Below are 57,671 nucleotides of genomic sequence, written 5' to 3' on the forward strand. Positions count from 1 at the left end.
TATATGTAGATATATTTTTTATTAATTTTCGATATTCACCCATCTTATATCCCAAGTTTATTTTTTAATCAAGCTGAATAAAAAATACGCTTATCATCACTCAATTTAGTTAAAATTTTTATCCCGTTAAAATTCAATAATAAAAGTACGTTATAATAAATATTTGTTATACAACTTAGGATCAAACCTTGAACAAATTTGCAGCCATAATTTTTGTTTTATTATTATCGTGTGGTGCTGCGCTATGGTTTTTAGCCAGTGACTCTTTAAATTTTCATATTAAAAATCAACTTCAAAATATTGGTTCGCAACTAAGCCAACAAAAAGTAACGGTTGAAAACGTAACAATCCATGGGTATCAGGGAACAGGAACCATTAGCAATTTTGTGTTGGCCCCGTCACAGTTATCAAATATTTCGACCGATGAAAAATCAACACTAAGTATTGCCGCCATTCATTTAGTGGTTGATCGTGATAGCTTAAAAGAAGATATTATTCTTATCGAGAGTATTACCATCGATGGTTTAAGTGCTTCAATTTATTACAGCGAAGATGGTGACAGCTTTAAACAACTACTATTAACCGTGCAAAAAAATATAGATCAATTCACCCTCAAAGACAGTAGTGTCAAAAATCAGCAACAAGTTACAACGACGCCACGTTTATTAAAGGTGGCTAAAATAACAGTAAATTCGCCAGTACTTAATTTAATAGGCCATAAAAACGCACCAATAATCACTAAAAAATTACCTCGTTTTGAATTAGAAATTGTTGATAAAGAAACCGGTAGCACTGGTGAAACCATAGGTATTGAGTTATTTGAAAAATTACTGAGCGCATTAAATAACCAAGCAACTATGCTTACAAAAACATTGTAAAGCTTGAAATAGTCTAATAACCCAGCTAATAATAGCTTTACTCTTTTATGTTTTTATCCGTATTGAAAAGGTCATAAAATGCGAACGTCATTAAAGTCAGCAAATCTCATTTGCATCCTACTTATTAATTCAGTTTTATTGTTATTACCTTTTACAAGTCATGCTCGAGATATAGAAATAACTCCCTTTATCGGGCAAATGTTCAGTTCTGATCTAATTAATAGCCAAAACGGCACAGACCTGGTTGTCACTGATGATAAAAATTATGGATTAGCAATCGCTTGGCAAGATTCACCTAATGGCCAAGGACAAATATTACTTAACACTGTTAGCCATGATTTTATCAGTAGTTCAGATCAACAAGAGCACTCCTTCGATATTACCTACTTGCATTTCAGTGGAGTTACTCAGCTTAAACAGCAAAATTATGTGACGACCATCTCGCTAGGTATCGGTGCCACTTATTTTGAAACTGACAGTAAAAACGAAATCTACCCCTCCCTCACTATGGCTTTTGGCACGCGCTACGAACTATCAAAAAATGTCGCTCTTGTTACAGAGCTTCGAGGTTATGCAAGTTATATAGAAGAGGATAATCAGTTATTTTGTCAAGAAAGCATCTGCCACGCTTTGCTAGAAGATGGTCTGTGGCTTGATGGGGGTATTTCGGTTGGTTTAGCTATTAAATTTTAGTCATCATTGATAAACCATTTTATTATCAAGGTCATTACTTACTTATTACCGATAGTAAAGATAGAGTAAACCTGCTGTTTTAATCAAAACAGCTATCATTGTTAGACCTAGCTGATGTTGCAAACAAAATTTCCATAAATAGCTTCATCTAATGAAAAGCAGGGCTTTAAATGTGATAACAGCCGTCGGGCTTGAACAAAAATTTCTTTGGCAGCGATTTTGAAAAGAAGTGGTATTAAAAATCACTCGTTGTAAATTAAGTCCGGTAAAGCACTTTAATTACATGCCAACCAAATTTAGTTTTAACAAGATGGGGCTCTAATATTGCACCGCTAAAAGCCACTTTATCAAACTGAGGTACCATTTGACCTCGTTTAAACTCGCCTAAATCGCCCCCTTTTTTACCCGATGGACATGACGAATGTTTTTTAGCTAATGTTTGAAACTTAGCTCCTTTAGCTAGCTGCTTAATAATATCTTCTGCAATTTCTTTATGTTTAACCAAGATGTGAAGTGCATGCGCTGTTGCTGCCATATTGAAACCTTTTTAATACTGTCTAATAAACACGCATATTATAGCGGATCATGACTAATCTATTTGAATATTATCTTTCGGAAAACAAAAAGCCCCGACTCTTTCGAATCAGGGCTTTCATATAATGGTACCGCAGGACGGACTTGAACCGTCACTTCTTTCGAAACCGGATTTTGAATCCGGCGTGTCTACCAATTCCACCACTGCGGCTTAAATATTTTTCGTAGTAACTACCAAAAATTTAAACTGTTTATCAATAACGCCACTGCGTTAATGAATCTGTTCGGCATTATACGAAAATAACTTTATTAAGCAATAGTTTTTATCAATCGTTGGTGTGTATGTTTATTATTTGGTCGATTTGGAGGGATTTGAAAGTTTAGAGCATTAAACACCGACTTAATTAATGCTTAGGTGACGGTTCCCCTCCAACAATGCGATTATGTATAGCTCGCAACACTCAAGAAAAACCTTGCCTTCATCGGCTATTGTATCGAAATTTAAATAATTTTAATCAAAATACACGGGGCAATATATAAACAAGTCATTTGATGCCAATCTAAAATCATTCTTGTGTGATATAACATAACTATGGAAAAAGCTTAGTAACAATTTACTTACTGTAAATTGACAATTCCATATGGAGAAATATTATGAAAACCTTAATAAACAATTCTAAAAAAGTACTTATCCCCTTAATTATGGGAAGTATTTTTGCTGGAAATGTTATGGCCGCAGGCCCCTATGCGGTTGAACTTGGCGAAGCAGGTACTTTCACCATATTGAGTAAATCTGGAATTACTGATGTTTATCCGTCTGCTGTTACCGGTAATGTCGGCACTAGCCCAATTACAGGCGCTGCGCTTTTACTCAACTGTGATGAAGTAACCGGCGCTATGTATACGGTTGACTCTGCTGGTCCACTGCCCTGCTCAATAAATTCACCTTACCTTTTAGGATTAGCAGTCAGTGATATGGGCATTGCCTACAATGATGCTGCAGGCAGAGTTCCTGCTGATCATACCGAACTTGGTGCGGGTGAAATTGGTGGCCTAACACTAGCACCTGGCGTTTATAAATGGTCTTCAGACGTCAATATCAGTACAGATGTTACTTTTAATGGCACTATGGATGATGTTTGGATCATGCAAATATCAGGTAATTTAAATCAGGCAAATGCCAAGCGCGTTACTTTAACGGGTGGCGCTTTAGCCAAAAATATTTTCTGGCAAGTCGCAGGTTATACCGCACTAGGCACTTATGCATCCTTTGAAGGCATCGTGCTCAGTAAAACCTTGATTTCTGTTAATACTGGAACCACTGTTAACGGGAGACTATTGGCACAAACTGCTGTTACATTGCAAAAAAACACGATTAACGCGCCAACTGAGCAATATGAAGAAGCTCCTCAATAACAACGTAGTGACTACAGTCAAATAGCGTTAACGACATATAAAAGGTAGCAAACTTCAATGCTACTATCATTTTTGTATGTCGTTTTTTAATACTATTTTAGCGATAAAAAACACAAATAATCATCTCTCTTATACTTTAGCTATTGTGTTTGATAAACTGTTAAAAATTTATTATTCACGTGACTTATGACTTTCATTTCATCTCAACATTTCCCCCGTGCCGGTTTTCGCCGCCGCTTAGCTTCTTGGGTATATGATCTTTTAATTGCCATTGCGGTATATATGACTGCTGGCGCAATGTCATTTCTATTGATGTACTTAGGTTTTCACTTTGGCTTATTCGGCTTACAGGGGTACGAACACTTTTCTGATGCTATTGCCAATACGGCTTGGTTAAAGTGGCCAAATGAGTTTTGGAAGCTTGCTTGGGTGTCGTTTTTCTTTATTTGGTTTTGGTCTAAAACCGGTCAAACCTTAGGGATGAAAGCGTGGCGTTTACGTGTGCAAAACCAAGATGGTACTTTGATCAATAAGGTTACTGGCCTAAAAAGATTACTGCCTACGCTATTAGGTTTAGGTAACTTTACGGTGATTTTTGATCGTAAAAACAAATTAAGCTTACAAGACAGGTTAACGGATACAGAAGTGGTGGTTTTAACGTTAGACGCTAACCGCGGTCGTTTGTAGAGTACTCCTGCTAATACGGGGCAATAAAAGTGAGGCATGATAAATGTGATTATCATGCCGACTAATCACATTTATCGACTAAAAGGCGCGCAAGTAAAAGTTAACTGGGCCGTTTATTCATTAGATATAACGCTAATGATACAAAGATAAAGCTGGGCATTAACGCGCCAAAAGCCGCAGGCAACTGATACACTAAGCTTAACGACCCTAACACTTCGTTTGTAATAAAGAACAAGATTCCTGTTGCTACTCCCATCATAATTCTTGCCCCCATCGATACTGAACGCAAAGGTCCAAAAACAAAAGACAAGGCAAGTAACAGCATAACCGCAACGGTTAGTGGTTGAACGATTTTACGCCAAAAAGCTAAAACGTAACGACTTGAGTCTTGGTTGTTTTCTTCCAAATAACTTAAGTATTCAGATAAGCCCCGTAATGATAAAGCTTCGGGAGTAACCATAACGACGCCAAGTTTTTCAGGCGTCAAACTCGATGTCCACATTTTTACCTGCGATGACTCGGTAACCATTTTGTTTTCACTTAAATGGGTATCGACAACATCACGTAACTGCCAAGCATCTTTTTGATAAATAGCACTATCTGCAGATAACCAACTTGATAGTTTTAATGATTTATCAAAGCGGTATATTTGTACATCGTTTAATTTCCCTTTATCTTCTACTTCACCAATATGAACAAAATAATCGCCGTCTTTCGCCCAAGTTCCATCAGCGGATGAAATTAAGCTTCCGCCTGATATCGCCTGTGCTTTAAGCTGTCTTGCGGCTAATTCACCAACCGGCGCTAACCATTCTCCGACCGCCATACTGATAAAAACGAGAATAGTCGCTGACTTCATCACTGATTTTATAATGTCTACCCGCGACAAACCTGCCGCTTGCATAACCACAAGCTCACTGTTTGTTGCCAGCATGCCCATACCGATTAAACCACCAATTAGTGCTGACATCGGGAAAAACATTTCAATATCGGGTGGGATTTTATAAAGCACAAATAAAGCAGCATGCGCAATATCATAGTTACCCTTGCCCACGGTTTTCATTTCTTCAACAAACTTAATGATACCACTTAGGCTGACAAAAACTGATAACGTTAATAGCGTTGTAGATGCAATAATTCGACCAATGTACATGTCTAATATACGCATTATGATGATGTTCCTTTGTGGGTGAAATTGCGAAATAATAGCGGAAGCTTAGCTTTGATTTTCATCCCAAAACTGCGATCTTTTATAAGCAGACTTACGCCTAACACAAGCACAAATAAGTGTACTGGCCATAAACCTAAATTTTTAGGTATTGTGCCCGACTCAACGCCAGAGCGCACCGCTGTCAGCATCAAGAAATAACCTAAAAACAGCAATAACGCCGGTAACATTTTAGCAAATTTACCTTGCCTAGGATTAACAACACTTAAAGGTACGGCAATTAATGTCATGATCAAACACGCAATAGGAAAAGCAATGCGCCAATGACTTTCCGCACTAAAAGCAGCGGTATCTTCCTCAAACAAATCTTGGGTGGGAATAGCCCTTAATTTTCTATTTTTGTGCGCCACTTTTTGATCTTGTATTTGGATATAATACTTATCAAAAAAGACTTCTTTGAATTCTTTACTCTTAGTATCGTTTTGATAACGTGTACCGTCACTCAAGACTAAACGCTGTGAGCCACTTTCTTCCTCAATCACTTGTCCGGTTTGTGCATAAACTAAACTGGCATTAATAATACTTTTATCCGTGGCTTTTTTATCAGGAAGTTGCGCAACAAACACTTTTTCAAAGGTGTTGTCATTACGGTTTTTATCGTGAATAAAAATGACGGCTTTTTCATTACCTGTCGTTTGAAAACGACCAGCAATAAGCGAACTTAACCCCGAGTCTGCGGCTAATTGTTCTTTAACTTGATACTCATATTCCGAGGCCATAGGTGATAGGTACAGCGTAAAAATTCCGGTAAATATCGCTGTCACAAAACTTAAAATCAGTGTAACCCGCACTACGTACCATTCACTGACACCACAAGCATGCAATACTGTCATTTCGCTATCGGCATAAATACGCCCGTAAGCCAATAAAACCCCGAGAAATAAACTTAAGGGTAAAATCATTCCCGCTAAGTCAGGTATCTTTAAACCAATAAAGACCATAACCAAGTGTCCGGGGATCCCTCCTTCGGCAGCATCGTCAAGAATACGAACAAATTTATTACTAATAAAAATGGTCATCAGCACTAAGAAAACCGCTAATTGAGTTTTAGCGACTTCTTTAAGTAAATAACGAAAGATAATCATAAGAATTCCCTATAAAAACATCGTTTTTTTCTGACATCTGCTCTATTTTTAAGTAAACTTGTCGTTTTCATAAGTAATATTAATTTTTGCTCTGAGGGGAATTCGCTTGCACCAAGCTATAATTATAGCCTGTAGCTGAATACTTTTAAAAGTAAGCATAACGATTATTTATAGATTTAAACAAGTTTACTCGTAAATTTCATTTAAAAACAGCTTGTTTTTGTACGAATTAGGAGAGCTCATGGAGTTCAACGTAAAAAGTGGTAGTCCCGAAAAGCAACGTAGCGCCTGTATTGTCGTTGGCGTTTTTGAACCTCGCCGTCTTTCAGCGATTGCTGAACAACTTGACGAAATTAGTGAAGGCTATATCAGTAACTTATTGCGTCGCGGTGATTTAGAAGGTAAATCAGGGCAAATGTTACTGCTTCATCACGTGCCTAATATCTTAAGCGAACGTGTTTTGTTGGTCGGTTGTGGTAAAGAACGTGAACTTGATGAACGTCAATACCGACAAATTATCAGTAAAACTATTAGTACGTTAAATGAAACGGGCTCGATGGAAGCTGTGTGCTTTTTATCAGAACTTCATGTTAAAGGTCGCGATACCTATTGGAAGGTACGCCAAGCCGTTGAAGCGACTCAAGACTGTTTATACAGCTTTGACGGATTAAAAACGCGTAAAGTTGAAGCACGCCGACCTCTACGTAAAATGGTTTTTAATGTACCAACACGTCGAGAGTTACCGATGGGCGAACGCGCTATTTCTCATGCGCTTGCTGTCTCTGAAGGTATAACAACCTGTAAAAATGTGGCTAATATGCCGCCAAATATCTGTAACCCGGCATATTTAGCTGAACAAGCTAAAATTTTAGAGCACGATTACGACAATATCAGCACCGAAATAGTTGGCGAGAAAGAAATGGAAGAATTGGGTATGAATTCATACCTTGCCGTTGGCCGAGCTTCACGTAATGAATCAATTATGAGTATTATTAAATATAATGGTGCTGGTGATGATGTTAATCCGATAGTTTTAGTTGGTAAAGGTGTGACTTTTGATGCCGGTGGTATTTCTTTAAAGCCTGGCGAAGCCATGGATGAAATGAAATATGACATGGGTGGCGCAGCGGGTGTTTTAGGTGCTATGCACGCCCTAGCAGAATTACAGTTGCCGATTAACGTTATTGGTGTTTTAGCCGGTTGTGAAAATATGCCCGGTGGCGATGCTTATCGCCCTGGTGATATTTTAACGACGATGTCAGGACAAACAGTTGAAGTATTAAATACCGATGCAGAAGGTCGCTTGGTTTTATGTGACGCGCTGACGTATGTTGAACGCTTTGATCCTGAACTTGTTATCGATGTAGCAACCCTTACCGGTGCCTGTGTGGTTGCCTTAGGTAAACATGCATCAGGCCTGTTGAGTACGCACAACCCATTAGCACATGAGTTGTTGAATGCCTCTGAACAAAGTGGTGACCGCGCATGGCGTTTACCGTTATGGGAAGAATATCAAGAACAATTAGAAAGCCCATTTGCTGACTTTACCAATTTAGGTGGCAAAGGCGCAGGTACTATTACGGCTGCCTGCTTCTTAGCGCGTTTCACTAAAAAGTACCACTGGGCACATCTTGATATTGCTGGTACGGCCTGGCGCAGCGGTGGCAAAGATAAAGGCTCTACTGGTCGTCCGGTAAGCTTATTGACTCAATTTTTATTGAATCGTGCTGGCGCAGAGCAAAGCGAATAACTCTAGACTAAAAAGAAATAAAAGGAACAACGCAAACATGCAAACACAAGTAATGTTTTATTTGCTTGAAGAAGATGCAAAGCATGAAGCGGTGGCTGAACAGTCACATGCTCATGCTTGTTTGCAGGCTGCTAATTTTTATCGCCAAAATCAGCGGGTGTTTATTTACTGCGCTGATCAGCAAACAGCTCACCAGTTAGATGAACTGCTTTGGGCCTTTGAACCTGACAGTTTTGTTCCTCACAATTTACCGGGCGAAGGCCCTAAAAATGGCGCTGCCGTTGAAATTAGTTGGCAACCACCCACTAACCGACGCGCTATTTTAATAAATTTAACCAGCACAGTGCCTCACTTTGCTAATCAGTTTTCACACATTATTGACTTTGTACCCAGTGATGAAACCCTCAAACAACAAGCTCGAGAGCGCTATAAAGGCTATCGTCAATGGGGATTTCAAGTGGATAATCAAACCGCGCCACAACCGTCACAGTCAATTAATGCACTTTAATCAAGTTAAGTAGTCATCCCCATGGAAAAAACATTCAATCCTTCAGAAATCGAACAGTCTCTTTATCAAAGTTGGGAAGAGCAAGGTTATTTTAGCCCAACAGGTGAAGGAGATGGCTATAGCATCGCTATACCACCACCAAACGTTACCGGTAGTTTGCATATGGGACACGCGTTCCAACAAACTATTATGGATACCTTAATTCGTTATCAACGTATGCAAGGTAAAAATACTTTATGGCAAACCGGAATGGACCATGCGGGTATTGCCACACAAATGGTGGTAGAACGTAAAATTTCTGCCGAAGAAGATAAAACTCGTCACGATTACGGTCGTGAAGCTTTTATTGATAAAGTATGGGAATGGAAAGACGAGTCTGGAGGCACGATTGGCAAGCAAATGCGCCGTTTGGGTAACTCTATTGATTGGTCTCGCGAACGTTTTACTATGGATGATGGCATGTCTGAAGCGGTGCAAGAAGTTTTTGTTCGCTTATTTGAAGACGACTTAATTTATCGTGGTAAACGCTTAGTTAACTGGGATCCAAAATTCCATACCGCTATTTCTGATTTAGAAGTTGAGAACAAAGATAAAAAAGGTCACATGTGGTACTTACGCTATCCTTTGGCTGATGGCGTTAAAACCGCTGAAGGTAAAGACTACTTAGTGGTAGCGACAACTCGACCAGAAACTGTTTTAGGTGATACCGGTGTCGCGGTAAACCCTAAAGATGACCGTTATAAAGATCTGATCGGCAAACATATTTTATTACCTTTAGTTAATCGTTTAATCCCTATTGTTGGTGATGACCATGCTGATATGACCAAAGGTTCAGGTTGTGTGAAAATCACACCTGCACATGACTTTAACGATAATGAAGTCGGTAAACGTCATAATTTGCCATTAATCAATATTTTAGATAAAAATGCTGCTATTTTAGCAAGCGCTGAAGTTTATAAAAATAACGGCGAGCATTCTGATGCCTACAGCACTGAATTACCAAGTGAATTTGCAGGAATGGACCGTTTTGTTGCTCGCAAAGCCATTGTCGCTAAATTTGATGAGTTAGGTTTACTTGTTGAAGTAAAAGATCATGATTTGGTCGCGCCCTATGGTGATCGCTCAGGCGTGATTATTGAACCCTTATTAACCGACCAATGGTATGTTCGCACCGCACCTTTAGTGGGCCCTGCCGTTGACGCGGTAGCAACGGGTCAAATTGAATTTGTGCCTAAACAGTATGAAAATATGTACAACGCTTGGATGCGTGACATTCAAGACTGGTGTATTTCTCGTCAGCTTTGGTGGGGACATAGAATTCCAGCCTGGTACGATGAAGATGGTGGTGTTTATGTCGGTAGAACCGAAGCTGAAGTGCGTGCTAAATACACGTTAGCGGCAGATTTTGTTTTAAAGCAAGACGATGATGTACTCGACACTTGGTTTTCATCAGCATTATGGACGTTTTCTACCTTAGGCTGGCCAAGCAATATGGAAGATCTTAAAAAATTCCATTCAACTGATGTGCTTGTCACCGGCTTTGACATTATTTTCTTCTGGGTTGCCCGCATGATCATGATGACCATGCATTTCATTAAAGATGAAAATGGCCAACCACAAGTACCGTTCAAAAAAGTCTATGTTACCGGTCTTATTCGCGATGAAAATGGCGATAAGATGAGTAAATCAAAAGGCAACGTTGTCGATCCTCTTGATATGATTGATGGCATTGCCCTTGATGAGTTATTAGAAAAACGCACCGGCAACATGATGCAGCCAAAATTGGCGGCAAAAATAGCTAAGCTAACCAAGAAAGAATACCCAGCAGGTATTGAAGCTCATGGTACTGACGCATTACGCTTTACCTTAACCTCAGTTGCATCAACAGGCCGTGACATTACCTGGGACATGAAACGCTTAGACGGTTACCGTAATTTCTGTAATAAATTATGGAATGCGAGTCGTTACGTGTTAATGAATACCGAAGAGCAAGACTGCGGTAAAGTCGTTAATGGTCAACAAGGTGAAATGGAGTTTTCATTAGCTGACCGTTGGATATTAGGTCAATTCCAGCAAACCGTAAAAACTGTCCATGAATCTTTTGAAGCCTTTCGTTTCGATTTAGCTTCACAAGCACTATACGAGTTCACCTGGAACCAATTTTGTGATTGGTACTTAGAGTTAACAAAACCAGTATTGTTTAAAGGTAGCGAAGCACAGCAACGTGGTACTCGTCATACCTTAGTGACTGTGCTCGAAAGCTTATTACGCTTGATGCATCCTATTATGCCATTTATCACTGAAACAATTTGGCAACGTGTTGTGCCATTAAGTAACTTTGTTGCTGATAACAAAGGTAATGAAAACGCCAGTATTATGGTCCAGCGCTTTCCACAGTTTGATGCAAGCCAATGTGACCAGACGGCTATTGGTGATTTAGAGTGGGTTAAACAGTTTATTGTTGCTATACGTAATATTCGCGGCGAAATGGATATTTCACCCAGTAAAGAATTACCGGTACTACTTAAAAATGTTAATGCTAACGACCAACGTCGCTTAGATGAAAATCAACAGTTTTTAAGTGCCTTAGCTAAACTTGAAAGTATTACGGTATTAACAGACAAGGACAATGCACCCCTGTCTGCTACTGCTGTTGTTGGTGATTTATCAGTATTAATCCCAATGGCGGGATTAATTGATAAAGAAGCTGAGCTAGCCCGTTTAACAAAAGCGGTCGATAAACTAGAGAAAGACGCTGAGAGAACCCGTGGGAAATTAAGCAATGAAAAGTTTGTTGGTAAAGCTCCTGAAGAAGTTATCAACAAAGAAAAGACCAAGTTAGCTGATACCGAATCGGCCTTAGCCAAGCTTGCTGAACAAATAGTACAAATTTCGGCGTTGTAAGCGTTGTTTATCTTATGATTGATAATAATAATGATTCTCAATCATAAATATCTAATAAAGCCAGCATCTTAGCTGGCTTTTTTATGTCATAAAAAAGTCATCAAATCTTAAGATTTTTATAGGATTTCAAGAAAATATTGTGCTAACATACTTTCGCGTTGAGTTTTTGCGTTTCGGGAGAAGGATATTTCAACTATTTACCTTAATTTAACAAGGTCGATTATTGATTAACCTCAGACGCTACTAGTTTGTGTTATTGGAAACCTTTCTCTGTCTGTACTTTTATAGGTAGAGAGCATTTACTCCGTATATTTCATAGTGGATAATCCACTTATTACTATTTTTTAATTAATGACCTACGGGAAATGTTGACATGTCTGATTCAGTAACTGGTAAAGTAAAATTTTTTAACGAATCTAAAGGATTCGGTTTCATCGAGCAAGATAACGGACCTGACGTTTTTGTTCACTTCAGCGCTATCTCTGGTGACGGTTTCCGTACACTAACTGACGGCCAAGCTGTTACTTTTACTATCAAGCAAGGACAAAAAGGTCCTGAAGCTGAAAACGTAATTGCTTCTTAATAACGACTTATTGTAGTTATTAAAGGATCTTAGGATCCGAATAAAAAAAGCGGAACAATGAAAATTGTTGCGCTTTTTTTTATACTAAAATTCAACCCACCACGTTTTTTAAAGAACGCACATACCTTCAAACACCCCGTTGCTATCAAAGCCATTAACAAAGTCATTACTAAAGATCATCAAAAAACGCATCAGTGATTGAACAAGAGTATGTGTTCTTATTGCTATGAGTTTATTTGTACGGCTGGGCCGATGAATCGCGTTTTAAAAGAACTTATTGGCGCAGCCATAGTGTTTGTTAATTAATAAAAAGAAGTGAGCTAATGAAGGGAGGTTTACAATAGTGACACCGTTATTAAATAGCGCAGCGGAAACACCCGTGAAAGGTATCAGCAAGGCTATAAAATACGGTGCCTTATTTTAGTTAGTGAGTTATCTCTGCAGAAATGATATCTACAATCGCATCAATATGCATTTCATCGGTATTTAAAGCTGGAATATAATGATACGTTTCACCACCAGCACCAATAAACATATCTCGGTTTTCGTGCACTAACTCTTCTAAAGTTTCTAAACAATCAGCACTAAATGCTGGGCTAATAATAGCGACATGCTTATTATCAGCAGCAAGATCAACAAGCGTTACATCGGTATAAGGTTGTAACCACTCTGCTTTACCAAAGCGTGACTGAAAGGTCATCACAAAATCATCCTCGGTAAAGGCTAACGCTTCCATTAATAAACGCGTTGTCTTTGCACAACAACAATAATAAGGGTCACCCTGCTCTAAGAAATACTTAGGCATACCATGAAAAGATAATACTAACTTATCCGGCTTACCATGTTCGGCAATATGCTTATTTACACTTTGCGCAAGGGCCGCTATGTATTTAGGGTTGTCATGATAACCACTAATAAAACTTAGGCTTGGGATCCAACGCCACGATTTAATTTTATTAACGACCGCATCGAAAGTAGAACCAACCGTTGGACCTGCATACTGAGGATACAGAGGTAAAGTAATTATCTTACTGACTCCTGCAAGTTGTAATCTGTCTAAAGCATCATCGATTGTAGGCTTACCATAACGCATTGCCAGCTCAACTCTGACATCATCACCATATTTCTCAGTGAGCACTTTAGCGACTTCGTCTTTTTGCTGTTGGCTAATAACTAATAAAGGTGAGCCTGATGGTGTCCAAATACTTTCATAGAGCTTTGCTGATTTTTTAGGTCGAACCCTTAAAATAATGCCATGCAAGATCATTAACCAAATAAGTCGAGGTATTTCAACGACCCGAGGATCAGATAAAAACTCGCCTAAGTAGCGTCTCAAAGCTGATGCAGTAGGCGCTTCAGGTGTGCCAAGATTGGTGAGTAAAACACCAACTTTAGCCGTTTTATTATGTATTTCTTTGGTACGGCCGTGAAAACGTCCACTAAATTTAGGCATGAATTCGATACTCTATTTTTTAAATGACGACAAAAAGACAACGGGTAAGCTTACCCTAACACACCAAACAAGAATCAGTTCATCTGATGTGTTAAAAGGCTCAAACCCATACTATATTTAAATTATGGAACGATATTACTAATGACTAAATTTAATTGCTCTGTAGTCGTTACTGGCACATTATTAAGTTCAGCTTTGAAATCACCTGATTTAATACCAGCGCCGCCTGAAGCAGAAACGACTGCATAAATGTGTACCACATCGACATCACTCAACTTAGCTTGTGGCGTCATTGCACTTGCATCATTAAGTACTATGGTTATGGGCAAATCACTCGCGACTAATTTAACGGCGGCAAGAGGCATACGCCCCCGAGAAGTATCTGCAGATATAGCATAAATGAAAACCGTTTTATCATCACCCACTGACAGCAAGGTTAGTATTTCATCGCTTAATGTAACGTTAACCGTTAGCTTGGGACCAGCAATACTTGGTTCGATTTGACTGTTGGCATCGTCGGTCATATTGGGTTGGGCAATACGCTTTTTCGCTTCATCAATAACTTCAAGCAATGCTTGCTTATTGACATTCTTTTTATCTGAATCAACAACACGTTGCCAATGAGAAATAGCCACTTGATACTTACCAGCAACAAAACTATGCATACCGAGTAATATATTTGTGGAAGGATCACTCGGGTCTATCGCTAAAGCCTGATCAATAAATCCTTGCACCCTTGCATCAATTTTTTGCTCGTTCTTATAGTAAATCGCTTGGGCTTTAGCACCAAACACATCGGCTTGCGGGCCTTCAATACGTAAGACTTGGTCATAAGCTTTTACTGCACTGTCAAATTCACCGACGGTGACTAAAGATTGACCTAAAGCGTACCAAGCATCTGAGTTGTCTGGTTCGGTTTTAGTGACATCCATTAAGCGTTTTAATTCATTAATAGTTTGTTGTTCCGCATTAGCCGATTGCTGCATTGGCTCTTGAGGCGTCATTGTTGTCAATTTTTCATAAGTGCCTATTTCAGCATATAGATAAAAACTAAAAGCTAAAATAAAAACAGACAAGCCAACAGGCCAAGCCATAGCTAATACTTTCGTTTCTTGTGGCGTTTTATCTGCAAGATCTTGATTTTCCATGTCTTGCAATAAAGTATTATCGAGCTCTGTTAGTAAATATTGGTAATTCTCATCATCAATATTATTTTGCTGAAAATCTTTTTCTATCTCAGCTTTATGTTCGTGGTATAAGCGCACATTAGTTTCGTCACGCTGAGTATCATCAATCGAGATGTTGTTTTGGTGTTGTTTAATAAATGGTGCCCACACTACTGCTAAAATCAGCAATAAAAAGACAATAATGATAAAGATTAATTCCATGAGACAGCCTTATTTATGCTTTAGAATTTGATCAAGCTTATTTTTTTGATCATTGCTTAATGGTTGTTGGGCATTTTTAACTGGCTTTCGACGAAGAATAATAACGACGACTATCACACCAATAAATAATAGCCCTGCAGGGCCGTACCATAAAAGATAAGTTAAGCTAGAGACCCTAGGGCGATATAAAACAAACTCACCGTAGCGTGACACCATAAAATCAACAATTTCCATATCAGCCTTACCTTGTTGAAGCATGTCATAAACTTCACGGCGAAGATCTGCGGCAATAGGTGAATTAGAATCAGCCAAATTTTGATTCTGACATTTAGGGCAACGTAATTCTTTATTAAGGGCATTAAAACGAATTTCGGTGACCTTATCTTTAAAGACATAAGTATCAACCGGGCTGGCTAGAACAAATGAACTCAGCAAGGTAACAGTCGTTAAAAATACAGCAACTAACAATTTATTGAACATCATTACTGGCTTCCTTTGCTCGTTGACGAAGCTATAAATTCTGCTTCTATTTGAGTGATAAGTGGCTCAAATTCGTTTTGCCAAACTTGTGGAGTTAATGGACCCGCATAACGTTTGCGAATAATATTACTGTGGTCCACCACAAAAGTTTCTGGTGCTGCGTATACACCTAAATTAACACTTAATTTTCCCTCTTCGTCAAAGGCCGAGAATTGATAAGGATTACCTAGCTGGGTTAACCACTTTGCCGCATCAACACGTTGATCATCATAATTTAAACCATAAATAGTAAAACGATTTGTTTTAGACAATTCGTTCAAGTATTCGTGCTCATAACGACACGATGGACACCAAGTTCCCCAAACATTCACCAGTTTTATACCCGGTTTAAAGTCAGCTGTCGTAACAGTTCGATCAGCGTTTAATACCGAGTGTAAACTGAACTCAGGGAATTTTTTGCCAATCAACGCCGAAGGTAGTTCAGTCGGATTAAGCGATAAACCGCGAAATAAAATAGCCCCTAAAGCAATAAACAATATCAGTGGAATTAAACGAATTAACTTACCCATTACGCATTTCCCTGATTATTTGTTGCTAGTTCATCAGCGCTAGCTGTGTTTATTGACTTTTTATTGGTGGTCTTACTGACTTTTTTACGACGGTAGCGCTTGTCTAATATCGCTAAAAACCCACCAAACGACATAAATATTGCACCCAACCATATCCAACGAACAAAGGGTTTGTAATGAACACGAACTGCCCAAGCATTTCCTTCTAAGGGATCACCTAATGCCACATAAATATCACGGAATAAACCTGGGTCAATACCCGCTTCAGTCATTCCCATGGTCTGTACTAAGTATGTGCGACGTTCAGGTTTCAAAAGCGTAACAAAATCACCATTATTGTACACTTCTATCTGACCTTGTTCGGCACTGTAGTTAGCACCTTTCACTTGCTTAATACCTTTAAAAGCGATTTCATAATCGGTATCAGAAATTTGAACTTTTTCATTAATGTGCATTTTTACGTTAGTTTCACTTTCATAAACAGAGACTATCGTTACACCAACGATAGTGATCGCTATCCCCATGTGAGCACAGGTCATGCCCCACTGGCTTAATGTCAGCTTAGAAAATTTCCCTTTGTCATTACCCGAGTTTATTTGATTCGTTAATTCTTTAAGAACGACCAGAAAAACCCAACAGGCTAAGCCTATACCCATACTAACCAAGGGCACAAATTCACCACCGTATAAAAATGGGAAAGCAAGACCAACAATAACGCTGATCACTAGTGGACTCATCATTTGTTTGCGCAATTCACCTTGCTTAGCTTTTTTCCAGCGAATTAACGGACCAATTCCCATGACAACAAAAAGCAAACTCATGATCGGCACAAACACCGCATTGAAATACGGAGGCCCAACAGAAATTTTTCCTAAGCCCATAGAATCAACCAACAACGGATATAAGGTGCCCAATAAAACAGTAACCGTTGCCACAACTAAGATAATGTTACAAATTAGCAGTGCCGTTTCACGAGAATACAAGGCAAAACGACTAAACGTTTGTACTGTACTTGCTCTAAAGGCATAAAGTGTTAATGAACCACCGACCGCAATCGCCAGTAATAATAAAATAAATAAACCACGACCAGGATCTGCGGCAAATGAATGTACAGAAGTGATAACACCTGAACGTACTAAGAAAGTCCCCAATAGGCTTAAACTAAAGGCAAATATTGCTAATAACACGGTCCAATTCCTGAACGTACCACGTTTTTCAGTCACGGCTAATGAATGAATAAGTGCCGTACCAACCAACCATGGCATAAAGGAAGCATTTTCTACGGGATCCCAAAACCACCATCCGCCCCAGCCAAGTTCGTAGTAGGCCCACCAACTGCCTAAAGCGATACCTAAAGTTAAAAATATCCATGCGGCAACAGTCCAAGGTCTTGCCCATCGAGCCCAAGCAGCATCTAATTTGCCGCACATTAACGCAGCAACAGCAAAAGCAAAAGCAACAGAGAAACCGACGTAACCTAAATAAAGCATCGGCGGGTGAATAATTAAGCCAATGTCTTGCAGTAATGGGTTTAAATCGCGACCTTCTGTGGGGACCATTGGCCATAAGCGTTCAAAGGGGTTAGAAGTTAATAGCGTAAACAGCATAAAGCCAACGGCTACCATACCCAAGACAGCTAATACCCTAGCAATAAAGGCTTCGTCGATGCCTTTACTGAATTTAGCAACAGCGGCAGTCCAAGCGGTTAGTGAGAAAACCCACAACAACAGCGAACCTTCATGCCCCCCCCATACTGCACTTATTTTAAAATAATAAGGTAAATGAGAATTTGAATGACCTGCAATATATTTGACCGAAAAATCGTCAACGACAAAGCTCCAACCGAGAATAATAAGACTAATGGCTGTAAAGGCAAACATGCCAAAGGTTAAGGGTTTAGCATAGCCGACTAATCGCTCTTGATGACTTGCCAATCCTACTAATGGAATAATGCTTAAACATATTGCAAAAGCTAAACCAATTATAAGGGCGAAATGTCCTAACTCAGGGAGCATTACTTCAGGGATCATTACTTTCTCCGATTCAGCGTATTTACTGAATACAAAAATTATCAATTAAAGACACCATTAATATGGCGTTTTAGTGAGTTTGTTGTTCAATTAACGGTAAATAGCAAGTTAAAGAAAAACAATTCAAACTAAAAATTTTGGTAATTCTAGCACTATATGGTGAGTAATTTCATTAATGTAATACGAAAATAAATGATTAATTTTCTCATTGCTAGGGCTAGCCTTTACCGACCGATATAGTATGATAATACTCAACTTGGTATTACGATCTAAATCAACTCTTTATGTAGCAAAATACGTTAATATTTGTTCCATAAATTTGGTATTTAAATTATTCAAAAAGTGATTCTTTTGGCAAACTCTCAAAATATTCAACCACCGAACGAACGAACGAATAAGCAAGTATTGCTCTGTGCTAACGAATTAACGTGTATTCGTGAAGATAGAATATTATTTGAAGCACTTAATTTTTCAGTATCTAGCGGTGATATTATACAGGTGGAAGGCCCAAATGGATCAGGTAAAACTAGCTTATTACGTATTTTAGCGGGTTTATCTCAACCCTATGACGGTAGCGTGTTATTCCAACAAGAAAATATTGTTGACCATGGCGATGCCTTTCATCAAAACTTACTCTATTTAGGACATTTACCGGGTGTAAAAGGTGAAATGACCGCTCAAGAGAACCTAGTATTTAATCTTGCCTTGCATGGCAATGACATTTCAACAGCAGAAGAAACGTTAGAAAAAGTAAACTTGTTAGGTTTTGAAGATGCCCTTGCTTCACATTTAAGTGCCGGGCAGCATCGCCGTATTGCACTTGCACGTTTATGGCAAAGTACCGCGCCTATTTGGATATTAGACGAACCTTTCACCGCCATCGATAAGCGTGGTGTCAATACATTAGAGCAATTGTTTCTCGCACATGCTCAGCGTGGTGGCTGTGTTATATTGACCACACACCAAGACTTATCATATCCTGAAGATAAAGTGAAAAAAATCACTTTAGATTACCGATTTTATTAGAGATAATAACATGACAACCGTTCATAATTTATCATATACGTCCGCTTTTAGCTTAATCATCAAAAGAGATCTTACAATTGCTTTTCGTCATCGCGACGATATTATTAATCCACTGTTATTTTTTATCATTGTCGTGACTTTATTCCCGCTTGGTATTGGTCCTGAGTCGACAACTTTAGCGCGTATTGCACCTGGTATTATTTGGGTTGCGGCTTTACTTGCGACATTATTATCACTCGACCGCTTATTTAAATCTGATCACGAAGATGGTTCTTTAGAACAAATGATGCTGAGTCCTCATCCCATATTTATATTAGTACTGGCTAAAATTATTGCGCATTGGTTGGTTACTGGCTTACCCCTTATTTTTATTGCACCGTTACTTGCCGTATTATTACATTTAAATGAAAATAGCTATGGGGCATTAATGCTAACGTTATTACTCGGCACCCCCGTGCTCAGTTTATTAGGTGCTATTGGTGTTGCATTAACTGTCGGTATTAAAAAAGGTGGGGTCTTACTGAGTTTATTAGTCTTACCGCTTTATATTCCAATATTGATTTTTGCGACTAGTGCCATAGATACTGCGGCAATGAACTTACCTTACAGCGGACAACTTGCTATAATTGCCGCATTGTTTTTTGGCTCCTTAACCTTAGCCCCCTTTGCTGTTAGTGCAGCATTAAAAGTGAGTACTAACTAATGTGGAAATGGCTACATCCTTATGCAAATCCTGAAGTGTCGTATCGCTTTGTCGGTAAACTATTACCTTGGATTGCAAAGATTACGATCACTTTACTCACTATTGGCGTTATCTGGGCGTTAGTTTTTGCGCCAGCTGATTATCAACAAGGTGACAGTTTTAGAATTTTTTATATCCATGTGCCAACAGCTATATTATCAATGAGTATATATTTAGCTATGGCATCAGCGGCTTTTTGTAGTTTAGTCTGGCAGTTCAGGCTGGCTGATGCATCGGCGGCAGCCATGGCACCCGTGGGAGCTGTTATTACCGCTATAGCATTATTTACCGGCGCCGCTTGGGGTAAACCTATGTGGGGAACTTGGTGGATATGGGATGCGCGCTTAACGTCTGAATTAGTGCTACTTTTTCTCTATTTAGGTGTTATTGCTTTACACAATGCCTTTGAGGATAAAAACCTTGCAGGTAAAGCCGCAGGCATTCTATCACTCGTTGGCGTTGTCAATATTCCTATTATTAAGTATTCTGTCGAATGGTGGAATACCCTTCATCAAGGAGCAACCGTAAGTAAAATGAGTGCTCCCTCAATGAGTATGGATATGTTCTGGCCATTTGTTATCTGCTTTTTAGGTATCGCCATGTTGGTAACATTTGTTATTTCTATCCGTTTTCGTACCGAAATATTAGCACGTAATAGTATGCGTCCTTGGGTACGTGAATTGATCACCGCAGAGGGTATTAAATAATGCAGTTTGATAGTATTTCAGCCTTTTTTGATATGGGCGGTTATGCTTTTTTTGTTTGGTTATCTTATGGCGTTAGTGCTTTTTTATTAGCCGCGTTAATTTATAGCAGTCTTAGCAACCATAAAAAGGTTAAACAAAAAATAGCACTTCGTTTACAGCGCGAAAAGAAGTTACGCAAAGCGGCTCAACAAAATTCAGCGCAAGCAGAGCAAACTGATAGCAAGACCGCAGTTTTAAAAAATTTACCCAAAAACTCTAATAAGGTTGTTTCATGAATCCACGTCGTAAGAAACGTTTAACCATCGTTATATCTATTTTAGTCGGCCTAAGTGTCGTTGCTGGATTTGTGCTTTATGCATTAAGTCAAAATATAGATCTTTTCTATAAACCCTCTGAAATATATCAGGGTAAAGATGATACCGGCATAAAACCTATTGACGGCCAACGTCTTCGCATTGGTGGTTTAGTGGTACCTGGAAGTGTTAAGCGTGACCCATCAAGTTTAGACGTGACTTTTGAACTTGTAGATATGAGAATGCCAATAGTTTTTAATGATTCTGACCCTGTCATTAAAGTACATTATGACGGCATACTGCCTGATTTATTTCGTGAAGGCCAAGGTATAGTCGCAAATGGTATGTTAGTTAATGGCAATTTTATTGAAGCCTCTGAAGTATTAGCTAAACATGACGAGAACTACATACCGAAAGAATTAGCTGATGACATGGGTGAAAAGCATCAAAAACCCAGTTACAGTAAAGAACAGTTAGAAAAGAAAACCTACTAATAAAAAAAAACGCTACACCAAGATAAATATTATATTTATCTTGGTGTAGCGTTTTTTATTTTAAAATTTAAACGATTAATCGTTTAATCGTTTAATCGTTTAATCGTTTAATTAAGCAACATCATAAGCCGAAATAATACGATCACCGATTTTATTAAGAATGTTAATCTCACCTTCACAAACAGCAATAATCGACTTACCTTTCTTAAAGCTTTCAGGAATAACCACACGCCCTTCTGCAGATTGTAAAAATGATTCAATCTTATGTAAAAGTTCTAGAGAGTCATCACTGTAATAAATCAAGGTTACTATCTTTTCTTGGTAGATTTGCATTATTCACTCTTATTATTGTTGAGTTATAAATTTATCAAGTTAAAGTCACTTATAAACTTTATTGTTCAGCAATGGCTAAAAATAAAAAATCAGTAAACCTTGTATCCAAACAAAGTAACACAGCAAAAAACACAAAGCTAATTATACAATTAAATCAATAAGTTAAGTTAACACTAAGTTAACTCGGAGTTATCTTTAAGCAATTGTTGTATCTTGCTGTAAATTTTAAGTAAAAAAAAACCCTGAGTATAAAACCCAGGGTCGATCAAATTAGATCGTTTAACGCATCCTCAACTAGTGAGATCGGATATCCATGTGGATAAATTTTTTAAAATATTTAGAAACTGTCCAGAGAATCTATATTATTTCCAACTTTTCATTTTATGGCCCTTAAGCGCATAAAATAGAATAAATAAATAACAAGGTAACATCACAATATAACCCCCTTGTTGACCGAGTGATGAACCGCTTGCCAAGCCCCAAAATAGTGGACCAAATGCCCCTCCTGAAATACCCATAACTAATAATGCCGAGCCCACGCTGGTTAATTTCCCCATACCAGAGAGTGCTAATGGGAAAACAGCAGGCCAAACAATCGCATTAGCTAAACCAAGCAATGCAATAAGCATCAAGGTATCAGGTAGTTCTGCTCCTCCAAAAGGAACAAGAATTATATTAGCGATAGCGTATGAATTATTGTCACCAAAGACCACACCTAAACTTAGCAGCAACCCCAGCAGGGCTGAAACAGTTAAGGCTTTTTGTTGAGAAATAAAACGAGGAATTAAAAAGATACCTAATATATAACCTACCACCATACATATCATAGTGTATGAGGTCATTATGCTGTAATTTTCAACGCCTAGAGACAAGGCAAACGTACCTATTGTGTCGCCGGCTATTACTTCAACCGCAACGTAGAAAAAGATAGTTAATACACCTAATGCTAGATTGGGGTGAGATAATGCTTCTTTAATATGTCCTTTGCTATTTGCTCCTTCTTCCTCATCTTCACTGGGTAATTCTGGAAGTGATGACTTTTTCACAGCAAAACCGAGTAAACCAATGAAAATCGCCATACCTAAATAAGGAAGTACCAACGAGTTAGCCATCTCATCAATACTGGCTTGGGTTAGTACTTCGGTTGAATGACCTTCAAAGCCACTCAAAATTAAGGCGGTAAAGACTAAAGGCGCAATAACACCGGCACCTTTGTTTAAAATTCCCATAACACTAATACGTGCTGCAGCAGATTCTTCAGGTCCTAAACGGACAACATAAGGATTAACAGCTGTTTGTAATAAAGTAATACCCGAGCCCATCACTAACTGAGCAAACAAAAACAAAGCAAAAATTTGGGTTTGAGCAGCAGGAATAAATAATAAGCCAGCTACCATCATGGTGGCCATTCCCAAAGCCATACCATTTTTATAGCCTACTTTACGAATAATCGTCGCCGACGGCAGCGCAGTAAAAGTAACGGCAATGTAAAAAGAGAATAATATTAGTGATGCTTGAAATGGTGTCAGCTGGAGTATTTGTTTAAGGTAGGGCATTAATGACCCATTAAGCCATGTCGCAAAGCCTAGTATAAAAAAGAGTACCGCGACAATTGCCATAGGCAGTGCATTACTTTTTGGTTTATCACTTGTTATTATCTGTTCCATATATTCCTCAATATTTATCTTGTTATTATTGTTTTATGATAGGTTAAGTTAGTTAGTTTCTATAAATAGCTTGCCCAGAGATCCATGTCGATTTCACGGTAAAATTATCGTTAAGCTCAACAAAGTCAGCTTGACTACCTATTGTTAAACTGCCACGAATATCACTTTGCTTAATATAATTGGCTGGGTATTTTGAGGCCATTCTAAGCGCTTCATCTAAAGGTAACCTCAGGCCTAAATGAGTATTAGCTACTGCTTGCGCCATATTCAACACCGACCCTGCCAACTCCCCTGTTGTTGACGTTAACTTGCCATTTTTAAGCCGCACTTTTTTACCAACTAAAGTAAACTCAACATCGCTTGTACCTACCGGTGGCATTGCATCAGTTACTAAGAAAACCCTTCCTACTGGTTTAGTTTTCAGCGCTAATTTACAGCTCTCGTAATTAACATGATGACCATCAACAATTAAGCCACAACTTGCTTGATCATTGAGCAAAGCACAACCCGTTACACCCGGCTCTCTGCCCTGTATTGCCGACATAGCATTATACAAATGAGTAAATCCGTCAGCACCCGCTTCTAACGCTTTTTGTGCGGTGTTAAAATCAGCATTGGTGTGGCCTAAGCACACCTTAATACCCAACGAAACCATGCGAGCAATGTCATCAACATTTACCGTTTCAGGGGCAAGTGTCACCAGTATTTGCCCGATATCTTTACGTTCAAGCACTTGCCATTCTTGTGGTGAAATGGCGCGAATGTGCTCTTCGATATGTGCCCCTTTTTTAGCAACAGATAAATGTGGGCCTTCAAAGTGAATACCAATAATACCTGGTGTTTTTTCTGCCATTGCTTCTGCCATTGCTTCTGCGGCCTGTTGCATCACTGATATTTTATCGGTTATAAGGGTAGGTAACATCGCTGTAGTACCAAACTTGGCATGAGCGGCCATGATAGTTTTAATGTTTTTTAATGATGGTGAGTTGTTAAATAGTGCACCTCCACCTCCGTTGACCTGTAGATCAATAAAGCCTGGGACCACTAAACCATCAAGCACATCATCAACGTCAGAGATATTATTATCAAATGCTGTGATCTTTCCATCGGTGATCGTTAACACTTGATGGTCAATAAAATTTTGCCCATCAAATAATTTTTTAACGTAAAGACGAAATATAGTCATAGCAATGCTTGTTCCTTAAATTCTATCAATTAATTGGCTAGGCTTTACTGTAAAGCAAGTTGTTGTTTAGCGTAAATTACTGAACCAACTTCTGGTGGATGCTTTGGCTCGATCAGTTGTCGTTTAATATCTTTATCTAACCAAGGCTTTATTCTTGGTGTTAAGCCACCAATTAATGCAATGGCAGGTGGATTTTGCTTTAATAACTGCCTGGCCACATGGCTAATATATTCAGCGCCTTGTGCAACAATATCTAACGCAATTTTGTCACCTTCTTCTGCAGAGTCAAAAACCAAATTAGCCATACGGGCATAAAAAGCGGCTGGCTTACCAGCAATCACTTCGACTAATTCAACATCATCTTTGACATTTAATAACGCTAATACTTTGTCATTAATGGATGAATGAGGAATGAGACCATCAAGTGATAACAAAGATTGTTTTGCTGCCTGTAACCCAAACCATGCACCGCTACCTTTATCCCCATGAGGAAAACCATGAGCGCCAACAATATAAGGATGGCCATCAACATATGAAAAGCCACATGAACCAGTCCCCGTTATCATCACTGCACCGTCTTTACCATCGTGAGCTCCAAGACAAGCAATAAGTAAATCAGTGGCAAGATACATCTTTTTAAACGGATGCTGCCAGTTTGACATTTGCTCAAATAAAACCGGTAAATTCACCCCAGCAAGACCAACACCGGCAATTATATTACCGAGCTCACTTTCATCAATTCCGGCATTTTTAAGTGCTAATTTAGCCGACTCAGCAATTGAATTTATAGCTTGTTCATAACCGTGCAACGGGTTAGCAGGCCCCGCAATGCCAGTACCTAATATTTTATTATCATTCGACATTAGGATAGCTTTGCATTTGCTGCCACCGCCATCTATGCCTAAGAATATTTCGTTGTTGCCGCTGCTGCTCAGCATGTTGACCTCATGTCTCTATATTTATTATTTTAATCACAATGCTTAATAAACAGCCAGTGTCTAAAATGTAATCTGATTTTATCTTAACGACAAATGACAGCGTTGTCATTTGTTTTTTTAATAAAAATGCTTTTTTTATTTTTCTATTACAAAATAAATAATGAATAGTCTGATTAAGCGGGCTTTATTAACTAGCCCGCCAAGAGCGTAAACCCCAAATTAGTGGTTATTAATCGTTACTGCCCGACCTTTACGTTGTCCATCAAAGCTAATGCTGCGAACGTTTACTGTGCCCTCGATAGCTACTGGCCCTTGGTAACGAGTCCAATTGCCCGCCGATACTTGATACTCAATAGCGATACCAGGAAAAGCAATATTGGCATAAAGCTTCCCTTCTTTTACGATGGCACCTACGGTAGGTAATCGATAAAAAATGTTATCATTTTCTAATTTAATTAAGGCTTTTTGACCGATAGTATTCGCAAACAATTGCCACTGTTGATCGCGCAGGGCTTTTTTCTCTGCAGTAAAAAATTTAGTTGCCTGACTGTATTTAGCCCCCTGATAATTATAAGGAACTGCCCAATCAGCTAAGTGCCATGCACGCTCGGCTAAAGCAAAGAGTCGTGGAAATAATTTATATTGCGCCGTATGGTCAGTACGAGTATTTTCACTCCATAACTGCCCTTGGATACCGAGGAAACGATTACCTAACTTCATCGGGGTTTGGCTATCATCGGCTTGATAAGGATTGTCTTGACGGTCCAACCAAAACTCCGCATGAATAGGTAAATTGTCGGGTATGAATTGAAAGACTTTTTCGGTGTTAGTCTGGCGAGAGGCCCAATAATAACCATGTTCTTTGGGATCAGCTTCATAAGGGAAATCAAAATAAAGTACATCAGGTGATGACAGCACAACTTGCCAATCTCTATTGACTAATTGATGGGTTTTGTTATGACCTCCCCACGCTAACGTATCCCAAGCGTTCGACTGAACAATAGCCGGCATATTCTCTTTGCGGGTATGCTCCATACCATCGCTCCAACCTGCGGTTTCTATGTCTAATGCTGATAAAATACCAGCAACACGCTCAATAAAATAAGCACCAAGTTCACTCATTTTTTTAACACCTTTATCGTTATTGGCAATAAAGTCTTTACAGGCTTGAGACTCTATCCAAGCGCCCGCAGTTTCATCTGCGCCAATGTGATAACGCGTTAACGGTTGACCACCATCAGCATGAATTTTCTTAACTTGAGTCATCACTTCAGTAACAAAATCGTAAGAAGACTCTAAACAAACGTTGATGGTATTATCATTGTAAAATTGCACGGATGAATAGACCGTTGGGTCATTAGCATCATGGAGGATAAACTGTTTTGCTTTGTCATCTTGCTCAGCTATGGCGTATTTCTTGGTACGCGCTGCCATCGCTTTAATTGCAGCACGTGAATGCCCGGGCATATCTAAAGAGGGGATCACTTGAATATGGCGAGCCGTTGCTGCTTGTAATATCTCTTGATAGTCAGCCACAGAATAATAGCCATTGACTTCACTTTTAGGGTCAATACCCGCGCCCAGTTGTGGTAATAAACAATTTTTATCGTTTAAATCAAAACAGCGCCTGCTACTCACTTCGGTTAACTCGGGGAGCGAGGGGATTTCTAATCGCCAGCCTTCATCATCACCTAAGTGTAAATGTAGCTTATTAAGTTTATAAGCTGCCATTTGATCAAGCAGGGTTAAAATAAACGTCTTATCGTGAAAGTTACGCGCAACATCAATTAACAAACCGCGAAACTCATAATGAGGTTCATCATTAACCGTTAACACAGGTACTTGCGTTGAACCTAAGGTGATTAAGCTTGATAGTGATTGCAAGCCATTAAAAACACCAGCGCCGTCAACACCTGTGATCTTAATATCTGTTGTGGTGATGTCTAATTGGTAACTGCCAATCATTTTGCTGTTGTCTTCAAGCAGTCTTAACGTGACAGGCTTGCCTTGAGTATTATTAGCAATACCTAAGGTGTCTAAGCGAGTAATGGCTACGATAACATCATCTTTGTCGACATTGCCATAATCAAGATGAATACCAGAAGTAAGACTAAGCTGAGCATTATTCTTACTATAAATAACCGACTTCGGCGTAGGTATAATCACCTTGCTCACATCGAGCTTTTGCTCACCTAATTGAGTATTTCTTTGATATAAACTTGCCGCATCAAGCCACTGAGTAGAATCTTGGGCGGTGCGTTTAAACTGCTTTTCAACATCAGTGAACGGCACCACATAAGGCAGTACTTCTAATCCTGTTTCACTGTTTTTATATGGCTTGGTACTGGCTATAACGCGTGGCTGTAAATTATTTGCACTGACAATATAGTTAGGTAAAGCATCTGTTTCAGACAACGACCAAAACATAGCTCTAAACAATAAGGTTTTGGTTTCACCTGCAGTAAAGCCTTTAAACTTATCATTCAACGATATTTTATGTAAATCGCCATTAATATGAACAACAGAAAATTCTTCACTTTCAAAGGATTGAATAGGCGCAATTTGACTAAAGTGAATATGCCAATCATTACTAGTTATAGATTGAGTCGCGGTGAAACTTAGCTCAACTTCAAAGCAATTACCGTCGGCGATATTTATATCACACTTATCACTGGGTATATTGGTCAATACTTTATACTTAACATTGAGCGTTTCAGCAATCTTGTCAATATCAGTTTGAGTCGCTTTAACTAAGCGTTTAAGTAATACATCTTGCTGGGTCTTGTCATTGGTCGTAGCGGAATGAGTTGGTGATTTTTCACAGCCGAATAAATTTATGCTCGTTACCAAAAATAAGACAATGAGTTGTCTGTTCATGTTTTTCTTACTCACAAGTTTAGGTTAATCAATAGAATGCCAAAACTTCTTCGGGGTTCAGGCTCCATTGTAATTAGTCGATATTGATGTTTAGTTTTCGCTAAGGCTAATTAACTTCGCGATCCGCTGGGTAGAAAACAAACAACTATATATCGCAGCAAGAAACCCTTTGTCTTTTAATTCTTGGTAGTCTGCATCATTTAAATCTTTAAAGGCTTCTTCATCGATGGAATATAACCCCGTTACCGTGAACTCTTTAGCGTTAATAGGTTTAATCGTTAATGATTGAGAAGAGAGTAAACTTTTATCTACCATTGTATTGATAAAAAGTTGCGTTGCATTAAGCTGTGAATTAGCTCGAGCAAGATTTTCTGTGACTTGTACTAAATACTTTGTTTGCTCACCCGTATCAGTAAACAATGCTTCGCCATCGCTCTCTGATACCGTTTGACTGTCTAAATCAATACCCACAACAAAATTATTAGGTTGTTCAACAGACGACGATAATACAAAAGGGAAGTTAGTCAAATGCTGAGGAACATATAAAGCATTCCAGCCCTCTTTTTTATGAAACAAATTTTCCTGCGGCTTTAAGCCAAGTAACGCAACTAAGTGGAAACGTCCTGTTTCTGCATCCTTAATAAAAACAATAGGATATTCCGCCTGAACTTGCGGCAATTCAAAAACGGAAATAGGGGTAACATGGCTATTAGCACTATGTGCATAACTAGGGTCTACTTTTACTTTCAGTGCTTGATGCTGACTTTTATTGAGTGGCGATAAGTTAGCCATGTATTTCTCCAGTAATATTTATTTTATATTTTTATATTTTTATATTTTTTGAAAACCAAAAGCCCTTACCTTATTCAGTAAGTCTCTATTGGTTGGCAGATTATTTTGTAGCTGTTGTTTTAATTTAGCATTTTTCTTTAAAATGCTTTCAAGCATACGATGTTCATTAAACGTTGAAGCGTTATATTCTAATGCTTGTACGTAGCCCATGCCGTGCAAAACATATTGGTAGCTGTCTTGAATAAAAGGTTCAAAGGTATTTTGAAAATCATATTTACTCACCGGACGATGTTTCCAATTATCGAGTTGTTCTAATAAACTTTCTGGTACGGAATTTAGAGACTTATTTTCTAACCAAAAACTTTCTTGTCGTTGAGATAAAAAATAATGTAACTTAATAAAGTCTATCGTCCTTTTCCAACGGTAGTGAAATGAGTCATTAAATGTTTTTTCAACTGCAGGTAATTGTCGCTTATTACGAGGAAATAATTCACACAGCATATTGGCTGAAGCCTCAATAAGAAAAATAGCTGAAGCCTCTAAGGGCTCAACAAAAGCGGCAGACATGCCTACTGCCACACAGTTTTTTTCCCAAAATTTGTTTCTATACCCTGATGAGATTTTTAACCTTCGCGCTGACAGTTGTTCTGCTTGTGGACCAATATAATCACGTAATGTTTGCTCTGCTTGATCATGACTGACAAAATCAGAACAATAAACATAGCCAGTACCACGCCTATTTGACAACCCTATGTCCCATGTCCAACCCGCAGAATGTGCTGTTGAAATAGTAGAACTACTTATAGCATCCTCTTCATTTTGATAAGGTACTTGTATCGCTATCGCATTATCGGTAAATAAAACGTCATTAATTGGCGTAAACCCGACCCCTAAAGCTTCACCTAACAATAAGCAGCGCCCCCCCGTACAATCTACGAAAAAATCACCTTCAATACGCCCTAACTCTTTTGTCTCAATAGAGGATATTTCACCTAAAGCATTCAAATTTGCGGATAATACATTTGCCGCTAAATGCTTAACACCGAAACGTTCGCAGCTTATCTTTTTTAAAAAATCAGCAAATTTGCCTGCATCTAAATGATAAGCATAATTTAATAAACCATCGTAACCTCTATTAGCTATTGTTTTTGGTGCTAAACCACCTTCACAAATAAGCGCCTGAGGGCTAACAAAATTAGCGTAATCTATTTGCTGATCTGACAAAGACCAATAAGGACTGAGATTAAATTCATCTGCATGGGCAACAGAACTAAACAAGTGATAATAAACAGAGTCTTGACCATTTTTAGCAGGCGTTCGCCAATTAACAAATTTTGTTGCCTGCTTAAAAGAGGCATTACAATAATTAATAAAGTCATGTTCTTCGATATCTAAATCAGCCAATGTTTTTCGCATGGTTGGCCACGTACCTTCACCGACGCCCACGGTTGGAATATCAGGTGATTCAATAAGAGTAACCTGCACTGCATCTGACTTATTCGAGCCAAGATGCTTTGCAAGTTTAGCCGCTGTTAGCCAGCCAGCAGTGCCTCCCCCAACAATAACAACTTGATTAATCATTCCATCATCCATTCAATAACACCTTTATACTTTGTTAAATCCAAATTCTTTTACTTTTTCAATGAGATCGCGTTGTTTGGGTAATTGATTTTTCAATAATTCACTTTGTCGATCAACATTAGAAAATAATTTTTCAGCTTTTTTAACATCTGGATAAGCCGAAAGATTGCCTGATAAATCTGTTTGATAATGCATGCCATACAATACATACAAATAACTGTCTAAGTTAAAGGGTTCCCATGCATGGTCAAAGTCGAACTTTGTCGGTGGTTGATTTTTCCAGAATTCGAGTCTTTGTTTTAACTTATTTGGTATTGTGGTTGGCTCACAATTATCAATCCAATATTGCGAATCTCTGCGCGCTGAAATGCAATAATGTAACTTAATAAATTCAACCGTTCGTTCCATACGAATTTTAAAGTTTTGATTAAACTGTTGCTCCGCATAAAGCATTTGCTTTTTGTCACGAGGAAATTGCGCTGCAATCATGGTAGCTGCCGCATCAAACAAATAAATAGCGGAGGCTTCTAGTGGTTCAACAAAACCTGCAGACATGCCAATGGCAACACTATTTTTATGCCAAAATTTCTGGTGGTAGCCGAGCTTTATTGGAATTTTTCGAATAACCAGATCGTCGGTATAATCTTCGCCAATATAGTCGATGAGCTGTTGTTTAGCTTTTTCATCACTAATATATTTGCTACTAAAAACATGACCTACGCCGCGCCTTTCTTGTAGGCCAATATCCCAAATCCATCCAGCTTCTTGTGCTGTCGATAAGGTGTGTGTTTTGATTGGTTGCTTTTTATCTGCATAAGGAACTTGAACAGCAAAAGCCGTATCATTAAAAAGAACATCGCTAATATCATGCCATTCAATATTATAAGTTTGCTTAATAATAAGCCCTTTAGAGCCACTACAATCGATAAAAAAATCTGCGGATATTTGCTTTTCTTCACAATGATCTGTTTCAACATGTGTGATAAAGTCATTTTCATCCAAGACGATGTTCGTCACATTAGCACTAACAAATTTCACCCCTAAATTATCAATACAATGTTTTTTTAAAAAGTTAGAAAATTTATTGGCATTTAAATGGTATGCGTATTCTTGAGCAGCACTGTATTCGGGCATAACGATTTGCTTAGGCGCTAAACCTTGGTCACAAATTCTTGCCTGAGAAGCTACTGCTTGGTCATAAGGTAATCTAGTCGTTTTATTTTTTAACAACCAATAGGGAGCTAAATTAAAGTCATAAGAAGAGTGACTTACCGTGCCAAGTGGATGGTAATAACTTGATTTTTCATTCTGTTTAGGTGTTGTAGCCCAATTTATAAATTCAGCTCCTTGCTTGAAGGTTGCATCACACTCACGAATAAAGTCAGTTTCACTCACGCCTATTTTATGTAATGTAGCTCTTAAATTAGGCCATGTCCCCTCTCCAACACCAATAATAGGAATATCTGGTGATTCAACGACAGTGACCTTTATGCCATTTTCTGCTTTGCAATTTAAGCTTTTAGCCAAAATAGCAGCACTTAACCAACCAGCGGTTCCGCCGCCAATAATTAAAATATCATTATTAACTGTAGTCATTGTGAAAGCTCATCATGTAATGAAGGGTTGAAAGGAGTTCATGTATAAAATTGAGGCTCAATAGATATTTAGGAAAAATATATACTAAGCCTAGAATAACGATGAAAGGAAGTAAAACCTATCCTCTCATCGAAACAAATTACCCGTTATAAGCGGTAAGATACTTTTAAGAATACGTTGCGACCATTATCTGCCGCTAAACGCATAGCGGTGAAACCCTCACCAAATCGTTGAGTAGTCGTTTCTTCGAATAAGTTAGAACCTTCAACACTTACATCTAAGTTTTCAGTGGCATGCCAAGTAACATTCGCGTCAAAAAAACCATGGGCATCCCACGCAGTGTTACCACCGATACCGGTAGACGGAGCGATAAATTCGTCACGGTAGGTGTAAGCAACTCGAGCTGAAATAAGGTCAGTTTCATAGTAGGCACTTAAGTTATAACTAAGTTTAGACATCCCTGGTAATGGTCTTTCAACAATACCCCCGCCATCAGCGCCTAAATTCTGTAAACCAAAGCCTTCAGTATAAGTAATGTTAGCTGACCAGCCAAACTCACCCATTTGCTGTTGGTATTGACCTTCTATACCTTGAAGTTCACCACCTAAACCTTGACCGGGTTCACGTAGAATATAATCTACCCCATTGACATCAACAGTAGACTCGTTAGCACCGTTAATAATAAAAGAACGAATATCTTTAGAGAACAAGGTTGCTGATAATAAAGATTCTTCGTTAAAGTACCATTCTAAACCAATGTCATATTGGTTGGCACGATATGGGTCAAGCGCAATACTACCACGAGCAATGCTTCGAGTAGTCTCGTTAACGCTAGCCGCTGGATTTAAGAACGAATAATTAGGACGACTCATTACTTTAGCAGCAGACAAACGTAATATGACATCTTCATGAAGATTTAGTGCTAAGTTAAAACTAGGTAACCAATCTGAGTAATCACTGTCTTCTGTAACGATTGTAGCGGTATCTACATAACCGTAATAATCAGCAGAGGTATCAGTAGCCACATAGCGTAAACCGAAATTACCGCGATAATTATCGCCACTAAAATCAGCTTGTCCGTATAAAGCAAAAATATCTTCTTTAATAACACCGTAACTGTTTGTGTTTAATGATGAACCCGTTTTGTGAGCATCATAATGCGCTCTTAATTGTGCACCATCTGCACGCGCAATGTTTGTTGGAGTACCCGAAAGTAACCCTGCACCAGAGTGATTAAAATGACCATCCGCAAATGTGGCTTTAGTGATACCTGTAGTCAAGCTATCATCAAACGTCCATGCATCTGAGTAACTTGTAAATTGATGATCTCGTAACTTAACACCGGTTTTAAAGTTAGAAATTGGGCCCCACTCAACGTTAAAATCAACATCAAACTGTGCGAAAGTCTCTTCGTCTTTACGATAGCCAGCAGTAACAGCACCACTACTTAAAATGTATTCAGAATGGTTACTTGGATCTGTACCATTAGGAGAAAGCAACATCGCATTATCGCCGCTCATATCGAAATCAATAGAGGTATTACTGTTACTTGAAACCCAACCAGCATTGTAGTTACCACCGTCACCACCTGTTGCTTCAGTAGAACCAACTTTGGCATTGATTGAATAGGTATCAGCCGTATAATCAACTTCAAATGCGATGACTTCGGTATCCATTTCAGCATTACGGGTATTCTGATCATCAAGTGGTGCACCAGAATAGTTACCATTTAGCGCAAAACCATTAGTCGGAGAGAATTTAGTCGCTCCAGTAACTTGGTCATTAAAGCCGGTTGGATCTGTACCCGCAATAATTAAATAGTTTTGGTTACTGTTAGCAGAATCAAGATCAACTTGAAAGTAATGCACATTCATTGATAAATCTTCAGAGGGTGAATACTGAACAGTTAGATCAACCGCATCACGTTCACGAGTTTGCGCGAATTCTGAAATACCTGCACCCGCCCAACCATCATCCATATAGTTTTCTGCTTTGTGCGCACGCCCAACAGTTTCTAGCGTAGATAAACTCGCTAAAACACCGAAGTTTTCTTGATCGTTTTTCCAGCTATACATGCCCGTTAAGCCTTGACCATTTTCGTCAGAAAGGCTGTTATCTTGGTATTCAGCAGATAAAAACAAGGTGTTAGAGTCTAGTTCTAAAGGCTTACGAGTGCGCACAACGACAGTACCACCAACACCACCTTCATCAAGGCTTGCTGTTGGCGATTTATAAACATCAACACCAGCGACAAGTTCTGGTGGTAATAAATCCATATCAAAAGAACGCTTTGCTGCTGCTTGTGAAAACCATCCTGTTGAAGCAACATAGTTACCATTCATACTGATTTGGGTTAATTCTGAGTTAGTACCGCGGATAGAAACATCACCACCTTCACCAGCAAAACTTCTGGCAATCGTTACGCCAGGTATTCTTTGTAGTGACTCTGCAATGTTTCTATCGGGAAATTTACCAATATCTTCTGCAGAAATTGAATCAACAACCGCGTTAGAAAATCTCTTTTGATTTAATGCTTGTTTCAAAGAACCACGAATACCGCGAACTTCAATTACTTCAGTTTCTTGCTCGGCAGCTTTAACTTCTTCAGCAGCCATTGCGAATGGTGTAGCACCGCCCGCTAGCACTAGAGCGATTGAACTCGCTAACATGCCTTTTTTAAATTTTTGAATTGACATCGACTTTCCCTTACACACGTTTTTTTTAAATATAATAGTTATGTTTTTATAACCCTATCAAAGACAGCGCTGTCTTTTTAATTCATGACAGCGTTGTCATAGGTCGGGTAAAACATTACACAATAAATGACCATCTGGCTACACTTGATTACGATTTAATCAGCACCTTTAATGCAATGAACTGTAAACAATAGAGTTTTATTTTAGTTTTTTTGTAAACACCCTGTATTATTTTCGTACACACAAGCAATTATTATACGTTTTTAGCACTACTTTATTCATTTAAAGTAACGTTTAATGAATAAAGAATTACTTTAGTGAATACTATAATTTAATGTCATTAATGAAGTCTAAAAAGGTAATTTTATTAATTTTCATTGTTTCAAAAATAGAAACGCTGACAATTTATCAGCGTTTTAAAGTAAAATTAAAGCTTATTTAGCTTTATTATAATAGTTCATCAAGTTAAGCGTAGAGCAATCATGACTCGGCGAAACATTACCGCTTTGCAGCTCTTTATGAATACTTTCTGCTAAGCCCTTACCTAATTCAACGCCCCATTGGTCAAAAGAGCATATTTTCAGCACAATACCCTGCACAAATATTTTATGTTCATAGAGTGCAATTAAGTTGCCTAACGTCTTAGGGTCTATACGTTTTAAAAGAATAGTGTTGGTTGGACGATTCCCTTTGTGCACTTTATGAGGAGCCACCTTATCGATGTAATCAGCTGTCCGTCCTTTTGCTTTTAAATCAGCACGAACTTGCTTTTCATTGACGCCGGTCATTAATGCTTGTGTCTGTGCAAAAAAGTTCGACATTAACGTTTCGTGATGACCAGACACCGGCGTAACACTGGCAACCGAACCAATAAAATCAGCTGGTACAACATTATTACTTTGATGCAGGTACTGATAAAAGGCATGTTGACCATTAATACCCAGTTCACCCCATATAGAAGGTACGGTGGCATAGTCAACTTCATCGCCATTCCACGAAACAGATTTTCCATTACTCTCCATTTCAGCTTGTTGTAAATAAGCAGAGAGCATATGTAAGGTTTGATCGTAAGGAAGGATCGCTTGAGATCTAGCTCCTAGAAAAGTGGTATTCCAAACGCTGAGTAAAGCCATTATTGCTGGCATATTTTTTTCTAGTGGTGCACTTTGAAAGTGTTCGTCCATTTCATTAGCGCCATCAAGCAATTCTATAAATTTATCAAAGCCCAGATCTAACGCTATTGCTAAACCGATTGCTGACCATAATGAGAAGCGCCCTCCGACCCAATCCCACATCCCGAAGATGTTTTCTTCTTTAATGCCAAACCCCATGGCATTTTCTTTATTCGCTGTTACTGCAACAAAGTGTTTACCGACCGCATTATCATCAAACGACGATGCGGTAAGCCACCTTATTGCTGTTTTAGCATTTGTCATAGTTTCGGTCGTGGTAAAGGTTTTACTGGAAACAATAAATAGCACTCTTTCTGGGTCAAGCGGACGAAGTATTTCTACGATTTGCGCGCCATCTACATTAGAAACATAATGAACATTAATGCTTTTATCACTGTAGTGTTTTAACGCCTCGGTGACCATCTGTGGACCAAGGTTGGAACCACCAACACCAATATTAACCACATCAGTAATACGCTTTCCTGAATAACCTAACCACTTACCTTCACGAACATGATTAACAAAAGCTTCCATTTTCTGTAACTGCACTTGAACGCTGGTGGTGACATTCTCACCATCAACAATGAGAGGCTCTTTGCTTTTACGGCGTAAAGCTGTGTGAAGAACAGCACGGTCTTCTGTTTTATTGATTTTTGCACCAATAAACATTTTTTCGCGCCATTCAACGACTTTACATTCACTAGCCAGATTGAACAGTGTATCCATTGTTTCAGTATCAATGAGGTTCTTTGAATAATCTAACAGTAATTTAGGTAACTCTATAGAAAACTTGTCAAAGCGTTCACTGTCTTGAGCAAACAGATCATTCATGTGCTGAGATTGTTTCTGTTGAGCAAGCTGAGTCAGCTTTTTCCAACTACTGAGTGTTTGACGACTTGACATAAATATTCCTATAGTGCATTAATTTAACCCTTCAATGTTGTACCATATTTGATAATGACAGCGCTGTCAATTTGAATTTTTATCCTTTATTTCTATAGATTAGTATAAAGGTTTGAGTTATTTTAAAATAAGTAGTTGCCGCCGTGCCAAAGAAACAATATTCTGTTGCGCTGCAGTAGGGTTACATAACAAGAATAATACACAAGGCTGTTTTAACCGATGAAAGCTACAATAAACGATGTTGCCAAACAAGCGGGCGTTTCGATAAAAACCGTTTCAAGAGTAATGAACAATGAATCATCTGTACGACAATTGACTCGAGATAAAGTCATGGAAGCCGTAAATGATTTACATTATCAGCCCAACTTAGCGGCACGAAACTTAGCGGGTACTAAGGCATACAGCATTGCTTTTATCTATGATAACCCTAACGCATATTATGTCATTGATATGCAAAATGGTATTTTAGCGGCTTGTAAACAACAAGGTTTTGAATTACTTATTCATCCTTGCCAAGCAAAATCAGTACATGTACTTGATGAAATTGCCGACATGGTTAGAAAGACACGAGTCGCTGGTTTAGTGCTCACTCCACCTTTTTCTGAAATGCCTGAATTTGTCCAAAAAATTATCGACCTAAATGTTGATGTTGTTCGGATAATGTCTGGCGATGTAGCACCCGATGAATTAGCCCCCTGCATTATGGTAAATGACCATGCGGCTTCGGTAAGTATTACTCAACACCTCATTGATTTAGGCCACAAACACATTGGTTTTATTGCCGGTGAAGCAGCACATATGTCAACGGTTGAACGTTTAAGAGGTTATAAACAAGCCTTGTCTGACAATGGCATTGCACTTGATGAGCGGTTAATTATTAATGGCGAGTATTCTTTTGAATCTGGCGTACTTGGCGCAAAGCAATTAATGTCTGAAGATATTCGCCCAACCGCTATTTTCTCATGTAACGATGAAATTGCGGCGGGTGCTTTGTTTGCCGCTCGGTTAATGGGGATATCAATACCTGAGCAACTTTCTATTGCTGGTTTTGAAAACTCGCCCTTCTCTCGCCAAACATGGCCACGTTTAACGACAGCAAATCAGCCGAACCAAAAAATCGCTGAAGATGCAGCCAGCTTATTGATTGCAAAATCGCGTAAACAAACCCCTCAAAATAGTGTTCATCATTACACACCAAGGTTGATTGTCCGTGATTCAACCGGTAAACATAGCTAGTTGCTCATTGATAATTACTCATTGCTCATTGCTCATTGAGTTAAATCTTAGCGCAATATATAACCCGCAACAAACCGGCCTTTCAATGGATAGTGTTCATCATTACACACCAAGATTGATTGTCCGTGATTCAACCGCTAAACATAGCTCATTGATAATTGATCATTGAGTTAAATCTTAGCGCAATATATAACCCGCAACAAACCGGCCTTTCAATGGATAGGTTCATCATTACACACCAAGATTGATTGTCCGTGATTCAACCGCTAAACAGAGTTAATTGTCAGAAAACACTAAACTTTATCGACTAGCGTAACGCTTTAACGATAAAGTTTAGTTTGATTATCACTTGCAGCCTATGTTGATAAGCAAGTATGAAATATTACTTTTGTCTAAATGAATAAACGCCAACTTTACCCTCCGCGCCTGCCGCCAAAAACATCATCTTATCGCTCGCAAGGGTATAGAAGCCTTTATCGTCTTTTTTACCTTGCGGGTTTGCTAGTACTTGCCACGTTTTTCCTGCGTTAAGCGAAATATCACTACTGGTTTTTCCTGTAGCAAGACAAATATCTCCCTGACAACTCATTGCTGAGCGCAAGCCATATTGCCCAGCATTGACTGACTGCCATTGGTTATCGGTAAAAGTTGCCATATTAGGGTAACTTGCAGGACGCTGTTCATAGTCTCCGCCAACAACAAAAAGTTGTTGCTTGGCATTTAATGCTAAACCATAACCGCCGGCGGTTTGTGTTTTAGAGTACAGTGGCACACGATCACGTTGCCATGTTTCACCAAAATCGACGCTGCTATAAACTGATGCTGAAAATCCACCCGTAGTAAGCCAAGCTTTACCTTTGTCACCAACAATTAAGGTATTACCACTGGCCGCAAAAGCGGCTTCTTTTTCAACAAATTTTGGGATATTACTCTGCTCGATACGGCGCCACGTTTTGCCACCATCACTGGTTTTTTTTATAACATAAAAGCCATCGACAGGATCTCCCATCAACAAACCATTATCACCATCCCAAAAAGCGATGGAGTCAAAAAAGCCATCTTTATCTTCATTTTGATAAAGTAACTGCCAGCTATCGCCACCATCAATGGTTTTGTAAAGTACAGATTGTTCTCCACTGCCAACCCCCATAACAATAGCGGTATGCTTATCGAATAAGGCAATATCACGAAAACCTGTTTTTATAGGGCTATCTACTGATTTATCCAACCAAGTTTTACCTCCATCTTGACTAACAAAAACAGTCTTATTACTACCACTAACCCACAATGAATTATCGATAACAGCACTTCCGCGCAAAGAAGGTGAACCTGGCAGCACCGTATGTTGCCAAGACGGCAAATCAACGATAGTAGTGCTACTGGCAATTACCGAGTAAAAGACAGTCGTGATACTAAGAGATTTTAAGATACGAATTAAGCGAGTGCTTACTTTAACTTCTGGTAATATTGAAAGAATTGATAGCATGATAATTATTATTTTAAGTGAACATAGCGCTACTATTCAATATTTTCAAATATTTAACAAGTGATAAACATCAAACACTGACAAAGAGGCAAAGCAACAAAATTGTCAGTCATTAAGTTGTAAATACCGCCAACTTCAGCGATAGTAGAATAATAAAAATAGCCGTCATAATACTTAATTGATTAATAAAACAGTAAATTCTTATGCTAGAAGTTGATGATAAAGTACTCGCTGATATACGCCGTGGATTTTCTATTCCGGCTCAGCCAAGTTTATTAATTAAACTACAAAAAATAATGGCCGAAGACGAGCCAGACGTAAATGCGTTAGCCGATATTATTTCACAAGATGTCGGTGTCGCTTCAATTATTCTGAAAACCATTAACTCGCCCCTTTATGGATTGTCGCGCTCAATATCTGACATTCACAAATCAGTACGTTATATCGGTTTGCAGGGAATAAACTCATTAGTAACCAACACCTTGATTAAACGTAGTTTTGACCAACAAGATTGTAGTATCGCTTTAGAAGAGTTTTGGGACAGTGCCACACATATTGCCAACACTTGTGTTCATATTGGCAAAACGATTAAAGAAAAAACCTCAAAAGATAAGCTCTTTTCTCTTGGTTTATTTCATGATTGCGGCATTCCGATTATGGCAATGAAGTATAGTGACTACAGCGATACTTACCAACTTGCTTACAGCACCCCAGATAAAACACTCCCCATCACTGAAGACCAGGCTTATGGTGTAAACCACGCAACCATTGGCTATTACGTTGCCTCTTCTTGGCGATTACCTAAAGATATTTGCGAATTAATTTTAATACATCACGACCGTGATTTTCTCAAAATGAATAATCCACGTGGTCAAGAAGTTTACTATGCAATATTAAAACTGGCAGAAAACCTAGTACACAATCATAAGCACTGTCGAGACTCTGCTGACTGGCCTTATGTACAAGAAATGATTTTCACCTTACTCGACATTGATGAAGACAACTATCAAGATTATCTTGAAGACAGCGAGTCATTCGATGTAAAAGCTGATTAACCCTTGAAGCTACCTTAAATAAGTTTGTCAAATAAGCCCTTGGTTAAGTGCAATCAATACCGCCCGTGTTCTGTCTCGGGTATTAAGTTTTGATAATATTGTTGATACATGATTTTTAATTGTGCCCTCAGCAAGAAAAATACTACTAGCAATTTCTTTATTAGAGAAACCACCCGCCACCAACTTTAAAATCTGTTGTTCTTTTTCAGACAAGGCTTCAATAACTTTAGATTCATTCAAGCCTTTATTTAATTGTTTCATCACCACGGGCTCAGCCACAAAACCACCATTGGCCAGTGTTTTAACGCCATTAACGAGTTTATCTAAGGAAACATCTTTAAGTAAAAAACCATTAGCACCTGCTTGTAAGCTTTGCATAAACAGTTCGCTATCATCAAAAGTTGTTAACATTAAAATAGGCAAGGTACTGCCTTGGCTTCTTAGAATTTTAACTAACTCAATACCATTCACTTTTGGCATTCTAATGTCGAGTAACAACACATCAGGCGTTGGTTCACTGGCCAACATTTGTTGAGCGTGTTCGCCGTTTTCGGCCTGCCAAATAATACTTATATCGTCACTTAACGAAAGTAGCCCTGCAATTCCCTGTCGAACTAACTGTTGGTCATCAACAAGCGCAACATTAATCATAACAATCCTCTACTTGTATTTTTAAGGTGAAACCACTGTCATTTACAATAAGATCTACCTTGCCAGAAAAATCAATCAATCGTTCATTCATGCCAGCTAAACCACTGCCAAAGTTTTCGTTATTCTTGTTGGTAACCGTGCCATTGTCAGACAAGTTAATGACTAAGCTACTGCCCATTTTTTCACAGGCTAAAGTAAATAGGTTCGCTTTGCCATGTCGAAGCGCATTACTCACACCTTCTTGTAAACAAAACATCAGCTGTTGCTTTAGTTGCAGTGAATTAATATCAATGGATGATTTCACAGTTAACTGACAATTAGGCAATTGATTAATGAGGTTTTCAAGCGACGAAACAAGATCTATTTGTTCTTCTTCACGCATTTCTTTTACCACTTGTCGAACGTTGCTTAGCAGTGTTTTAGCCAGTTGTAAGTTTTCTTGCAGTAAGGGTTTAAATTCTTCGGAAACTTTATGTTTAGCGACCTCTAAATTCAAAGACAACGCCGTTAGCTGATGACCAATAGCATCATGTAAGTCTCGAGATATTCGTAATCTTTCTTGCTTTTTCGATGAAGCTTTCAGCATAAATCGTGTTGCTAACAACTCTTGATTAATAGCCGCTAACTCTTCTTTAGCTTTTGCTTCACGCAAGATTGTTTCTATGGCAGAGAAACCAAAAACTTGTAGCATAAAATAGATAATGACCTGAAAAAATCCAGAAATAAAACTGCCATCATAAACAATAGTAAAATGAGCGACTGTAATAAAAAACATCAACAACAATGCTTTTTTTCGGGTAAACATTGATGGTAACTGCGTCGCAATCAACACTAACAAAATAGCGGCAACATTATAAGTATCTGATGAAATTAACAATAATACCGTAACTACTTCAACCACCAGTAGTCGTTTATTTATCTTCGACTCTGCCCTTTTATCAGAAAAAATAATCCATGCAAATGAAAGATAAAAAATAATAAATGCCAACAATTTCAATACAAACGTCTGACCAAAATCAAGATTGACTAAAGACAAATAGCAAATAACTGACCAAGTAATAAAGCCAGAAAAATGTAGTAGCCAGTCTTTGCGTAAGTGCTCTGGTAATGGTGACTTCAACATAAATAAATACCTAGATAAAATGTGCAGTCTAAACCGTTAACATGCACATTTAAAACTTCATAATCATATGATTTTAAAACAAATCAATCGTAATTGCTGTGTTTTCTTTCACCATAAATTTAGCTTCTTTATATTTCGGCGCACCAAACATGCCGACATTATTACTAAAGCCATAGCCTTCTTTTGGGATCCCCATCATATTAAAATCCATTTTGTTATTGTCGTTTTCGTCTTGATACATTTTTATCGCATAGTCGCCATCAGGTACATTTTCAAAAATAGCGATTTCCTTGCCATTTTGAGCTTTAACTTTTGCATAAAAACTAGCTTTATCTGTCTTATAATCTTCTTCTGAGGCATATAAAGCGATTAAAAGGTGGCCTTTCCCTTGCTCAATATCACTGATATTGACCGTTAAGTCAGCGGCAACGGCATGCTGGCTTAATAATAAAATCATCGATAATGCACTTATTACAGAAAGCGCTAAACTGGTTACTGACAAAGAGATTAATTTTTTAAAAATCATAATGATTCCTTTATTTATATAAATTGAAAGAGGATAAGTAAATTTGTTTATTAATTCATGATCAGTGTAAAGCTAAAGCTTTTGTTAAACAGGTGCCAAAAGTCATCATTTTCACAGCAGTAAAACATGACTTCTGGCACCTAAAGGTTAAAGGACATTATAAGAATATTGTTGGTTATGAAGATGAACAAGGTAACGTTGAAAGAGTGCGAGAATCACAATAGGTGCGATAACAGAGAGTGCGATATTACCTTTAAACAACCAAGATAGAACGAGCGATATCAGTACGGCGATAAATAAGTAAGCTGATTTTTTATTAATGTTTATCCGATCTTTAGTTTCTTTAATCTGTGTTTTATTGATCCCAACAAAACCATGATTTGAAAAGAGCATGGTGGTAATACCAACAACAATCATCACAATAAAAATGGCCGACTCTTGCAACATGCTATAAAACGATAAATACCACCATTGTTGAAAAAATGCCGCTAAACCACCTAAAATCAAATAAATATTCGCTGATAGTATTAAACGGCTCATCACTATTTTAAGTTTACTGATTAACACTAACTGACAAATTCCCACCAATGCAGCTATTTTAAAAGCCAATAACCAGCTTTCATTGGATGTTTCGGTTTGCCAAAAACCAATCATTGAAAAAAGTGAAAGCGGGAGAAATTGTAATAAAGCACTGAGTTTATTTAACATACGGGCTGCCTTGTCGTTGAGTGATTAACTATTTACTTATTTTAAATAATAACGTTTCAAAAGCTAAAAAAAAGGTGCCAAAAGTCATGATTTGCTTATAAAAAAAATGACTTTTGGCCGAAGAAGAAGGTATCAGCACCGATACAAAGCACATTAATCATCAACACCACTAATGTGTGCCTAAGGGGGGATTAGTCACGTAAAGCTTCGGTAACAGGTAAACGCATCGCCTTTATTGCTGGTAATATCCCGCCTGATAAACCAATCAATAACGCTAACGACATTGTTTTAATCATCAACAAAACCGTAATATCAAAATTGAACATCATTTGACTCAAATTACTGGCATTTTGCGTGGCAGCCGTCCAGCCATCAAAGACAAAATATAAAGGTAGTATGCCTAACACCCCACCAACAAAAGCAATGAGCAAGGCTTCACAAAGAATCGACATTGAAATTGCAAAAGGACTAAAACCTATCGCTTTATGCGTAGCTATTTCCTTAGAGCGACTTGCTATGGCGGCATACATGGTATTAAGTGCAGCCACTATTGCGCCTAACGCCATAATAATAGCAATAGGAAAACCTAACCAACGAATTAAGCGTGTTAAGTTACTGGCTTGATCAGCAAAGAATTGTTTTTCTGTTAACACTCGAATGTTTAACCTAGGGTCGTCCTGCCACTCTTTTTCTAATTGTGGTAAATCGCTAATATCTTTTAATGCTAAGCGGATAGACTGTAGCGTATTTCCTCGACGATAATCACTCTGTACCATGCCAATATCAGCCCACAATTCTGATTCAAAAACACTATTACCATCAGAAAAAATCCCGCTGACTGTCCACGCTGCTCCACCTAAGGTGATAACTTTGCCAACAATTAACTCTGGCATTCTACGCGTTATTGCCTGACCAACAATTAGCTGACGCACACCCGTAGCGAACATTTCACCTTTGACTAAACGAAAATTAGGGCGAAATTGTTGAGTCGATTTGCTGATACCTCGCAACGCTAAACTTTTCGTTTCTATTTCTTGATCTACGGTATCTAGATTAGAAATATAAGTCACTTCAGCATTAACAAACATTTCAGCCGATACTTGCGCCAGCCCTTGTTCATCTTTAATAATTTTTTGATTATTCGCTAAAATATTAACTTCTACTGGAAACATCACACTTTGCAATTCTGAAGAGGCTCCCGCGCGCATCACTAATACGGTATTATCTAAACCAGTACGTTCCAGTGTTTTCATCATTCCCTCAGTCATTGCCAGAACACTTAAAATAACGCCAGCAACACAAGCAATGCTTAATATACTCACCATAGAAGCAATAATACGCTGCGGGAAACTTTTAAAATTAATAACCGTTAACGCTTGTGCTTGTTTTATATTGATAAACCATGAATGCTGCGCCTTTAATGAAATATTCATGCCTTGTCTCCTAACGTTTTGCTGATAACAAGTTGTTTAATCGCTACCGCCGGAAATACAGTGCAAAAAGCGGCAGCAGTATTTACCCAGGCAAATACGGTTATATAATGACTTGGCGCAATCGATATACCCGGTAAAAAATCATTAAAACTCTGGCCGACCAATGCTAGAGATAAAGAGGCAAGAATGCTGCCCGCCAAAGCGCCTAAGCCAATTAATAACAAAGCCTCTAGGTAAACACCTTGAATTAAACGTGTCGCTGAAAACCCTAAAGCTTTCATCATTGCGCTTTCATTATTACGCTCACGAATAGTTTGGATCATGGTATTGCAAACAATCAGTAATAAAGTAGAGAATACCGCAATAACCACAAGGTTAATGACCATAGCCATATCAACAAACTGTTGTGCTTGTTCTTTAATAAAAACCTGTTCAGTCGTGGTACGGGTTGGATTGTTGGTATGTGAGAACAATAAATCGATAGCAACAATAACGTCATCTACGTTGACATTTTCAGTTATTTCAGTCGATAACCACCCCAAAGAATTATTAGCATAAGCACGGCCTTTATCAAAATAAGCATGTTGGAAAAACACTTTATTATCAGCAGATGAATGCTGAGCTGTTTGGTAAATGGCAGAAACGGTAAACGACCAATTAAATGAACCACTTTTATTCATCCAAATAGAAGAGCTTAATGGCACGGTATCACCGATTTTCCAACCATATTTATCAGCAAGTCCCTGACCAATAACAATACCTGTGCGCGTTTTTTTCCATTGCGCTAGTTGCTCACTAGGGATTATATATTCATCAAATAAATTGAAATAATGATGGTGGTCAACCGCAGTTACGGGTAGTTGATTTTTTTCATTTTGAAAGTACCCACCAAACCAAGATGCATAACTCACTTGTTTTACGCCCGGTAATGCCGCAATCTTTTGTTGAGTGTTAATGGGGAGAGATTGTGTCATTGATATTTTATGACTGGTCATTAAACGGTATTGATTACTACTGCTTACATTAGCCGTAAGCGCCTGATCCACTCCAGACAAGGTCGTCAATAAGAAAAAAGCCACCATGACAGAAGTACAGGTTAACCAAAAACGTACTTTTTTACGAAAGCTGTTCCGCCAAACTAATATCAGTAGGTTCATCTGCTTTCCCTCATATGACAGTTATGTTCTTCGCCAATATAAGACTCTAAATTAATCACTCTACTTGCGTAGTCAGCTGCTTTTTTATCATGTGTAACCATAACAATGGTTTTACCAAAATCGCGATTAAGTTGGTCAAGTAATGCCAGAATTTCATTGGCTGTTTTTCGGTCTAAATTTCCCGTTGGCTCATCACATAATAATATATGTGGGTCACTGACAATAGCGCGTGCAATAGCAACTCGCTGCTCTTGCCCACCAGATAACTCTTTGGGGAAATGACTAGCACGCTCACTCATGCCAACGAGCTCTAGCGCATAACTAGCATGCTCTTGTCGTTGCTTTTTATTTAACGAGGTTAACGCGAGTGGCAGTTCAACATTACCCTGCGCGCTTAACACCGGTAATAAATGATGTGACTGAAAAACAAAGCCAATGTTTTCAGCGCGCCATTGGGTTAATGCCGATTGCTTTAAATGATCAATACGCTGTGTACCAATAATCACTTCACCTGATGTCGGTTGATCAAGGCCGCCCATTAAATGCAATAAGGTGCTTTTTCCTAAACCTGATGGTCCCATTAATGCGACAAACTCACCTGATTTAATCGTTAAGTTAAAATCGTGGTGAACGACTACCGTGTTTTTACCTTTCTGGTAACTTTTGTTAATATTTTTTAATGTAATGTTATAGCTATTTTTCATCATTTTTTCCTAAAATCTGCAGAGAGGCTTTCATTAAAGTGCGGCTATATCTACGTGGTTATTTGAGCTACTAGGGAAAACATCTAACGAGCGTTGATCGTTTTTCATAAAGCTAACCTTCACCCCCATATCAGGTAAAATCCGAGGATCTGCTGTTAACAATTTCACCCTGACTTTAATGCTCGCTTTTTGACGATCTGCGGTAGGTATAACAGCAACGACTTCACTGCTAATACTCCACTGCGGATATGCATCTAATCTAGCGAATACTTTTTGTCCAGGATAAACGCGATTGATATAGCTCTCACCTACTTCAACTTCAATTTCTAACGAGCTCATATCAACAATAGTGCCGACACCGGTACGAATAAAACCACCACCAGAAGATCCCGCTGAAATAAGCTCACCCACTTGGGCATTTTTACTGATCACGACACCATCAAATGGCGCGCGAATTTTATGCTGATTTAACTGATACTGCGCCAATTCAACTCGTTGCTTTGCGGAGTCAACCATGGCTTTTTTATGACGTATTTGGATGGCGAGTTGTGCATTTTTAAAGGCACTGTCTTCAAGTAATTGCTCACTGATCAGCTTTTTGCTGGCCAGCGTCTGATCACGCTTAAATCGCTGATTTTGCTGTTTGAAAAGTAAAGTGAACTCGTCAAAACCCGCTTGCTTTGCCGATAATTCCGTTAAAGCAAGTTGGTATGAAATCGATGCTTGCTTATCATCAAGTTCGGCGAGTATTTCTGATTTACTTACCGTTTGTCCTTCCTCAATATTTAAGCGGTTTAGCTTACCCGTTACACGAGAAGATACTGTGGCTATGCGCCTCGCAACCACATGGCCGCTCGCATCAAGTACGCTGTTATTTATGGGTTCTGCTGTATTTACATCATGGGTGGTAGGGAAATGTTGTTTAATATCGACGTTAACTGACTCATTTACTCGTTTGTTATCAGTTTCAAGGTGATTAATAATTTCAGCAGCACTTGTTGGAAAAAACAGTGTCTGACCGACAAAATATAAACTTGTGCTGAGTAACGTAACAATCAAGATACTAGTATAGTTACCTGATAGTCCCGCAGCTTTAGTTTGCGGAGATCTATCAATAGTCAGCTCAGAAAGTTCGAAAGGGGTTTTACGTGTTATCGGCATTTTATTCTCCTACAAAGTTTGTAAAAGAATAAAAAAAAGTGGCGTCAGACAACAGTGCCAAAAGTCATTGTTATCAGAAAAGCTATAAATAATAAAAGCGTAAATAGGATGAAAACGTTATTCATCTATCAATAATGAATGAATAACTTGAGGTTAACCGAGTGAGTTAACGTGTGGTGAATCTTGCCCAAGACAATAATAATTCGCGAAAGTCTTCTAGCCCACAACTTGCTGACTCTTGATCGTCAAAGTCTATATCATCAGCACTGAGTGCTTCAGGTAAAGCTTCAATACCATTTAAGCTCGCGTTAGCGGCAATCGAAACATCTTTTTCAATGATTCTAACCGTGTACTCACTGCCAACAATTTCCTGCTCTTGTGCACTTGCGTGCTCGGCTTTATCGATGAGCGTTAACAACGCGGTTAATTTTTGTGGATCGTTACCTACTTCAACTTCAAGCCAAGGGCCAAAAACTTCATGTTCAAAAGAGAACTTTGCTTTTGCATAGCGAGTAGTAGGGTCGTTTATAAATTCGTATTCCATGGGATAACTCGGAAATTTTTTGATATCTTTATTATAGAATATTTATCGCACAAGGGGGAGTTAACATTTACTCTTATCCCCCTCGATGAAACGATACGAGTGATAAACTATAATGGAATTTTTTTATCGGCAAAGGCTTTGGCGATAGAAAAACGCTTGCTTGACCGTTCGCCCAATTTAACCAGCATCAAATAACAAAACGGTACCAAAAACAAACTGGTAAAGGTTGAAAACAACAAACCTCCAATAATGGCAACCGCCATCGGGTAAGCTTGGCTATCACTTGATGCTAATGCTAACGGCACCATACCAATAATAGTTGTTGCAACTGTCATAAATATTGGCCGAATACGGCTAACACAAGCGTCGATAATCGGCGTCATTATATTCTCAGCGTCTACTTTTAACTTGTTGATTTGATCGATGAGGACAATACCGTTATTCACCACTATACCCATTAAAATCAACATACCGATCAGGCCTGTTTCACCCAACCCCATGCCTAAAATAGCAAAGGTCCAGTAAACACCAATAAAAGCTAAACCAATCGAAGACAAGATAGCGATTGGCATTAATAGTGATTCAAACAGCGCTGCCATAACAATAAAAATAAGCGCTAAAGCAAGCATCATGTTCATCATCATGTCTTTCGCTGCTTTTTCGTCTTGCGCAAATTGGCGTCCTAAGTTCCAATCATAACCCGAAGGAAAAACAATATTCTCCATCACTTCTTTAATTTTCATCGAGGCTTCAACACGGCTTAAGTCAGCTAAATTAATAGAAATTCCTAAGGTGGTTCTTCTGTTTGAGCGCGTAATTTGTTGCATTATCGGTTGCGTGTCAAAAACAACGAGTTGCTGTAAAGTAATAACTCTGCCGTTACTCTCATAAATAGGTAACTCTTTAATACGTTCGAGCGGCACAGCCTGTTCAGCGTGATAGACCAAGCGAATATCAACTTCACCTAGCTTAGCATCACGAAACGAACGCAAGTTAGTCCCACGCAGTGCACTCGAAATACGACTAGCGATATCTTGGGTGTTTAAACCTAAACGTGACACTTTTTCTCGGTCGATACGCAGTACTAACTCCATGTTTTTATCTTCGTTATCGATGCCAACTTCAGCAAAACCTTCAACATTACTCAACTGACTGATCACAGATTCGCTCAATTGTATTAAACGCTTGGTTGAGCTGCCGTTTAAAGTAAGTTTGACCAAATTTTCTTTTTGTTCTGACCAGTCAAATGATGGTTCTGCAATGGCCGTATCGGGGAAACCTTTTTTAATCTCTGCTTTTAAATCATAAAGTGTTTTTGAATAACCATCGTTAAGTTTTATGCGAGACATGGCAAAATCTGACCAAATCCGGCTATTGACTTGTGTAAACTCGAAGGCTTGTTGATTATCGTATAAGTACTGCTCCATCTCATCGACTAATTTACTGACATCAGCTAACTTTTGTTGCCCTTGGATATGATAGACAATATTGATTTCTTTGACAGTTTTACCCTTTTCGCCATTAATATTGACCATTTGCTTGGTTAACACACCACTAATGCAAAGTAATAAAATGAAAACCCCGGTTGTTTTAGGGTGAGTCAGTATTCTTGTTAAATTAGGACGATACCAGCGATCTAATTTTCCTTGGGTAACAACTGACGACAAGGCCTTTTTGTTAACACGACTAAGCATTAATGGAATGGCGGTTTTTGAAATAATTAATGATGCCAATAAAGGTAAACAAATCGCCACGGCTATTTGCTCAACTAAGATGGTAATAAAGTTTTTTTCACCCATCAGCAAAGGCATAAATACAATGGTGGTGGTGAGTGTGCCACTGATAATAGCAATACTGACATTATCAACACCATGAAGAATTTTGTCTATTGAGGTTAAGGCTTTATCTTGTTGTTGAAGGATACTCTCACAAATAACGACGGAGTTATCAATCAGTAAACCAACGGCAATAAAAAGCCCCGCCAGTGAGAGCATGTTTAAGGTGTAGCCCATAAAATACATGCCAGCTAAGGCAAAACTTAACGAAATAGGCACAGAAGCAACAACAATAAAAGTAATGTGGCTATTGCGCAAAAATATAAATAAAACAATAAAAGACAAGACAATACCTAAGGCGCCCGCCTTTAACAAATCACCTAATGATTCTTGAATTTCTTCACCGCTGTTATCTTTAATTCCAATGGTAATCGCTTTAAAGTCATCTTCTTGGCGAAGCACTTCAATTAAAGCAACAATGTTATTTGTCACCTCGACAACATTAGCATCAGACTCTTTAAAGACTTCTAAGCCAACTGACTTCTTTCTATCTGTTCTAATTTCGCTATTCTTAGGAGGAGCGGTTAAACTCACTGTCGCTACTTCACTTAACCGAACACCCACTTTAACTTGAAAGTTTTTAATGTCGTCTAAACTGTGATATTCACCGTCAGGAGAAACTCTGAACTTTCTACCTCCATTGAGAATAGAGCCTGACTTCACTAAAAAATTACTGTCACGTAGATCTTGCAATAACTTTGCTTGATCAACACGATTCATCGCGAGCTTAATACTGTCCAAATGAATTTCTATATGGGGTTGAACAACGCCACGCATTTCAACTTTACCGACACCTTGAAGCCTTTCTAGCGGGTTTTTCAGTTTTTTATCGATAAAGTCATAAGCGGTGGAGAGATCTTTATTACCCGATAACACCAAGCTCATGATGGGTAGATCTTCAGTAGAGAACTTTTGTACCATTACGTTTTGCACGTCTTCAGGTAAAAGATGGCGCACCATATCGACTTTTTCTCGTACCTCTAATATTTTACTATCGAGATCACTACTAAGATCCATCATTACCTGAATAGAAGCACCGTTGGCCCGACTTCTTGACTGCATTTCAGTAATACCGCCTAAAGTCGAAACGGCTTCTTCTATCGGCCGGGTAATTAAGCGTTCAACTTCTTCAGGTGTGGCGCCGTTATACGGCACATTAATAAAAGCCATCGGAATATTCAGTGATGGCCAGCTTTCTTGTGGCAATAATTTACTGGCGACAAGCCCAGTAACAAAAAGCGACAACATCAACATAGCCGTGGTAACAGGCCGCCTTATCGCTAAAGCGGTTAACCAAACAGTTACTGGTAAGTCAAAAATGCTTTGCTTAGCTGTTTTCTTTTTAGACGTTGAATTTGTCATCTTACGCCTCGGCTACATTATTAGACGATGCGCTATTAGCTTGCTGGCTTTCAAAACCATCATTGTCAAGTTCATCGCTTTCGACAATATAGGTTTTTCGGTCAAACAAGCTATACAAAACAGGAATTAAAAGTAACGTTAGCATTGTTGCAACCAGTAAGCCGCTCATTACCGTAATGGCAAGAGGTGCTCTTAATTCAGAGCCTTCTCCACTGCTAAATGCCAACGGCGCTAAACCTAAAATAGTGGTTAAAGATGTCATAATAATCGGGCGAAAACGTGAACGACTCGCTTCCATAATAGCAGCAAGTTTATCAACACCTTGATGACGTAACTGATTAATTCTATCGACTAAAACAATGGCATTATTCACCACAATACCCGTTAGCATAATAATACCTATGAGTACGATAACGCTGATATTGGTCCCAGTAACATATAAGCCTAATACCGAACCTAACACGGCTAATGGAATAGAGAATAAAATAATAAATGGATTTAATAACGACTCAAATTGTGAAGCCATCACTAAATAAACAAGGAATACCGCTAACGCTAACGCCATCATTAAGGAAGAAAAAGAGCTTTCCATTTCTTCATTTTGCCCTGCGACTCGTGCTTTAATATTAAAAGGTAAATAGAGTTCTTTCACTAGATTTTCGGCTTTGGCGGCCGCTGCAGATAAGTCGCCATAAGCCAGTGATGCCGAAATAATAGCAACACGACTTTGGTCAATACGGTTGATTTCATTAGGGCCAATACTTTCGGTAATATCGGCAACGGCGGCTAGTGGTAATGATTTGGCCTGCTGCGAGTTAACCGTTAATTGACGAATAGCTTGTGCTGAATTTCTCGCGTTTTCATCGGCGCGCACTAGGATATCAACTTGTCGGTCTTGTAAGTTGTATTTACTCGCCACCGAGCCAGCAATTTTAGTGACTAACTGATCGGCTATATCAGACGCTTTTAACCCTAAACTTGCTAAGCGCTCATTATCAAAGCTGATTTTTAACTCAGGTTGACCGGCGCGTAAACTATTGTTTAGGTCAATAAACTGATTATCCATCGACATTGTTTGCATTAATTGGTCGCTGTATTTTTTCAAAGCCACCAGATCGTATCCTGACAAAATAATTTGCAAAGGACGCTCTGTTGTAAACATTTCTGTTTGCGCTATTTCAGCGGTGACATCAGCCATTTGAGCAACTTTCGCGCGAACCACAGCTTTAACTGATTCAAGATCATCACTGCTGTAAAGTGCCACTAACAGTTGTCCCCAGTTTTCACCGCCTTTACTGGCTGAGCTCATCATTAAGCTACCGCTACCTGCTAACGAATAGCTGTGCTTGACTCGTTTATCTTCGGCAATAGTCGCAGCAAGGTCTTTTAGCCGTTGATCAGTAACATCTATGGGCGTTCCTTGTGGCAAGGTTAACTCGATAGTAAATTCCGACTTTGCCACTTCAGGAACAAGTTCAACCGCAATTTTTGGTAATAAACTGCTGACCGCCAGCGCAAACACTAAACTAAGTGCCACTAAAATAGCTCTATTTTGCAAGGCGACTTTTAATAACCGACTGTAGGCTGACGCTAGTTTTTCAAAATAATAACTAAAAGCTTTATGTGCCGGTTTAAAAATAAAGCTGACGACCTTAGTGATTAAATTAGTAATCAATAACAAGGTTTTGGTTAATAATAAAGGTAAGTAATTAAAAACCAATAAAAGCGGAAAGGCCAAAATGTGCACGACGATATTAACGACTTTCTTTCTTCTAGTTAGCGGCACTTTATCGGTTTGTTTTTCTAATGAGTCATCATTATTATCATTTGTAGGCATTTCTTTATTTTGGCTAAATTGACGTGATGCCAGCATAGGAATTAAGGTTAGCGCCACGATTAAAGAAGCGAGTAACGCAAAAGTCACCGTCATCGCTTGGTCACTGAATAATTGCCCGGCAAAACCGGTCACAAAAGCTAAAGGAAAAAACACCGCTAAAGTGGTCAGTGTAGAAGCAATAACAGCGCCCGAGACTTCATCGGTACCCTTTATTGCCGCTTCAATAATACTGGCGCCTTTTTCGCGATAGCGCGCAATATTTTCTAGCACGACAATCGCATTATCAACTAATAAGCCAACCGCTAAGGCAATGCCCCCTAACGACATAATATTAAGACTAATGTCATTAGCAAACATTAAATTAAAGGTCGCGATAATTGAAATAGGTATCGCTAGTGAAATAATAATCGTATTGAAAAAGTTACCCAAGAATAAATATAAAATCAACATGGCAAGTAATCCGCCAATAATAGCCGCACTTTTCACTTCGTCTACCGCATTGACAATAAATTCAGATTGGTCATAAATAACCGTAAAAGTCAGTGCTTCGGGTAAAGTTTCTTCAAGCTCGGCTAATTTTTTATTTACCGCTTTTGCTACGGTTACCGTATTAGCATCGCCTTCTTTATAAATGGCCAGTTCTATCGCTTCATTATTATTGATACGAGTAATATCGGTGCGTTCTTTTTCGCCATCAATAACTTGTGCTATGTCTTTAAGATAAATAGTTTTGCCATCGGCTTGCTTAACAATCATATTGCCAAGTTGCTCGAGTGAGACGAATTGGTTCACTGTTCGAACTAAATACTCTTGCTGACCATCGTAAACACGACCTGCCGACATATTAATATTTTCACTTTGGATACGTGCAACAATACTTTGTGCTGTTATACCTCGGCGCGCAGCTTTTTCTTGATCAAATACAACCTGTATTTCTTGCTGTAAACCGCCACCAAGCTGCACAGCGGCAACACCTGAAATAGTTTCCAGCTGTCGTTTTATTTCTTGCTCAGCAAAAGTACGTATCTTTTTTAATGCCCGAGGATGCTTATTTTCAGTGGACAGCCCTAAACGTATAATGGGGTCTAGTGCGGGGTTAAAACGTAAAATAATGGGTTTATTAACATCTTTTGGCAAGGCAATTATGTCAAGCTTTTCACGGACATTCTGCGTCGCAAAGTTCATCGCCACGCCCCATTCAAACTCAATAACAACATCGGACTGTCCAGCTTTTGAGATAGAATGAACCTTGCGTATCCCTTTAACAACACCAACTGACTCTTCAATGGGTTTACTGATCAATTGTTCTATTTCAGCAGGTGCGGCGCCGGCGTTATCGGTTCTTACGGTTAACGTTGGATAAGAAAGATCGGGCAACAAGGCAACAGAGAGTCGAGAAAAACCCACCATGCCAAATAACATCACAGCGAGGGTAAACATCGCTACTGTTACCGGGCGTTTAACCACAGTACTAACAATACTCATGAATAATAATTCCTTTAGATTTAATGATTAGGTAAAAGCTAGTTCACAACTTATTAGTCTTGTGTTGCTTGATTATCAGCATTTTCCTTAACGGCGTTATTATCAGTAGTTAGTTCAACGTTCTTCTTTTGGGTTTCTTCTTCACCTATTATTTTTACAGCACTATCAATTTTCAAACCTTGCTGACCGACAATCACTACCGGTTCAAGGGCATTTAGTGGCGTTAATATTTCAACAAAGCCATCTTGTTCAAAACCGGTAACCACTGTAACTTTCTTAGCTTTATTATCTTGAATAACGAATAAGCTGGTTTCAGTGTCGGTAACAAGCAAGGCATTTTGTGGCACAATTTGCGCGTTATCATGAACATCAAGTGTTAGTGACACTTTGGCAAACATCCCTGGTTTTAAGACATGGTTATCATTATTAACTTTTAAGGTCACTTTAAAAGTCCCCGACTCGGTATCAATGATTGGTGAGATTAAGCCAACCGTTGCAGGAACTTCTTTTGCATTTGCCGGAAAGTTTAAATACGCTTGTTGACCAACATGAACATTATTCATTTCAGATTCGGGTAAATAAACAACCCCTTGTAAGGTATCGAGCGCAACAATGGTAAACATTTCACCACCAACATTAGCGGTCATATTGCCTTCTTTCACCATTCTTGAAGCAATAACACCTGATATTGGCGCTCTTACCTTTGAATCACGTACTTGTATCGCCGCCACTTTTTGTTGGTTTTTTCTTGTTTTCACTAAAAACTCAAGCTTCTCTAGATCTTTAACCGATATCAGTTGTTCACCATCTATTGGTCTACTGCGGTTAAATTCGGCAACCGCAGAATCGACATCTATAGTGGTACGTTCAAGTTCTAATAAATAATTTTCAGAATCAATTTCAGCTAAAATTTGTCCTTTGGTAACCGACATTCCCTCTTCAACTAATATCTTGTTAATCATGCCTGTGACTTTATTGGTGACTTTGCTTTCAGCTTTTGCTTCAAGCACAGCAGTTGTTCGATAAGTATTAGTGATAGTTCTATTGTCAACAAGAGTAGTTTCTACGGGCACCTGATAAACTTTCTTTTCTTTGTCTGCTACTTTTTCTTCATTACAAGCGCTTAACACTGTGACTAAGAATAGTGATAATAATAATGAAGTTGCTAGTGAATTGAGGTGCATAACGGTCCGTTGTTTTATAATTATAATTAATGTCATTTTATCCGGATCGGCAAGTAAGATACAAATAGCTTTTGAGGGTTATTAAACATTCAATTGTAACGAGTTATGATTACTAGCAAGTATAAGAATTTTATCCGTAAAAAATATTTTGAATTATTTATTAAGTCGCCACAGGAACGCTATCTATCGAACGAACATTTTTTTTCAGTATCGACATTAAACACCTACCACTAAAATAATTAAAATAGTTTTAATCACCGCACACTATGGTTTACGATTAATATATAAAGTTTTTATTACTAACAAGGTTGTTGAATGTCTTTTATAAAACTGTATTTTTTAGCGATTTTTACTGCTGTTATCTTCGTATCGCCCGTTATTGCTAATGACAAAGACGAGTCCCCTGTTCGCGGGCTAACTGGCTTTGAGAACATCAACGAAAGTCAGCCTTTATGGGAGTTTGGACTTGGTGGTGGCGCTATAGAAGTCGCTAATTACCCGGCATCAAGCGAGCGAAATTTTATTGCATTAGCCGCGCCCTATGTCGTTTATCGGGGCGATGTATTTCGGGTTGGGGGTGGTGATGGCATGCGTGCAGTTGTTGTTGAAACAAGTGATTTTGAATTAGACCTCTCCTTTGGCGGTGCATTCTCTGCCGACAGTGATGACAATACATCTCGAGCTGGTATGCCTGAATTAGACTTCTTATTTGAAATAGGGCCACAATTAATTTATCGCATTAAAGACTATAAATTTTCACAAGGTGGAGATGCAAGACTCAAAGCTCGCTTGCAAGCAAGAGCGGTATTTTCTACTGATTTTGATCGCATCGACGATCGTGGTTTTGTTATAGAGCCAACCATTTCATACCAACAGCGTGGTGCAATTTTTAAAGAAGTAGGCTTAAATATCGCTTTTAGCTTAACTTTTGCGACTGAAAAATTACAAGATTACTTTTATCAAGTTGATCGCAAATTCGCCAATAGCAATCGCCA

General features: G+C 38.6%; 47 protein-coding genes and 1 tRNA gene (1 of these 48 running past the window's edge). 16 read left to right on the plus strand and 32 right to left on the minus strand.

The genetic code is table 11. The annotated features are described in order from the left end of the window. Positions 1-188 precede the first annotated feature (188 nt). Complete coding sequence (locus H4J76_RS04440) at positions 189-878, plus strand: hypothetical protein (RefSeq protein WP_182221804.1); 690 nt, start codon at positions 189-191, stop codon at positions 876-878. Positions 879-956: 78 nt separating this feature from the next. Further along, positions 957-1,571, plus strand: coding sequence for a hypothetical protein (locus H4J76_RS04445; protein WP_182230178.1), 615 nt, complete (start codon positions 957-959; stop codon positions 1,569-1,571). Between the two features lie 256 nt (positions 1,572-1,827). Here H4J76_RS04445 and ppiC read toward each other — a convergent pair whose 3' ends face one another. Beyond that, complete coding sequence (gene ppiC, locus H4J76_RS04450) at positions 1,828-2,106, minus strand: peptidylprolyl isomerase PpiC (RefSeq protein WP_070375841.1); 279 nt, start codon at positions 2,104-2,106, stop codon at positions 1,828-1,830. 125 nt (positions 2,107-2,231) lie between these two features. Then, positions 2,232-2,316 (minus strand) — tRNA-Leu (locus tag H4J76_RS04455). Positions 2,317-2,759: 443 nt separating this feature from the next. On the opposite strand from H4J76_RS04455, the gene H4J76_RS04460 reads away from it, so the two are divergent. Together H4J76_RS04460 and H4J76_RS04465 are read left to right on the plus strand one after the other, a co-directional pair. Continuing rightward, complete coding sequence (locus tag H4J76_RS04460; RefSeq protein ID WP_182218267.1) at positions 2,760-3,521, plus strand: ice-binding family protein; 762 nt, start codon at positions 2,760-2,762, stop codon at positions 3,519-3,521. A gap of 186 nt (positions 3,522-3,707) precedes the next feature. Further along, positions 3,708-4,208: an RDD family protein gene (locus tag H4J76_RS04465; protein ID WP_182218268.1), complete on the plus strand. Its 501-nt coding sequence runs from the start codon at positions 3,708-3,710 to the stop codon at positions 4,206-4,208. A gap of 100 nt (positions 4,209-4,308) precedes the next feature. Here the strand turns inward: H4J76_RS04465 and lptG are convergent, their stop codons facing one another. Together lptG and lptF are read right to left on the minus strand one after the other, a co-directional pair. Beyond that, positions 4,309-5,376, minus strand: a complete 1,068-nt coding sequence (gene lptG, locus H4J76_RS04470) for an LPS export ABC transporter permease LptG (protein WP_220465994.1) — start codon at positions 5,374-5,376, stop codon at positions 4,309-4,311. Then, complete coding sequence (gene lptF, locus H4J76_RS04475) at positions 5,376-6,521, minus strand: LPS export ABC transporter permease LptF (protein ID WP_182230179.1); 1,146 nt, start codon at positions 6,519-6,521, stop codon at positions 5,376-5,378. Before lptF ends, lptG begins: the two co-directional genes overlap by 1 nt. A 241-nt stretch (positions 6,522-6,762) precedes the next feature. Between lptF and pepA the strand changes: the two genes are divergently transcribed. From pepA to H4J76_RS04495, 4 genes are all read left to right on the plus strand, one after another. After that, the gene (gene pepA / locus H4J76_RS04480) at positions 6,763-8,271 is read left to right on the plus strand and encodes a leucyl aminopeptidase (protein ID WP_182218272.1); all 1,509 of its coding nucleotides are present in this window, start codon (positions 6,763-6,765) and stop codon (positions 8,269-8,271) included. A 37-nt stretch (positions 8,272-8,308) separates the two neighbouring features. After that, positions 8,309-8,779 carry a DNA polymerase III subunit chi gene (locus H4J76_RS04485; protein ID WP_182172566.1) on the plus strand — a complete coding sequence of 157 codons (471 nt, stop codon included), beginning with the start codon at positions 8,309-8,311 and terminating at the stop codon, positions 8,777-8,779. Between the two features lie 21 nt (positions 8,780-8,800). Beyond that, a complete protein-coding gene (locus tag H4J76_RS04490; protein WP_182230180.1) occupies positions 8,801-11,683 on the plus strand; it encodes a valine--tRNA ligase in 2,883 nt (960 codons plus the stop codon). A gap of 373 nt (positions 11,684-12,056) precedes the next feature. After that, positions 12,057-12,266, plus strand: a complete 210-nt coding sequence (locus H4J76_RS04495; RefSeq protein ID WP_070375833.1) for a cold-shock protein — start codon at positions 12,057-12,059, stop codon at positions 12,264-12,266. A gap of 424 nt (positions 12,267-12,690) precedes the next feature. On the opposite strand, the gene hemH is transcribed toward H4J76_RS04495, so the two are convergent. The 5 genes from hemH to H4J76_RS04520 form a co-directional block, all read right to left on the minus strand. Then, positions 12,691-13,719, minus strand: coding sequence for a ferrochelatase (hemH, locus tag H4J76_RS04500; protein WP_182218280.1), 1,029 nt, complete (start codon positions 13,717-13,719; stop codon positions 12,691-12,693). 122 nt (positions 13,720-13,841) lie between these two features. Next, positions 13,842-15,107, minus strand: coding sequence for a c-type cytochrome biogenesis protein CcmI (gene ccmI / locus H4J76_RS04505; protein ID WP_182230181.1), 1,266 nt, complete (start codon positions 15,105-15,107; stop codon positions 13,842-13,844). Between the two features lie 9 nt (positions 15,108-15,116). After that, a complete protein-coding gene (locus H4J76_RS04510) occupies positions 15,117-15,590 on the minus strand; it encodes a cytochrome c-type biogenesis protein CcmH (protein WP_404842434.1) in 474 nt (157 codons plus the stop codon). Beyond that, complete coding sequence (locus tag H4J76_RS04515) at positions 15,590-16,156, minus strand: DsbE family thiol:disulfide interchange protein (RefSeq protein ID WP_182221798.1); 567 nt, start codon at positions 16,154-16,156, stop codon at positions 15,590-15,592. Before H4J76_RS04515 ends, H4J76_RS04510 begins: the two co-directional genes overlap by 1 nt. Further along, the gene (locus tag H4J76_RS04520) at positions 16,156-18,171 is read right to left on the minus strand and encodes a heme lyase CcmF/NrfE family subunit (RefSeq protein WP_182218292.1); all 2,016 of its coding nucleotides are present in this window, start codon (positions 18,169-18,171) and stop codon (positions 16,156-16,158) included. Before H4J76_RS04520 ends, H4J76_RS04515 begins: the two co-directional genes overlap by 1 nt. A gap of 366 nt (positions 18,172-18,537) precedes the next feature. On the opposite strand from H4J76_RS04520, the gene ccmA reads away from it, so the two are divergent. Genes ccmA through ccmE form a run of 5 tightly spaced genes read left to right on the plus strand, consistent with a single transcriptional unit; the run spans position 18,538 to position 21,448 of the window. Continuing rightward, positions 18,538-19,212 carry a cytochrome c biogenesis heme-transporting ATPase CcmA gene (gene ccmA / locus H4J76_RS04525; protein ID WP_404842433.1) on the plus strand — a complete coding sequence of 225 codons (675 nt, stop codon included), beginning with the start codon at positions 18,538-18,540 and terminating at the stop codon, positions 19,210-19,212. Positions 19,213-19,222: 10 nt separating this feature from the next. Next, a complete protein-coding gene (gene ccmB / locus H4J76_RS04530; protein WP_070375829.1) occupies positions 19,223-19,915 on the plus strand; it encodes a heme exporter protein CcmB in 693 nt (230 codons plus the stop codon). Continuing rightward, positions 19,915-20,661 (plus strand): heme ABC transporter permease, encoded by a 747-nt coding sequence (locus H4J76_RS04535; RefSeq protein ID WP_182221797.1) that lies wholly within the window; start codon positions 19,915-19,917, stop codon positions 20,659-20,661. The genes ccmB and H4J76_RS04535 overlap by 1 nt, the downstream gene beginning before the upstream one ends. Continuing rightward, positions 20,661-20,936, plus strand: coding sequence for a heme exporter protein CcmD (gene ccmD, locus H4J76_RS04540; protein ID WP_182218286.1), 276 nt, complete (start codon positions 20,661-20,663; stop codon positions 20,934-20,936). The genes H4J76_RS04535 and ccmD overlap by 1 nt, the downstream gene beginning before the upstream one ends. Next, complete coding sequence (ccmE, locus tag H4J76_RS04545) at positions 20,933-21,448, plus strand: cytochrome c maturation protein CcmE (protein WP_070375826.1); 516 nt, start codon at positions 20,933-20,935, stop codon at positions 21,446-21,448. Before ccmD ends, ccmE begins: the two co-directional genes overlap by 4 nt. A 111-nt stretch (positions 21,449-21,559) precedes the next feature. Here ccmE and H4J76_RS04550 read toward each other — a convergent pair whose 3' ends face one another. The 10 genes from H4J76_RS04550 to pgi form a co-directional block, all read right to left on the minus strand. Next, the gene (locus H4J76_RS04550; RefSeq protein ID WP_070375825.1) at positions 21,560-21,781 is read right to left on the minus strand and encodes a TIGR02922 family protein; all 222 of its coding nucleotides are present in this window, start codon (positions 21,779-21,781) and stop codon (positions 21,560-21,562) included. 362 nt (positions 21,782-22,143) lie between these two features. Next, positions 22,144-23,436: an N-acetylglucosamine MFS transporter NagP gene (gene nagP, locus H4J76_RS04555; protein WP_182213865.1), complete on the minus strand. Its 1,293-nt coding sequence runs from the start codon at positions 23,434-23,436 to the stop codon at positions 22,144-22,146. A 64-nt stretch (positions 23,437-23,500) separates the two neighbouring features. Next, positions 23,501-24,634, minus strand: coding sequence for an N-acetylglucosamine-6-phosphate deacetylase (nagA, locus tag H4J76_RS04560; RefSeq protein ID WP_182230182.1), 1,134 nt, complete (start codon positions 24,632-24,634; stop codon positions 23,501-23,503). A gap of 44 nt (positions 24,635-24,678) precedes the next feature. Beyond that, positions 24,679-25,572, minus strand: a complete 894-nt coding sequence (nagK, locus tag H4J76_RS04565) for an N-acetylglucosamine kinase (protein ID WP_182213608.1) — start codon at positions 25,570-25,572, stop codon at positions 24,679-24,681. Between the two features lie 219 nt (positions 25,573-25,791). Further along, positions 25,792-28,449, minus strand: a complete 2,658-nt coding sequence (locus H4J76_RS04570) for a family 20 glycosylhydrolase (protein WP_182230183.1) — start codon at positions 28,447-28,449, stop codon at positions 25,792-25,794. A 90-nt stretch (positions 28,450-28,539) separates the two neighbouring features. Then, complete coding sequence (locus tag H4J76_RS04575; protein ID WP_182221795.1) at positions 28,540-29,241, minus strand: SapC family protein; 702 nt, start codon at positions 29,239-29,241, stop codon at positions 28,540-28,542. Between the two features lie 39 nt (positions 29,242-29,280). After that, a complete protein-coding gene (locus tag H4J76_RS04580; protein WP_083278020.1) occupies positions 29,281-30,834 on the minus strand; it encodes a tryptophan halogenase family protein in 1,554 nt (517 codons plus the stop codon). Positions 30,835-30,846: 12 nt separating this feature from the next. Next, positions 30,847-32,418, minus strand: coding sequence for a tryptophan halogenase family protein (locus H4J76_RS04585; RefSeq protein ID WP_070375820.1), 1,572 nt, complete (start codon positions 32,416-32,418; stop codon positions 30,847-30,849). A gap of 146 nt (positions 32,419-32,564) precedes the next feature. Beyond that, a complete protein-coding gene (locus H4J76_RS04590) occupies positions 32,565-35,114 on the minus strand; it encodes a TonB-dependent receptor (protein WP_182213613.1) in 2,550 nt (849 codons plus the stop codon). Positions 35,115-35,548: 434 nt separating this feature from the next. Next, positions 35,549-37,189, minus strand: coding sequence for a glucose-6-phosphate isomerase (pgi, locus tag H4J76_RS04595; RefSeq protein WP_182230184.1), 1,641 nt, complete (start codon positions 37,187-37,189; stop codon positions 35,549-35,551). Positions 37,190-37,408: 219 nt separating this feature from the next. Between pgi and H4J76_RS04600 the strand changes: the two genes are divergently transcribed. After that, entirely contained in the window at positions 37,409-38,425 is a 1,017-nt protein-coding gene (locus tag H4J76_RS04600; RefSeq protein ID WP_182230185.1) for a LacI family DNA-binding transcriptional regulator, read from the plus strand. A gap of 382 nt (positions 38,426-38,807) precedes the next feature. Here the strand turns inward: H4J76_RS04600 and H4J76_RS04605 are convergent, their stop codons facing one another. Beyond that, on the minus strand, positions 38,808-39,911 hold the full coding sequence (locus tag H4J76_RS04605; RefSeq protein ID WP_182230186.1) for a YCF48-related protein: 1,104 nt from the start codon (positions 39,909-39,911) through the stop codon (positions 38,808-38,810). Between the two features lie 203 nt (positions 39,912-40,114). On the opposite strand from H4J76_RS04605, the gene H4J76_RS04610 reads away from it, so the two are divergent. After that, positions 40,115-40,966: an HDOD domain-containing protein gene (locus H4J76_RS04610; RefSeq protein WP_182213620.1), complete on the plus strand. Its 852-nt coding sequence runs from the start codon at positions 40,115-40,117 to the stop codon at positions 40,964-40,966. 27 nt (positions 40,967-40,993) lie between these two features. On the opposite strand, the gene H4J76_RS04615 is transcribed toward H4J76_RS04610, so the two are convergent. From H4J76_RS04615 to H4J76_RS04670, 12 genes are all read right to left on the minus strand, one after another. Continuing rightward, a complete protein-coding gene (locus H4J76_RS04615) occupies positions 40,994-41,617 on the minus strand; it encodes a response regulator transcription factor (RefSeq protein WP_182213621.1) in 624 nt (207 codons plus the stop codon). Further along, on the minus strand, positions 41,610-42,740 hold the full coding sequence (locus H4J76_RS04620) for a sensor histidine kinase (RefSeq protein WP_182213623.1): 1,131 nt from the start codon (positions 42,738-42,740) through the stop codon (positions 41,610-41,612). Before H4J76_RS04620 ends, H4J76_RS04615 begins: the two co-directional genes overlap by 8 nt. Positions 42,741-42,813: 73 nt before the next feature. Then, positions 42,814-43,266 (minus strand): DUF2141 domain-containing protein, encoded by a 453-nt coding sequence (locus tag H4J76_RS04625; protein WP_182213624.1) that lies wholly within the window; start codon positions 43,264-43,266, stop codon positions 42,814-42,816. Between the two features lie 147 nt (positions 43,267-43,413). After that, a complete protein-coding gene (locus tag H4J76_RS04630) occupies positions 43,414-43,974 on the minus strand; it encodes a hypothetical protein (protein ID WP_182213626.1) in 561 nt (186 codons plus the stop codon). A 191-nt stretch (positions 43,975-44,165) separates the two neighbouring features. After that, positions 44,166-45,407, minus strand: coding sequence for an FtsX-like permease family protein (locus H4J76_RS04635; protein WP_182213628.1), 1,242 nt, complete (start codon positions 45,405-45,407; stop codon positions 44,166-44,168). Then, the gene (locus H4J76_RS04640; protein ID WP_182213630.1) at positions 45,404-46,564 is read right to left on the minus strand and encodes an ABC transporter permease; all 1,161 of its coding nucleotides are present in this window, start codon (positions 46,562-46,564) and stop codon (positions 45,404-45,406) included. The genes H4J76_RS04635 and H4J76_RS04640 overlap by 4 nt, the downstream gene beginning before the upstream one ends. Then, positions 46,561-47,271 (minus strand): ABC transporter ATP-binding protein, encoded by a 711-nt coding sequence (locus H4J76_RS04645; protein WP_259377118.1) that lies wholly within the window; start codon positions 47,269-47,271, stop codon positions 46,561-46,563. The genes H4J76_RS04640 and H4J76_RS04645 overlap by 4 nt, the downstream gene beginning before the upstream one ends. Before the next feature lie 30 nt (positions 47,272-47,301). Continuing rightward, positions 47,302-48,429, minus strand: a complete 1,128-nt coding sequence (locus tag H4J76_RS04650; RefSeq protein ID WP_182213634.1) for an efflux RND transporter periplasmic adaptor subunit — start codon at positions 48,427-48,429, stop codon at positions 47,302-47,304. A gap of 166 nt (positions 48,430-48,595) precedes the next feature. Beyond that, the gene (locus H4J76_RS04655; RefSeq protein ID WP_070375813.1) at positions 48,596-48,973 is read right to left on the minus strand and encodes a YacL family protein; all 378 of its coding nucleotides are present in this window, start codon (positions 48,971-48,973) and stop codon (positions 48,596-48,598) included. Between the two features lie 107 nt (positions 48,974-49,080). Next, positions 49,081-52,170, minus strand: coding sequence for an efflux RND transporter permease subunit (locus H4J76_RS04660; RefSeq protein ID WP_182213635.1), 3,090 nt, complete (start codon positions 52,168-52,170; stop codon positions 49,081-49,083). A 1-nt stretch (position 52,171) separates the two neighbouring features. Beyond that, a complete protein-coding gene (locus H4J76_RS04665; protein WP_182213637.1) occupies positions 52,172-55,492 on the minus strand; it encodes an efflux RND transporter permease subunit in 3,321 nt (1,106 codons plus the stop codon). Positions 55,493-55,545: 53 nt separating this feature from the next. After that, positions 55,546-56,676: an efflux RND transporter periplasmic adaptor subunit gene (locus H4J76_RS04670; protein WP_182213639.1), complete on the minus strand. Its 1,131-nt coding sequence runs from the start codon at positions 56,674-56,676 to the stop codon at positions 55,546-55,548. Positions 56,677-56,991: 315 nt separating this feature from the next. On the opposite strand from H4J76_RS04670, the gene H4J76_RS04675 reads away from it, so the two are divergent. Further along, positions 56,992-57,671, plus strand: the 5' portion of a protein-coding gene (locus H4J76_RS04675; protein WP_182213641.1) for a MipA/OmpV family protein. The gene runs 220 nt beyond the window's last position; 680 of the gene's 900 nt are visible here — the first part of the coding sequence; the start codon lies at positions 56,992-56,994; its stop codon lies beyond the right edge, outside the window.

Source organism: Colwellia sp. BRX9-1 (assembly GCF_014077195.1).
GTDB lineage: Bacteria > Pseudomonadota > Gammaproteobacteria > Enterobacterales > Alteromonadaceae > Colwellia_A.

Excerpts from the sequence above, each read along its gene's own strand:
- H4J76_RS04610 (WP_182213620.1), top strand. The coding sequence starts at position 40,115 with ATGCTAGAAGTTGATGATAAAGTACTCGCTGATATACGCCGTGGATTT.
- H4J76_RS04520 (WP_182218292.1), bottom strand. The coding sequence starts at position 18,171 with ATGCTCCCTGAGTTAGGACATTTCGCCCTTATAATTGGTTTAGCTTTT.
- H4J76_RS04535 (WP_182221797.1), top strand. The coding sequence starts at position 19,915 with ATGTGGAAATGGCTACATCCTTATGCAAATCCTGAAGTGTCGTATCGC.
- H4J76_RS04645 (WP_259377118.1), bottom strand. The coding sequence starts at position 47,271 with ATGATGAAAAATAGCTATAACATTACATTAAAAAATATTAACAAAAGT.
- pepA (WP_182218272.1), top strand. The coding sequence starts at position 6,763 with ATGGAGTTCAACGTAAAAAGTGGTAGTCCCGAAAAGCAACGTAGCGCC.
- H4J76_RS04655 (WP_070375813.1), bottom strand. The coding sequence starts at position 48,973 with ATGGAATACGAATTTATAAACGACCCTACTACTCGCTATGCAAAAGCA.
- pgi (WP_182230184.1), bottom strand. The coding sequence starts at position 37,189 with ATGTCAAGTCGTCAAACACTCAGTAGTTGGAAAAAGCTGACTCAGCTT.
- ccmD (WP_182218286.1), top strand. The coding sequence starts at position 20,661 with ATGCAGTTTGATAGTATTTCAGCCTTTTTTGATATGGGCGGTTATGCT.
- H4J76_RS04580 (WP_083278020.1), bottom strand. The coding sequence starts at position 30,834 with ATGGATGATGGAATGATTAATCAAGTTGTTATTGTTGGGGGAGGCACT.
- H4J76_RS04515 (WP_182221798.1), bottom strand. The coding sequence starts at position 16,156 with ATGGGTAAGTTAATTCGTTTAATTCCACTGATATTGTTTATTGCTTTA.
- H4J76_RS04620 (WP_182213623.1), bottom strand. The coding sequence starts at position 42,740 with ATGTTGAAGTCACCATTACCAGAGCACTTACGCAAAGACTGGCTACTA.
- lptG (WP_220465994.1), bottom strand. The coding sequence starts at position 5,376 with ATGCGTATATTAGACATGTACATTGGTCGAATTATTGCATCTACAACG.
- H4J76_RS04665 (WP_182213637.1), bottom strand. The coding sequence starts at position 55,492 with ATGAGTATTGTTAGTACTGTGGTTAAACGCCCGGTAACAGTAGCGATG.
- H4J76_RS04635 (WP_182213628.1), bottom strand. The coding sequence starts at position 45,407 with ATGAATATTTCATTAAAGGCGCAGCATTCATGGTTTATCAATATAAAA.
- H4J76_RS04670 (WP_182213639.1), bottom strand. The coding sequence starts at position 56,676 with ATGCACCTCAATTCACTAGCAACTTCATTATTATTATCACTATTCTTA.
- ccmE (WP_070375826.1), top strand. The coding sequence starts at position 20,933 with ATGAATCCACGTCGTAAGAAACGTTTAACCATCGTTATATCTATTTTA.
- ccmB (WP_070375829.1), top strand. The coding sequence starts at position 19,223 with ATGACAACCGTTCATAATTTATCATATACGTCCGCTTTTAGCTTAATC.
- nagA (WP_182230182.1), bottom strand. The coding sequence starts at position 24,634 with ATGACTATATTTCGTCTTTACGTTAAAAAATTATTTGATGGGCAAAAT.
- H4J76_RS04625 (WP_182213624.1), bottom strand. The coding sequence starts at position 43,266 with ATGATTTTTAAAAAATTAATCTCTTTGTCAGTAACCAGTTTAGCGCTT.
- H4J76_RS04615 (WP_182213621.1), bottom strand. The coding sequence starts at position 41,617 with ATGATTAATGTTGCGCTTGTTGATGACCAACAGTTAGTTCGACAGGGA.
- H4J76_RS04465 (WP_182218268.1), top strand. The coding sequence starts at position 3,708 with ATGACTTTCATTTCATCTCAACATTTCCCCCGTGCCGGTTTTCGCCGC.
- H4J76_RS04490 (WP_182230180.1), top strand. The coding sequence starts at position 8,801 with ATGGAAAAAACATTCAATCCTTCAGAAATCGAACAGTCTCTTTATCAA.
- H4J76_RS04495 (WP_070375833.1), top strand. The coding sequence starts at position 12,057 with ATGTCTGATTCAGTAACTGGTAAAGTAAAATTTTTTAACGAATCTAAA.
- nagK (WP_182213608.1), bottom strand. The coding sequence starts at position 25,572 with ATGCTGAGCAGCAGCGGCAACAACGAAATATTCTTAGGCATAGATGGC.
- H4J76_RS04510 (WP_404842434.1), bottom strand. The coding sequence starts at position 15,590 with ATGATGTTCAATAAATTGTTAGTTGCTGTATTTTTAACGACTGTTACC.
- ppiC (WP_070375841.1), bottom strand. The coding sequence starts at position 2,106 with ATGGCAGCAACAGCGCATGCACTTCACATCTTGGTTAAACATAAAGAA.
- H4J76_RS04640 (WP_182213630.1), bottom strand. The coding sequence starts at position 46,564 with ATGAACCTACTGATATTAGTTTGGCGGAACAGCTTTCGTAAAAAAGTA.
- lptF (WP_182230179.1), bottom strand. The coding sequence starts at position 6,521 with ATGATTATCTTTCGTTATTTACTTAAAGAAGTCGCTAAAACTCAATTA.
- H4J76_RS04445 (WP_182230178.1), top strand. The coding sequence starts at position 957 with ATGCGAACGTCATTAAAGTCAGCAAATCTCATTTGCATCCTACTTATT.
- H4J76_RS04460 (WP_182218267.1), top strand. The coding sequence starts at position 2,760 with ATGAAAACCTTAATAAACAATTCTAAAAAAGTACTTATCCCCTTAATT.
- H4J76_RS04485 (WP_182172566.1), top strand. The coding sequence starts at position 8,309 with ATGCAAACACAAGTAATGTTTTATTTGCTTGAAGAAGATGCAAAGCAT.
- H4J76_RS04600 (WP_182230185.1), top strand. The coding sequence starts at position 37,409 with ATGAAAGCTACAATAAACGATGTTGCCAAACAAGCGGGCGTTTCGATA.
- H4J76_RS04605 (WP_182230186.1), bottom strand. The coding sequence starts at position 39,911 with ATGCTATCAATTCTTTCAATATTACCAGAAGTTAAAGTAAGCACTCGC.
- hemH (WP_182218280.1), bottom strand. The coding sequence starts at position 13,719 with ATGCCTAAATTTAGTGGACGTTTTCACGGCCGTACCAAAGAAATACAT.
- H4J76_RS04570 (WP_182230183.1), bottom strand. The coding sequence starts at position 28,449 with ATGAACAGACAACTCATTGTCTTATTTTTGGTAACGAGCATAAATTTA.
- H4J76_RS04590 (WP_182213613.1), bottom strand. The coding sequence starts at position 35,114 with ATGTCAATTCAAAAATTTAAAAAAGGCATGTTAGCGAGTTCAATCGCT.
- H4J76_RS04630 (WP_182213626.1), bottom strand. The coding sequence starts at position 43,974 with ATGTTAAATAAACTCAGTGCTTTATTACAATTTCTCCCGCTTTCACTT.
- H4J76_RS04660 (WP_182213635.1), bottom strand. The coding sequence starts at position 52,170 with ATGACAAATTCAACGTCTAAAAAGAAAACAGCTAAGCAAAGCATTTTT.
- ccmI (WP_182230181.1), bottom strand. The coding sequence starts at position 15,107 with ATGGAATTAATCTTTATCATTATTGTCTTTTTATTGCTGATTTTAGCA.
- H4J76_RS04585 (WP_070375820.1), bottom strand. The coding sequence starts at position 32,418 with ATGACTACAGTTAATAATGATATTTTAATTATTGGCGGCGGAACCGCT.
- H4J76_RS04575 (WP_182221795.1), bottom strand. The coding sequence starts at position 29,241 with ATGGCTAACTTATCGCCACTCAATAAAAGTCAGCATCAAGCACTGAAA.
- H4J76_RS04650 (WP_182213634.1), bottom strand. The coding sequence starts at position 48,429 with ATGCCGATAACACGTAAAACCCCTTTCGAACTTTCTGAGCTGACTATT.
- H4J76_RS04550 (WP_070375825.1), bottom strand. The coding sequence starts at position 21,781 with ATGCAAATCTACCAAGAAAAGATAGTAACCTTGATTTATTACAGTGAT.